Consider the following 56247-nt stretch of genomic DNA (forward strand, 5'->3'; position numbering starts at 1 on the left):
GAGCGCCGGACTGTTAATCCGTAGGTCCCTGGTTCGAGCCCAGGTCGAGGAGCCATTCAGAGAGCCCTGCACTTCATTGGAGTGCAGGGCTTTTTTGTTGCCCGCGACACCACCACCCACCCGCAGCACATGCCGGACAATGGCGCCTTTGCCTGCGCTGCCACCATGCCCCCGCAACTGCCCTGGCTGGAACCCGAAGACCCCTTTCCTGCCCCCACGACCGCCTGGGGCCCCGACGACCCAGCCCCCGGCCTGCTGGCCGCAGGGGGTGCGCTGGACGTGCCCCACCTGTGCGCCGCCTACGGACAAGGCACCTTCCCCTGGTACAGCGCTGGCCAGCCCATTCTCTGGTGGGCACCAGACCCTCGCATGGTGCTGCTGCCCGCCGAGTTCCGGCTGCACCGGTCCCTGCGCAGAACCTTGCAGGCCTTCCGTTCCCAGCCGCATTGCGAGATCCGCGTGGACCATGCCTTTCGGCAGGTCATCACCGCATGCGCCACCAAAGAGCGCGACGGCCAGGCAGGCACCTGGATCGTGCCCGACATGGTCGAGGCCTACATTCGCCTGCACGCCGCGGGCCACGCCCACAGCATCGAAACCTGGGTCGACGGCGAGCTGATCGGCGGCCTGTATTGCGTGGCCATTGGGCAGGCGGTGTTTGGCGAATCCATGTTTGCCCATGCCACCGACGCCTCCAAGATCGCACTCTCGGCCCTGGTGGCCCTGTGCCGCCACCATGGCATCGGCATGATTGATTGCCAGCAGAACACCAGGCACCTGGCCTCTTTGGGCGGCCGAGAAATCCCCCGTGCCGAGTTCCTGCTGCATGTCGAAAAGGCCCGCAGGCAGCCGCCCATCCCTTGGGGGTTCGACCCCGTATACTGGAACGAGCTGCTGCCCTCAACGACGCCCAAGGCATGACGCAACTCAACGACCTTCCGCTGCAGACCCTGCAGTTCTATGCGACGGCCCCCTACCCCTGCAGCTATCTGCCGGACCGGCAGGCGCGGTCGCAGGTCGCCACGCCCAGCCACCTGATCCAGAGCGATTTGTATTCCGACCTGGTTGCCAAGGGTTTTCGCCGCAGCGGCATGTTCACCTACCGGCCGTATTGCGACGGATGCCAGGCCTGCACGCCGCTGCGGGTGCGGGTCAACGAATTCAAGCCCGATCGCAGCCAAAAGCGCGCAGCAGCCCGCCACGCGGGCCTGCATGCGCGGGTGCTGCGCCTGTGTTTCGTGCCCGAGCACTACCAGCTCTACCTGCGCTACCAGAACGGGCGCCACGCAGGCGGCGGCATGGACCATGACAGCATCGACCAGTACACCCAGTTTCTACTGCAAAGCCGGGTCAACTCACGGCTGGTGGAGTTTCGGGAGACGGATGCGTCGGGCGAGCCGGGGCCGCTCAAGATGGTCTCCATCCTGGATGTGCTGGACGACGGCCTGTCGGCTGTCTACACCTTCTACGAACCCGAGCCCCATTGCAGCTACGGCACCTACAACGTTCTGTGGCAAATCGCGCAGGCGCGCTCCCTGAACCTGGCCCATGTGTACCTGGGCTACTGGATCGAAGCCAGCCCCAAGATGAACTACAAGGCGCGCTTTCATCCGCATGAGATTCGCACCGAAGGTGAGTGGCGCCCAGGCAAACCGCCCCGCCCTTGAGCACCTGCACACCCTGCGACATTTCACAAGGTAAGATGCGGCGGCCTTCGTTTCATTGCCGTCCATGAAAAAAATCGATCCCAGCATCCCCGTCAAACCCAGCGTTCAAGTGCTTGAACGCATGTTTACGTTGATCGATGTACTGGCATCCCGCGAAGACGCGATCTCCCTCAAGGAGATCAGTGAAAAGACGGGACTGCACCCGTCCACCACCCACCGCATCCTGAACGACCTGACCATTGGCCGGTTCGTGGATCGGCCCGAGTCCGGCAGCTACCGGCTTGGCATGCGGCTGCTGGAGCTGGGCAACCTCGTCAAGGCCCGCCTGAGCGTGCGCGATGCGGCCCTCACGCCCATGCGCAACCTGCACAAGCTGATCCAGCAGCCGGTCAACCTGAGCATGCGCCAGGGCGACGAGATCGTGTATGTAGAGCGCGCCTACAGCGAACGCTCGGGCATGCAGGTGGTGCGCGCCATCGGCGGCCGCGCGCCGCTCCATCTCACATCCACCGGCAAACTCTTCTTGGCGCTGGACGACCCCCAGCGCGTTCGTGCCTACGCCACGCGCACCGGGCTTGCGGGCCATACGCGCAACAGCATCACCCAATTGCCCATTCTTGAGCGCGAACTGGCCAAGGCCCGGCAATACGGCATGGCACGCGACAACGAAGAGCTGGAGCTGGGCGTGCGCTGCATGGCTGCGGGCGTGTATGACGACCAGGGCAAGCTGGTGGCGGGCCTGTCCATCTCTGCCCCCGCAGACCGCCTGGACGAAGGCTGGCTGCCCAAGCTGCAGGCCACTGCCGACGAAATCTCCCTGGCACTGGGCCACACGCCCAGCACGGATGCGCACCACGACATGGTGACGGCAAGCAGCCGCACCGATTTGCGCTAGCCGCCACCAATACTCCAGGCACAAAAAAGCCCGGCAGACCATTCGGCCTGCTGGGCTCTTTTTTTGTGCGGAGCCGGTCCGTCAGCCGTTGGCACCCCGTGCGGTGTGCAAAGGCGCCGCCAGCGCAGGTGTGGATTCCACCCAATGGCGAACCCGTTCTGCATCGCCCAGGCGGCTGAACTTGCCTGCGGAATCCAGGAACACCATGATCAGCTTGCGCCCGGCCACTTGGGCCTGCATCACCAGGCAACGCCCGGCTTCCGAGATATAGCCGGTCTTTTGCAGGCCGATGTCCCAGGTCGGGTTCTTCACCAGGCCATTGGTGTTGTTGTATTGCAGGGTTTTGCGCCCCACGGCCACTTCGTAGCCGGGCGACGTGGAGAGCTCACGCAGCAAGGGGTCGCCGTGCGCAATGTTCACCAGGGTGGCCAGATCGCGGGCACTGGACTGGTTGCGGCTCGACAGCCCGGTGGGCTCCACATAGCGGGTATCGGCCATCCCCAGAAGACGTGCCTTGGCATTCATCTGGGCCACAAAAACATCCATCCCGCCGGGGTAGGTACGGCCCAGCGCGTGCGCGGCGCGGTTCTCGCTGGACATCAGCGCCAAATGCAGCATTTCGCCGCGCGTCAGCGTGGTCCCCACGGTCAGGCGCGAACGGCTGCCTTTTTCGGTATCGACGTCGTCCTGGGTGATGGTCAGAGGCTCATCCATGGGCAGCTTGGCCTGGGAGACGAGCAGGCCCGTCATGAGCTTCGTCAGCGAGGCAATCGGCAGCACGGCGTGGTCGTTCTTGCTGAGCAGGACCTCGTGTGTGTCCTGGTCCATGACGAAGGCCACGCTGGACTTGAGGTCCAGCGGATCGTTGACCTCATGCAGGCCCGCGATTTGCCCAAACGACTGTTTGGCCGGAACAAAGGCCACGCGGGTGGGGGCTTTGACTGTTCTCGAAGTGGCTCGCACCGCTTTGGTATTGACCGCCTTGCGTGGCGCCACGGCCCGCTTGGCGCTGTTGGAGGAACTCACCTGCTGCTTTTTAGCAACGGTTTTCTTCTTTTCGACCGCATGGGCAAGGGGGCTTGCAAGGGCTGCGCTCACGACGGCCAGGCCCAGAAGCTGGAAAAAACGACTCACTGCAGTGCGGTGGCGATGGTGCATCAGAGTGCTCCAAACGGTAATAAGTGTTGAGCAGTGTACAGAACTAAAAAAAGTCGCGCAAGATCAATACCTTGCGCGACTTTCCCAGAAAGTGAGTGAAATTATAAATTGATCAGTCAGCCTTGGGCGGCCACCCGGTCGGCTTTACTTTGTAACTTGTTGAGCGCACTGAGATAAGCCTTGGCGGAAGCGACCACGATGTCCGGGTCTGCACCCACGCCATTGACGACCCGGCCACTGTTTTGTAAACGAACTGTAACCTCTCCCTGGCTCTCCGTCGAACCGCTGATGGCGTTCACCGAATAGAGCACCATTTCGGCGCCGCTTTTGACATGCGACTCGATGGCCTTGAGCGAGGCGTCCACAGGGCCGTTGCCTTCGGACTCGCCACGCACTTCGTTCCCATCCACGGTGAACACGATGCGCGCGCGGGGCTGTTCGCCCGTTTCGCTTTGCTGGTAGAGCGAAACAAAACCGTACTGCTCCTTTTCAGCCGTAACGCTTTCGTCGCTGACCAGCGCCAGGATGTCTTCGTCAAAAATTTCGCTCTTGCGGTCGGCCAGTTCCTTGAACTTGGCAAAAGCCACGTTGATCTCGCTCTCGCTCTCGAGCTGCACGCCCAGTTCCTGCAGGCGCTGCTTGAAGGCGTTGCGGCCACTGAGCTTGCCCAGCACGATCTTGTTGGCCGACCAGCCCACATCCTCGGCGCGCATGATCTCGTAGGTGTCGCGCGCCTTGAGCACGCCGTCCTGGTGGATGCCGCTGGCATGGGCAAAGGCGTTGGCGCCCACCACGGCCTTGTTGGGCTGCACCACAAAGCCCGTGGTCTGGCTCACCATGCGGCTGGCGGCCACGATGTGCTGGGCGTCGATGTTGAGATCCAGGCCGAAGTAGTCGCGGCGCGTCTTGACGGCCATCACCACTTCTTCAAGCGAACAATTGCCCGCGCGTTCGCCCAGGCCGTTGATGGTGCACTCGATTTGGCGCGCGCCGCCGATCTTCACGCCCGCAAGCGAATTGGCCACAGCCATGCCCAGGTCGTTGTGGCAGTGCACGGACCAGATCGCCTTGTCGCTGTTGGGAATGCGCTCGCGCAGCGTCTTGATGAAGTTGCCGTACAGCTCGGGGATGGCATAGCCCACGGTGTCGGGCACGTTGATGGTGGTGGCGCCTTCGGCGATCACGGCTTCGAGCACGCGGCACAGAAAGTCCGGGTCGCTGCGGTAGCCGTCTTCGGGGCTGAACTCGATGTCGCCCACCAGGTTGCGGGCAAAACGCACGGACTGCACGGCCTGTTCCAGCACCTGCTCGGGTGTCATGCGCAGCTTCTTTTCCATGTGCAGCGCGCTGGTGGCGATGAAGGTGTGGATGCGCGCGCTGTTGGCGCCCTTGAGGGCCTCGGCCGCCCGCGAGATGTCGCGGTCGTTGGCACGCGAGAGCGAGCAGATGGTCGAGTCCTTGATCGCATTGGCAATGGCCTGCACCGCCTCGAAGTCGCCGTTGGAGCTGGCCGCGAAACCGGCTTCGATCACGTCCACCTTCAGGCGTTCAAGCTGGCGCGCGATGCGCAGCTTTTCGTCCTTGGTCATCGAGGCGCCGGGGGACTGCTCGCCATCGCGCAAGGTGGTGTCGAAAATGATCAGTTTGTCAGCCATGTCGTTCTCCTGGTATCGGGGGTGTGGGTCCCGCAACGTCAAAAATCTGAAGCCCAAAACAAAAGGCCCGTTGCGGGTGCATACGGGCCTTTGTGGAAAAAGTGTGCGCGTGCGCCTACTGTCTCCGCCCGTTGGGAGGTAGCAGTAGGGCCAGTGCAAACGTGTTCATGCGGTGCAATGTAGCACAAATAGAAATGCGCAGCGGCGGCAGCGGTCACTTGTGCAGACCGCGTTCGTCCGGCTCATCGGTGGAGGTGCTGATCACGCTGCTGTGCTGCCCCTTGGCCTTGCGCCAGGCATACACGCCGTAGCCAGACAGGCCATAAAAAACAAACACGCCAAACAGCACGATGGGCGGGTGGATGTTGATGACGGCGATGCCCAGTGCGATCAGCACGATGACGGCAAAGGGCACGCTGCGCTTCATCTGGATGTCCTTGAAGCTGTAGAACGGCACATTGGTCACCATGGTGAGGCCCGAATACAGCGTAAAGGCAAACATGATCCAGGTGATCTGCGACCAGGTCAGCCACGAGTCATCACCGGGATGCACGCCCAGCTCGGTCATCAGCCAAATAAAACCCGCAACCAGCGCAGCGGCAGCCGGCGAAGGCAGGCCCTGAAAATAGCGCTTGTCCACCACCCCGGTGTTCACATTGAAACGTGCCAGCCGCAGGGCCGCACAGGCGCAGTAAACAAAAGCGGCAGTCCAGCCCCACTTGCCCAGTCCTTGCAGCGACCACTCGTAGGCAATCAGCGCCGGAGCCGCGCCAAACGACACCATGTCAGACAGCGAATCCATCTGCTCGCCAAAGGCACTTTGCGTATTGGTCATGCGCGCCACGCGCCCATCCAGACTGTCGAGCACCATGGCGCAGAACACCCCGATGGCCGCCTGGTCGAACCGGCCGTTCATGGCCATCACGATGGAATAGAAGCCCCCGAACAATGCGGCCAGCGTGAACAGGTTGGGCAAGATGTAGATGCCCTTGCGCCGTTTGCGCACCATCACACTGCGGTTGTCAGTGGATTCATTGCCGTCATGCATTAAAAAGACCTCCAGCGCTTACCCAATAAGCGCAAGCAGCTATTAAATTTATAGTAATCAATTCGCCCCTACAAGGCAGACCGGCCACCGCGCGTGCAAAAAGCAAAGGCCGCAGTGTAGCGCCTGCTTACAAGCGCTCCCGGCAACGAAAAAAGGCCACCGAAGTGGCCTTTGGGATGCTGCGCCAGCAAGTATCAGTTGCGGGTCTGGTCCACCAGCTTGTTCTTGGCGATCCAGGGCATCATGGCGCGCAGTTGGGCACCCACCACTTCGATGCTGTGGTCGGCCGTGTTGCGGCGGCGGGCCGTCATCGATGGGTAGTTCAGGCGGCCTTCCTGGATGAACATCTTGGCGTAGTCGCCGTTCTGGATGCGCTTCAGGGCATTGCGCATGGCCTTGCGCGACTCTTCGTTGATGACTTCAGGGCCGGTCACGTACTCGCCGAACTCGGCGTTGTTCGAGATCGAGTAGTTCATGTTGGCAATGCCGCCTTCGTAGATCAGGTCCACGATGAGCTTGAGCTCGTGCAGGCATTCGAAGTAAGCCATTTCAGGGGCGTAACCGGCTTCGACCAGGGTTTCGTAACCCATCTTGATCAGCTCGACAGCGCCGCCGCACAACACGGCTTGTTCGCCGAACAGGTCTGTCTCGGTTTCTTCCTTGAAGTTGGTCTCGATGATGCCGGCCTTGCCGCCACCGTTGGCCATGGCGTAGGACAGGGCCAGGTCACGGGCCTTGCCGGTCTTGTCCTGGTGCACGGCCACCAGGTGGGGCACGCCGCCGCCCTGGGTGTAGGTGTTGCGCACGGTGTGGCCGGGGGCCTTGGGAGCAACCATCCACACGTCCAGGTCGGCGCGGGGCACGACCTGGTTGTAGTGCACGTTGAAACCGTGGGCAAACGCCAGCGAAGCGCCCTTCTTCAGGTGCGGTTCGATTTCACGATAGACGGCAGCGATGTTTTCATCGGGCAACAGAATCATGACCACGTCGGCAGAGGCAACGGCTTCGTTGACTTCGGCCACCTTCAAACCGGCCTTGCCGACCTTGTCCCACGAGGCGCCGCCCTTGCGCAGGCCGACCACGACCTTCACGCCGCTGTCGTTCAGGTTTTGCGCGTGGGCATGGCCTTGGCTGCCGTAGCCGATGATGGCCACGGTCTTGCCCTTGATCAGGCTCAGGTCACAGTCTTTGTCGTAGAAAACTTTCATGGGTTGCTCCGGTTGAAATGCGTTGTTGGGGTTGAAAAATAAACAGTCGATTGTCTTACATCGGATGGGGATTCGGCCGGATGGCTAGGCGGGGAGCCGCAGACAGTGCTTTAGCACGGCAAGGCTCCCCAACGACGCTAGCCGGTCGAAGGCCGATCCGTCACACGCGCAGGATGCGTTCGCCGCGACCGATGCCGCTGGCACCGGTGCGCACGGTTTCAAGAATGGCCGTGCGGTCGATGGCTTGCAGGAAGGCATCGTTCTTGGACTGGTCGCCGGTGAGCTCGATGGTGTAGCTCTTCTCGGTCACGTCGATGATGCGGCCACGGAAGATGTCGGCCATGCGTTTCATCTCCTCGCGCTCCTTGCCCACGGCGCGCACCTTCACCATCATGAGCTCGCGCTCGGTGTAGGCGCCTTCGGTCAGGTCCACCACCTTGACCACTTCGATGAGGCGGTTCAGGTGCTTGGTGATCTGCTCGATGACGTCGTCGGAGCCCGTGGTCTGGATGGTCATGCGCGACAGCGATGCATCCTCGGTGGGCGCCACGGTGAGCGATTCGATGTTGTAGCCACGGGCCGAGAACAGGCCCACAACACGGGAAAGAGCACCGGGCTCGTTTTCCAGCAAGACAGCAATGATGTGTTTCATGATGAAGAGATTCCTCTTTTCGCTGCCCTCCCCCGTGCACGGTAATACACGGGCTTGGCAGGCAATAGATTCGTCAAAAAGTGAATGCTATCGATTTGATAGCTGGTAGCGCTTGATGAACAAGCGCTGGAGGCCTATTTTGCTTAAAGGTCTTCCGACCCCAGCAGCATTTCGGTGATGCCCTTGCCGGCCTGCACCATCGGGAACACGTTCTCGGTGGGGTCGGTGCGGAAGTCCAGGAACACCGTGCGGTCCTTGAGCTTGCGTGCTTCGCGCAGCGCGGGCTCGACGTCCTTGGGGTGCTCGATCAGCAGGCCCACGTGGCCGTAGGCCTCGGCCAGCTTCACGAAGTTGGGCAGCGCGTCCATGTAGCTGTGGCTGTAGCGGCCGGAGTATTCGATCTCCTGCCACTGGCGCACCATGCCCAGGTAGCGGTTGTTCAACGAGCAGATCTTGATCGGCGTGTTGTACTGCAGGCAGGTGGACAGCTCCTGGATGTTCATCTGCACCGAGCCTTCGCCGGTAATACAGAACACCTCGGATTGTGGCTTGGCCAGCTTGATGCCCATGGCGTAGGGGATGCCCACGCCCATGGTGCCCAGGCCGCCGGAGTTGATCCAGCGGCGCGGCTCGTCAAAGCGGTAGTACTGCGCGGCCCACATCTGGTGCTGGCCCACGTCGGACGTGATGTAGGTGTCCGCGTCCTTGGTCATGTTCCACAGCGTCTCGACCACGTACTGCGGCTTGATCACGTCGGGGCTGCCCATGCTGTACTTCAGGCAGTCGCGCTTGCGCCAGCCTTCGATGGTGTCCCACCAGGCGGCCAGGGCGCCACTGTCGGGGCGGGTGCTGCTCTCGCGGATCATGGAGATCAGCTCGGTGAGCACGTCCTTCACGTCACCGACGATCGGGATGTCGACCTTCACCCGCTTGGAGATGCTCGACGGATCGATGTCGACGTGGATGATCTTGCGGTCGTTCTGTGCGAAGTGCTTGGGGTTGCCGATCACGCGGTCGTCAAAACGCGCGCCCACGGCCAGCAGCACATCGCAGTTCTGCATCGCGTTGTTGGCTTCAATGGTGCCGTGCATGCCCAACATGCCCAGGAACTTGCGGTCCGACGCGGGATAGGCACCCAGGCCCATCAGCGTGTTGGTGACCGGGTAGCCCAGCATGTCCACCAGCGTGCGCAGCTCGTTGGTGGCATTGCCCAGCAACACGCCGCCACCGGTATAGATATAGGGGCGCTTGGCCGCCAGCAACAATTGCAGCGCCTTGCGGATCTGGCCGCCATGGCCCTTGCGCACGGGGTTGTACGAGCGCATTTCCACGCTCTGTGGATAGCCGTGGTAAGGCACCTTCTTGAAGGAGACGTCCTTGGGCACGTCCACCACCACGGGGCCGGGACGGCCGGTGCGGGCGATATGAAAGGCCTTCTTCATCGTCGCCGCCAGGTCGCGCGGGTCCTTGACGAGGAAGTTGTGCTTGACGATGGGGCGCGTGATGCCGACCGTGTCGCACTCCTGGAAGGCGTCCAGCCCGATCGCGGGCGTGGGCACCTGGCCGGAGATGATCACCATCGGGATCGAATCCATGTACGCCGTGGCGATGCCGGTGACCGCATTGGTCAGGCCGGGGCCGGACGTGACGAGCGCCACACCCACTTCGCCTGTAGCGCGGGCATAGCCATCGGCGGCGTGCACGGCAGCCTGCTCGTGGCGCACCAGCACGTGCTGGATGGTGTCTTGCTTGTAAAGCGCGTCGTAGATGTACAAAACCGCGCCACCGGGGTAGCCCCAGATGTACTGGACGTTCTCGGCCTGGAGCGACTTGATGAGGATTTCAGAACCCATCAGGTCCTGAGAAGCTTGCGAGGAGGAAGCAGAGGAAGCGGCGCCTTGCGAGGCAGCGGCTGCAGACGTGAGTTCTGCCTTGGAGATTTCCATGATCGATCAACCTTTGTGAATTTCTCTGACGAAAAACCTTGGGTGCTCCTTGCACGCACTCTTGTGGAGGCGGCTCGGAACTTGAGGCCAAGGACATGGGCGGGATGATTGCCGCGCCGGACCGTGACCCGTTTGCCTTTTTGAATTGCAGCCCGAATTATCGCACTGCAACACAGCCAAAACCTTCCCTGGCCGAAAAAAACCCCTGCGGATGCGATAATCACGGGTTTTACAGTGTCAGACAGCACCATTTTCCCGTGCTTTGGCACCGTCCCCCCGGGCTGATCCGTCTTGGCAACTGAACAAGAACTCTCCGACTTCCTCAAAAGTGTAGAAAAGCGCGCTTTCAAGCGCTCGGTCTACCACGTGCGCAATGAGGAAGCGGCGCTCGACATCGTGCAGGACAGCATGCTCAAGCTGGCCGAGCACTATGGAGACAAGCCCGCAGCCGAGCTCCCCATGCTCTACCAACGCATCCTGTCCAACTGCACGCTGGACTGGTTTCGGCGCCAGAAGACGCGCAATGCCTTGTTTTCGAGCATGAGCGACTTCGAAGGCCCCGGCGAAGACGGCATGGACTTCGATTTGCTCGAAGCCTACTCAGGCCCCGATGGCGGCGAAAAGGCCGAAAGCGCCGAAGACCTCACCCGCCGCGCCCAGATTTTCCGCAGCATCGAAGCAGAAATCGCCGAGCTGCCACCACGTCAACGGGAAGCCTTCCTGATGCGTTACTGGGAGGAAATGGATGTAACAGAAACGGCAGCCGCCATGGGTTGTTCGGAAGGCAGCGTCAAAACACACTGCTTTCGCGCCGTACAAACCCTCAGCAAGGCACTGAAGGCCAAAGGAATCGAGCCATGAAGAACACTGCACAGACCCCATCGACCCATGCAGAGGCCGCGGCAGAGCGCTTTGCGCTGCGCGTCACGGCCCGGCTGTCCAGCGGCACCGACGAGCTGCCTTACGACATCTCCGAGCGCCTGCGCGCCTCGCGCATGCAGGCCCTGGCCAAGCGCAAGGTCGTGGCACCGGTTCGGCGCACAGCCCCGGCCACGGTGGTCGTCGGCGCAGGCCACACGGCCACGCTGGGCCGTGGCGGCGAAGGCGGCGGCTGGTGGAATGCGCTGGTTTCGGCCATTCCGCTGCTGGCGCTGGTAGTGGGCCTGGTGGTGATCAACACCGCACAAGACGAACTCAGCGCCAACGACGTGGCCGAGGTGGATGCCGCCTTGCTGACCGACGACCTGCCGCCAGCCGCCTATGCGGACCCAGGCTTCGTACAATTCCTCAAGACCTCCGCGCAGCCCAACTGAGCTGCGGCCTGCCCCCGATCCCGATTGCATGCCCCCAAGCCCTGCCGACGCCTCCTCCTCTTTGCCAGCCTTCGTGCTGGCTTTGGCGCTTCTGGGCGCGCTCACCGTGGCGGGCGGCCAGGTGTGGGTCCAAATGCGCATGGCCCCCGGCACCTTGCTGCCAGCCGGTGCAGAGGCTGCGGTAGCCAGCCCCAATAATGCCCGCTCATCGGCCGTCACCAGCGCTGCGCTTCGCCCCCAGCCCGAGTCGGGCCCTGGCTGGGAAACCCTGAACACGCCACAAAAGCTGGCCCTGTACCCGCTGGCCGAGCGCTGGGCGCTGATCAGTGAGGCACAAAAGCGCCGCTGGCTGACGCTGGCCGCCAACTACCCCACGCTGTCCGAAGAAGAGCAGCAGAAGTTTCACGACCGCATCACCGACTGGGCCAGCCTGAGCGCCCAGCAGCGCAACCAGGCGCGGCTCAACTATGCGGTCACCAGCCGCCTGGCACGCGACGACAAACGCGCCCAGTGGGAGGCCTACCAGGCCCTGTCCGACGAAGAGCGCAGCGCACTGGCGGCCAAGGCAGCACCCAAGCCCGCTGGCGCTGCCACTGCTCTGCGCCCCGTTTCCCCGCGCAAGCTGGCCCAGGTGCCCGCCGCCACCGAAGCCAACCCCAACCGCCCGAACGCGCCCAAGATTCCGCCCGTCACCGACTACACGCCCCGCGTGGCAGCCCCGGTGGGCCCCATCACAAGCCCTGCAGCGGGCGGCAACCCGTCACCCAGCACCGCCCCGGCGTCCACCGGCGTGGAAACCGCGCCCGTGGTGGTGCCTGTGGCCGTGCCGTCAGCGCTGCCACCCCTCAGTGTTGGCCCGGCCGAGCCACCTGCCGGGGCTACGCAGCCCCCCGTGACCCCCGACAACTCAGGCCTGTATCCTCAGTAGGTTTGCAACCTGCCTTGGCCTTGATGGGCCCGACCTGGAATGTCCGCTTCTCTCTCGACCCATACCCCCCCGCCAGCCCTGGCTGGCACAACGCCCAACCTGTGGCGGCGCATGGCCTGCTGGCTGTATGAAGGCATGCTGATGTTCGGCGTGGTGTTCATTGCAGGCTATCTGTTCGGCACCCTGAGCCAGACCCGCAACGCCATGGACAATCGCCACGCGCTGCAGGCCTTTCTGTTCGTCGTGTTCGGCATCTATTTCACCTGGTTCTGGGCCAAGGGGCAGACCCTGGCGCAGAAAACCTGGCATATCCGCGTGGTGGGCCAGGACGGGCAGCCCATTAGCCAGGGGCGCGCGCTGCTGCGCTATGTGTTGAGCTGGCTGTGGTTTTTGCCCCCCCTGGCGGCCTACATGTTCGGCGTGCCTGCCCTGGAGGTTTTGGTGCTGCTGGGCGGTTGGGTCGCCATCTGGGCCATCCTGAGCCGCTTTCACCCCACACGCCAGTTCTGGCACGATGCGCTGGCAGGCACCCGGCTGGTGCACTACGAACTCCCCAAGAAGTAGCAAGCAGTCCATGTCTTCATCCCCTGCTCCCTCGGCGGCACCGGCCAACCCCCAAAAAGCGCGCTCAGGCCTGAGCCGCATCTGGCACGCCACGGGTTATTCCATCGAAGGGCTCAAGGCGGGCTGGAACGAAAAGGCGTTTCGCCAGGAGGCCATGGCCGCCATGGTCCTGTTGCCGCTGTCGCTGTGGCTGGGGCGCAACTGGGTCGAAGTGGCCTTGTTGGCTGGTTCGGTCATGATCGTGATGATGGTGGAGTTGCTCAACACGGGCATCGAGGCCGCCATCGACCGCATCGGACCGGAGTGGCACGAATTGTCCAAGCGCGCCAAGGACATGGGCAGCGCGGCCGTGTTGCTGGCGCTGCTGCTGTGCGGTGGCATTTGGGCCGCCGCGTTATTCCAGAGGTTTTTTTCCCATGGCTGAACCCACATTTTCCGTCTGCGTGTACTGCGGCTCGCGCCCCGGCGAGAACCCCGCCTTTGCCCATGCCGCCCAGGCCGTGGGCACCTGGATCGGCCGCCATGGCGGCCAACTGGTATATGGCGGCGGCCGCAGCGGCCTGATGGGCACCGTGGCCGAGGCCACGCGCCAGGCCGGTGGCCGCGTGGTGGGCGTGATTCCCCAGGCGCTGGTGGACAAGGAGCTGGCCAACCGCCAATGCGACGAGCTGCACATCGTGCAGACCATGCACGAGCGCAAGGCCCTGATGGCCGAGCGCAGCGACGCCTTCATCGCCCTGCCCGGTGGCATCGGCACCTTTGAAGAATTGTTCGAAGTCTGGACCTGGCGCCAGCTCGGTTACCACGACAAGCCCCTGGGCCTGCTCAACGTGGCGGGCTATTACGACGGTTTGCTGGCCTTTTTGCAGACCAGCGTGGCCAGCGGCTTCATGGGCAACTGGCAGATGGACCTGCTGCACGCCAGTGCCGACACCGAGGCGCTGCTGCGCCAACTGGTGCAGTCCGCTGGCCCGGACCATGGCGCGGTGCCGCTGCGCGAAGTGATCTGATTCAATAGACAAAAAACCGTTCGGACTGAGCCAGTCGAAGCCTTGCGCAGCGCTTCGACAGGCTCAGCGTGAACGGTTTTACAAATTTGAAGCGGTAGTCGTATCAGACCGCAGCATCGTCCAGATCCCCGGTGCGGATGCGCACCACACGCTCCACCGCAGTCACAAAAATCTTGCCGTCACCGATCTTGCCGGTGCGCGCCACGCCCACGATGGCGTCCACGCAGCGGTCCACGTCCTCGGACTTGACCACGACCTCGACCTTCACCTTGGGCAGAAAGTCCACCACGTACTCGGCGCCACGGTACAGCTCGGTGTGGCCCTTCTGGCGGCCAAAACCCTTCACCTCGGTCACCGTGAGGCCGGTCACGCCACATTCGGCCAGGGCTTCGCGGACTTCTTCGAGCTTGAAGGGCTTGATGACGGCGGTGATCATTTTCATGGCAGGTGTCTCCTCTGGGATGTGAAAAAAACAGGTGGCGCGACGCTTTGCAGAGCCGTCATGCCCGAAACTTGTTGGTGATAGGGTAACGCCAGTCCTTGCCGAAGCTGCGGCGCGTCACCCTTATCCCCACGGGCGCCTGGCGGCGTTTGTATTCGTTGAGCTTGATGAGCCGGGTCACCCGCTCCACATCGGCACGCGCAAAGCCGCTGGCGATGATGGATTCGATGGGCTCGTCATTTTCCATGTAGCGGGCGACGATAGCATCCAGCACCTCGTAGGGCGGCAGGCTGTCCTGGTCCTTCTGGTCCGGGCGCAGTTCGGCGCTGGGCGGGCGGGTGATGATGCGCTCGGGGATGGGGCTGGCGCCCGTGCCATACGGGTCGTTGGCATTGCGCCAGCGCGCCAGGTCGAACACCCGGGTCTTGGCCACGTCCTTGATCACCGCAAAACCGCCCGCCATGTCGCCGTACAGCGTGCAGTAGCCGGTGGACATCTCGCTCTTGTTGCCCGTGGTGAGCACGATGGCGCCGAACTTGTTGCTCAATGCCATCAGCAGCGTGCCCCGGATGCGCGCCTGCAGGTTCTCTTCGGTGGTGTCTTCGGCCAGCCCGGCAAAATCATGGGCCAGCGCGGCCTTGAAGGCCTCGAACTGCGGTTTGATGGAGATTTCGTCATAGCGCACGCCCATGCGGGTGGCCATGTCGCGTGCGTCGATCCAGCTGATGTCGGCGGTGTAGGGCGATGGCATCATCACCGTGCGCACCTTGTCGGCGCCCAGCGCGTCCACGGCAATCGCCAGCACCAGGGCCGAGTCGATGCCGCCCGACAGCCCAAGCAGCGCGCCCGGAAAGCCGTTCTTACCCACATAGTCGCGCACGCCCAGCACCAGGGCGTCCCACAGGTCGGCCTCCAGGCTTTTTTCAGGAGCAATGTCTGCTTCTATTTTGATAGCTGCTTGCGCTTGATGGACATGCGCAAACACCAGTTTTTCTTCAAATCCAGGCCCACGGCCCGCCACCGACCCATCTGCATTGAGCGCAAACGAGCGGCCCTCGAACACCACCTCGTCCTGCCCGCCCACCAGGTGCGCGTACACCAGCGGCAGGCCCGTCTCGGCCACACGCTCGCGCATGGTGGCTTCGCGCTCGGCGCTTTTGCCCAGATGAAAGGGCGATGCGTTGATAACCGCCAGCATCTGCGCGCCAGCCGCCGCCGCATCGCGCGCGGGGGCGGCAAACCAGGCGTCCTCGCAGATCAGCAGGCCCACGCGCACACCCTCGACCTCAAACACGCAGGGCGCGCTGCCCGCCACGAAGTAGCGGCGCTCGTCAAACACCTGGTAGTTGGGCAGCTCGCGCTTGGCGTAGGTCAACTCGATGCGCCCGCCGCGCAGCACGCTGGCGGCGTTGTGGCAGGCGCTGAAGGCCGGGGCGTCGGGCGCCAGGGCCTGCGGGTGGCCCAGCACGATGGCCAGGCCTTTCAACCCTGCGGTCTCGCGGGCCACGGTTTTCACGGCATCATCACAGGCCGCCATGAAGGCGGGGCGCAGGAACAGGTCTTCGGCCGCGTAGCCGCAAATCGCCAGCTCGGGCGTGAGCAGCAGCCGCGCCCCCTGGGCATGGGCCTCGCGGGCGGCCGCAATGATCTTTTGGGCGTTGCCGGGCATGTCGCCCACAACAAAGTTGAGCTGCGCAGTGCAAATGGAGAGCGTCATGGAACTGGAATCGGCCCCTGCGGCCAGGTTGGAACCCGCCAACACCGGCCCGCATCGGCGAAAAAGACAACAACAGCGCCGGGGCCTGCATGGCTGAATCCACCATTATCGCCCGCGTGCTCGCATCCCCGCTGGAGGTGGACGCTACGGCCTGGAACACCCTGCTGGCGCAGCAAAACAACCCCACGCCCTTCATGCGGCATGAATACCTGGCCGCCCTGCACGAAAGCGGCAGCGCCACGCCGCGCACCGGCTGGACGCCCCGCTTCATGACCCTGTGGGACGGCGACGCCCTGGTGGCCGCCTGCCCGCTGTACCTCAAAAGCCATTCCTACGGCGAATATGTGTTCGACTGGGCCTGGGCCAGCGCCTATGAGCAGCATGGCGTGCCCTACTACCCCAAGGCCGTGGTCGCCGTGCCCTTCACCCCCGTGCCCGGCAGCCGCCTGCTGGCACGCGATGCCGCCGCGCGTGCGCTGCTCGTGCAGGCCGTGTGCCAGTGGTGCGAGCAGGAGGGGGTGTCGTCTGTGCACGTGCTGTTTGCCAGCGATGAGGATGTGCAGACCAGTGCGCAGCAAGACCTGATGCTGCGCCACACCGTCCAATTCCACTGGAAGAACGACCACTATCCAGATTTCGACCACTTCCTTGCCAGCCTGTCGCAAGACAAGCGCAAAAAGATCCGCCAGGAGCGCCGCCGCGTCGCGGATGCCGGGGTCACGTTCCGCTGGTCGCGTGGCGCGAACATCCGTGCGGACGATTGGGATTTTTTCTACCGCTGCTACGAGCGTACCTACCTCGAACACGGCAACCCGCCCTACCTCACGCGCGACTTTTTTGCCCGCATGGCCGCCCACATGCCCGAAGCCTGGCTGCTGTTCGTGGCCGAACGCGGCGGCCAGCCGATTGCTACCAGTTTGATAGCTATTGGCGCTGATGAATCAAGCGCTAGCGGCCAAAAAGACCAAAATCTTGTGGTCTACGGCCGGTATTGGGGCGCCCTTGCGCGCGTGGACTGCCTGCACTTCGAGGCCTGCTATTACCAGCCGCTTGCATGGTGCATTGCCCATGGCGTGGCACGGTTTGAAGGCGGCGCCCAGGGCGAGCACAAAATGGCCCGCGCGCTGCTGCCCGTGCAAGCCACCAGCGCACACTGGCTGGCGCACCCGGCGTTTGCCGATGCGGTGGAGCGGTTTCTGCAGCGCGAGGGCGCCGGGGTGGCGGGCTACCTGCACGAGCTGCAGGCGCGCAGCCCCTTCAAGGCGGCCTGACCGCCTGCGCGGGCACGCCGCAGCTCACGCGGGCTGGGGCAGCCTCGCCTGCGGGGTGGCCGTGGCTGACAGCTTGAACACCGCAACCGCCCCCACCAGCGCCTGAGCCTGGTGGCTCAGGCTCCCGGCAGCGGCCGCCATCTCTTCCACCAGGGCAGCGTTTTGCTGGGTGGCCTGGTCCATTTGTGTAACGGCTTCGCCCACCTGGCTGACGCCCTCGCTTTGCTCGCCGCTGGCGGCGCTGATCTCACCCATGATGTCGGTCACACGGCGGATGGCGCCCACCACCTCGGTCATGGTGGCGCCTGCCTTGTCCACCAGCGCCGTGCCTTGCTCCACCCGCTCCACACTCGCCGTGATCAGGGACTTGATCTCCTTGGCCGCCTCGGCGCTGCGCTGTGCCAGGCTGCGCACTTCACCGGCCACCACCGCAAAGCCCCGGCCCTGCTCGCCCGCGCGGGCGGCTTCCACAGCAGCGTTGAGCGCCAGGATGTTGGTCTGGAAGGCGATACCGTCAATCACGCTGATGATGTCGGCAATCTTGTTGCTGCTGTCGTTGATGCCTTTCATGGTCTGCACCACTTCGGCCACCACGTCGCCGCCCTGCACCGCCACGGTGGATGCGCTCACGGCCAACTGATTGGCCTGGCGGGCGTTGTCTGCGTTTTGCTTGACGGTGGAGCTCAGCTCCTCCATCGAAGCGGCGGTTTCCTGCAGCGCGCTGGCCTGCTGCTCGGTGCGCGCCGACAGGTCGTTGTTGCCCGAGGCGATCTGTGCACTGGCCGAGGCCACGCCCTGGGCATTGCCGCGCACCCCCGACACCACATGCGCCAGGTTGTCGCGCATGGCGGTCAGGCCGCCGAGCAACTGGGCAATTTCGTCCTTGCCCCGCGCGTCGATCGGCACCGTCAGATCACCCTGCGCCACCGCATCGGTGATCTGCACCGCATTGCCCAAAGCCCGCGAGATCTGCCGGATCATGGCGCCGCCCATCAACACCGCCAGCAAGATGCCCAGCACCACAGCCGCAATCACCAGCGCGCCAATGGTCCGAAAGCTGGCCGCCGCGCGGTCGTACTCGGCCTTGGCGTAGTTCAGTTGCACTTCCATCAGTTGGCCCAGCACGTCCTGCAGCGGGTCGATGGCGGGGTACATCTCCTTGGCCGCATAACTGGTCAGCGCCGCCATATCGCCCGACTTGAAATGCCCGACCAGCACGCTGGTTGCCGCATCGGCTTTTGCCTGCAAGGGCTTGAAGCGTTCGACCAATTGGGTCTCCTCAGGCACCAGCTTTGTCGCCAGATAGGCCTTCCAGTTGGTGTCGATGGCCTTGCGCGCCTCGTCCACCGACTGCAGGCCCTGCGCGGGCGTCATGGCGCCGTCGCGCACCTTGTGGGCGGTATCGACCACGTTGACGGCATACATGTCCGCCACGACCTTGATCTGCTTGAGGGGCACCACCCGGTCGTCATACACCGACTTGAGCCCCGCGTTGGATTGCCCCATGCCAAACAGCCCCGAGCCACCCACCAGCAGCACGAGCAAACACAGCGCGGCGAGCAATGCGGCGATGCGTGTGGATATCTTGAATTGGCTCATGGCAACTCTCCTGGTGGGGGGTGGATGGAATCGGCATTGACCGGGGGACAGAGCCAGCATAACGCTACGGGTTACGTTTGAACACAATTTATTCCGAATAGTTAACAAGCCAAAAAAAACAGACCCAACGAGGCCAAAAAAACAAAAAGCACGCAGAAGGCCTTGCCCTCTGCGCGCTCTGTTTTTGATAGCTGCTAGCGCTTATCCATCAATCGCTAGCGGCCTTTTTCTCTTGAATTTTTTCCCCTGCGCTCAGAAGCTTTCCCATTCGTCGTCGTTGCCGCCTGCGCCCTTGGCCGGTGCCGGGGCGGGGCTTTGCGCGGCCGCCTTGGGCGCGGACAGGCTGGCCTTGGGCTTGGCTGTTGTTGTGGCCTTGAAGCCGCCGCTCTTGGCCGGGCTGCTGCGTGGGGGGGTGTAGGCAGGCGCTGCAATGGGCGCCCGCGCTGCCATCGCCGCGTTTGCGCTGCGGGTGGCATTGGCGTCGAGCTTGAAGACAGCCACGGCGTTGACCAGTTCGCCCGCCTGGGCGCTCAGCGCGCTGGCAGCGGCGGCCATTTCTTCCACCAGGGCAGCGTTTTGCTGGGTGGCTTGGTCCATCTGTGTGACGGCCTCGCCCACCTGGCTGACGCCTGCGCTTTGTTCGCTGCTGGCGGCGCTGATCTCGCCCATGATGTCGGTCACGCGGCGGATGGCGCTCACCACTTCGCTCATGGTGGCGCCGGCCTTGTCCACCAGGGCCGTGCCTTGTTCCACCCGCTCCACGCTGTCGGTGATCAGGGTCTTGATTTCCTTGGCGGCTTCGGCGCTGCGTCCGGCCAGGTTGCGCACCTCACCAGCCACCACCGCAAAGCCCCGGCCCTGCTCGCCTGCGCGGGCAGCTTCCACAGCGGCGTTCAATGCCAGGATGTTGGTCTGGAAGGCGATGCCGTCGATCACGCTGATGATGTCGGCGATCTTGTTGCTGCTGGCGTTGATGCCCTTCATGGTCTGCACCACTTCGGCCACCACGTCGCCGCCCTGCACCGCCACGGTAGATGCACTCACAGCCAATTGGTTGGCCGCCCTGGCGTTGTCGGCGTTTTGCTTGACGGTGGAGCCCAGCTCTTCCATCGAAGCGGCCGTTTGCTCCAGCGCGCTGGCCTGCTGCTCGGTGCGGGCCGACAGGTCGTTGTTGCCCGAGGCGATCTGCGAGCTGGCCGAGGCCACACCTTCGGCGTTGGTGCGTACGGTGGCCACCGTGTTCACCAGGCTGTGCTGCATGCGCTGCAGCGAGCTGAGCAACTGGCTGGTTTCGTCCTTGCCGTTCACTTCGATCTGGCCGCTCAAATCGCCTGCGGCCACGCGGTCGGCAATGTCCACCGCCTGGGCCAAGGGGCGGGTGATGGAGCGGATGATGCTGATAGCCAGGAAGATGGCCACCAGGAGGGACAAGGCACCCGCAATCAACACGTCGCGCTGCAGGGCACCGGCTGCTGCTTCAGCCCGCGCACCAGACTGAACAGCCGTCTGCCCCTGAAATTCCATCTGCTCCCGGATCAGCCTCTGGTATTCCTGCCGGACAGGGAGCACCTTTTCATTGAGCACCTTCACGGCAGCATCCTTTTGCCCCTGCTGGATCAGCGCCATATATTCATCGCCCACCTTGACGAAGGCCGCTCGGCTTTCCTGCACGCGCGCCAAGAGTTCTTTGCCCTTGGGGCTGCTGACAAGGGCCGAGATGATCTTGAGCTGCTCGGCAGTGGACACGCGGGCCGCCGCCACGCGATCAATAGATGCCTTGATAGCCGCCTCATCGGTGCTGATCGCCATGTCACGGAACTGAACGGACTGGGCGTTGACCCCTTCCGCAAATGAAGCCGCTGCCCTGATGATGGGCACTCGCCGTTCGGTGACATCATTGAGCGCGGTGTGCTGCTCTGCAGATCGCAGAAGGGCCACGCCCCCCAGCACCATCAAGAGCAGCACCATGGCTGCGAACCCGGCGATGAGCCGGGTGGAAATTTTCCATTGGTTCATGCTGCTTCTCCTCTGTGTGGATCTTTTATGGATAGCTGTTGATCGGTACGTTACCGCTGCGCGGCATTTGCCACCAGCCCTATTTCGTCGCGGCCAAGCAACGCTTCGATGTCCATCATGATCAGCATGCGATCGCCCAGGCTGGCGATGCCGACGATGAAGGCGGGGTCCACATGGCCCTGGCGCTCGAACTGCGGCGCAGGCTTGATCACGTCGGGCATGAGGGTGACCACATCGGCCACGGCATCGACCACCGCGCCGATCACGGCGGAGCCAATGTCAAGGATGATGACCACCGTGAAATCGGTGTAGTTCGCCTCGGGGCACTGCAGCTTCACGCGCAGGTCCAGGATGGGAACGATGGTGCCGCGCAGATTGATCACGCCCCGGATGAAGTCCGGCGAATTCGCCAGGCGCGTGGGCGGCTCGTACGAGCGGATTTCCTGCACCCGCAGGATGTCGATGCCGTATTCCTCCGCCCCCAGGCGGAACGTCAGGTATTCACCCGCCAAAACCTCGGCAGGGGGAGGCTCAGCACGTTCAGAGGTCGATGAAGCAATCATGGCGCGAGCTTTCAGAGTCAAGGGGTCGTTCAGCAAGGCATGCGGTTCGTTTCATCGAATTTCCAGCGAATTCCGCGTTATGCGTTGAAAGCATATCAGTGATGGGTTGCATTTGATAACATTTTTTCGCGCCACTGATAGCATTTTTTTGCCAGCCTCTCGCGCCCCTCGCGCCGGGCAGGAATTGGAGAGCTAGCTCCATTTCCACCCCCGGCCGTTCGCCAAAAAAATGCTACCTTCTGCGGCAGCCGCAACCCCTTGTGCGCCCCCGATTTGAAACGACCGATTGATGCCCCTCTTCAACAAGAAAGACACCGAACCCGACCACATGCCGCCGCCGGGCCTGCCACTGCTGGCGCTGGAGCTGCGGGCCCCTTGGGAGTTCGGCGCGGTGTTGCCGGCCTGGCCCGTGCTGCAGCGCGCCCCGCTGGGCGACGGGCATGCGGTCATCGTGTTTCCCGGCCTCACGGCGGGCGACGCCACCACCGTGCCGCTGCGCCGCTACCTCGAATCACGCAACTACGAAACCCTGGGCTGGGGCCAGGGCCTGAACCTGGGCCCGCGTGAAGGCGTGCTCGACAACGCCAAGCGCCAACTGCAAGCCGCCTACGACGCCAGCGGCGGCAAGGTGAGCCTGGTGGGCTGGAGCCTGGGCGGCATCTACGCCCGCGAGCTGGCCAAGGAGATGCCCGAGCTGGTGCGCTGCGTGATGACCCTGGGCACACCCTTTGCGGGCCCGCACACCTCCACCAACGCCTGGCGCATCTACCAGTTCGCCAGCGGCCGCAGCGTCGAGCGCGAAGCCGAGAGCTACAACCTGCCCGAGGCCCCACCCGTGCCCACCAGCAGCATCTACTCGCGCAGCGACGGCGTGGTGGCCTGGCGCGGCAGCATCCAGGCGCCCGCCCGCCACAACCCGCACACCGAAAACATCGAGGTGGTTGCCAGCCACTTCGGCATCGGCCTGAACCCCAGCGCCTGGTGGGCCGTGGCCGACCGCCTGAGCCAGCCCCAAGGCCCCGGCGTGGTGTGGCAGCCCTTCCAGCGCCCCCAGTTGCCGGGCATGCACCTGATCTTCCCGGATCCGCACCGCTGAGGCGCCCCCGCCACCACACAACAAAAAGCACGCAGAAGGCCTTGCCCTCTGCGTGCTTTGTTTTTGATAGCTGCTAGCGCTTATCCATCAAGCGCTAGCGGCCATTTTTTCCATCAGCGCCTGGCGCCCTCGCTCAGAAGCTCTCCCATTCGTCGTCGTTGCCGCCTGCGCTCTTGGCGGGTGCGGGTGCCGGGCTTTGCGCTGCCGCCTTGGGTGCGGCCAGGTTTGCCTTGGGTTTGGCGGCTGTCTTGAGGCCGCCGCCCACCTTGGCCGGAGCGCTGCGCGCAGGGGTGTAGGCGGGTGCGGCAATGGGTGCACGGGCCACCGGAGCCGCTGCGGCGCTGGCGTCGAGCTTGAAGACAGCCACGGCGTTGACCAATTCACCCGCCTGGGCATTCAGCGCACTGGCGGCGGCGGCCATTTCTTCCACCAAAGCCGCATTCTGCTGGGTGGCCTGGTCCATTTGTGTGACGGCCTCGCCCACCTGGCTGACGCCTGCGCTTTGTTCGCCGCTGGCTGCGCTGATCTCGCCCATGATGTCGGTCACCCGGCGGATGGCCCCCACCACTTCGCTCATGGTGGCGCCTGCCTTGTCCACCTGGGCCGTGCCTTGTTCTACCCGCTCCACGCTGTCGGTAATCAGGGTCTTGATTTCCTTGGCGGCTTCGGCGCTGCGCTGGGCCAGACTGCGCACTTCGCCTGCCACCACCGCAAAGCCCCTGCCCTGCTCGCCCGCCCGGGCGGCCTCGACGGCAGCGTTGAGCGCCAGGATGTTGGTCTGGAAGGCAATGCCGTCGATCACGCTGATGATGTCGGCAATCTTGTTGCTGCTGGCGTTGATGCCTTTCATGGTTTGCACCACTTCGGCCACCACGTCGCCGCCTTGCTGGGCCACGGTGGAGGCGCTGACAGCCAATTGGTTGGCGGCCCTGGCGTTGTCGGCGTTTTGTTTGACGGTGGAGCTGAGTTCTTCCATTGAAGCAGCGGTTTCCTGCAGCGCGCTGGCCTGCTGTTCGGTGCGGGCCGACAGGTCGTTGTTGCCCGAGGCGATCTGCGAGCTGGCCGAGGCCACACCTTCGGCATTGGTGCGCACCGTGGCCACCGTGTTCACCAGGCTGCGCCGCATCTCGCCCAGCGCGGCGAGCAGTTGGCCCATTTCGTCCTTGCCGCCAGGGGGCACTTCGGAGCTGAGATCCCCCCCAGCGATGGCACGCGTCGCCAGCACCGCCTGGTGCGCAGGCCGGGTGACGGAACGGGTGATGCTGATGCCCAGAAGCGCCGCCAGCACCACACACAGGGTCAGTGCGCCCAACACCCAGTAGCGGGCCTGGGCGAAAACCTGGTGCGCGTCTTCATTCGCCTTGTCAGAAGCATCGGCGTTGATCTTTTTAAGCGCGCCCAGAACCTCGACCGTGCCCACAAAACGGGTTTCGGATTCACCAGCGTACAGCGCGGTCAGGGCATCGCCAGTGAGATCGCGCGTTTCGGAGGTGCTGAAATCCACACCCTTGGCGATGTCCATCATCTTTTCCTGGCTCGCGATGTAAGCGTCCTTGCGCTGCTTGTACAGCTGAAAGGCCGCCCTCTCTTCGGGCAGTGCGATGAGGGGTTCATACAGCGCTTCCAAGCGGCTCAGCTCCTTGCGGTGCGAAGCAATCTGCTCTGAAAACGCTTTGACCTCCGCCACGTTGTGCGAAGCGATCAGGCCGGCGTCAGCCCTGCGCAAGCGGTTGACTTGCACCCGCACATCTCCCATCTGCGACACGCTGGGCAGAAAATTGGTTGCGATCTCTTGGGTGTTGGCATCGATGCGTGACATCTGAAACAAGGCAATGACGCCGAGCATCACCGTCAGAAGCACCACCACCAAAAAGCCTCCACCCAGCTTGAAACCGATGCGCAAGTCAGAAAATTTCATGAAGACTCCTCTTAGGACAACCGTGTGATGGGCGAACTTTTTGCAACAAATTACCCATATGGTTACCAAATCTAACGAAATTTGTACTTCGTGCTTCCCCTGAATTGCGGGAGCTTTTCACGGTAATTGCAGAAAACAACGACAAAAAAAAGCACGCCACCCTGTTCGGGTGGCGTGCTTCAATTTTGATAGCTTCTTGCGCTTGCTATTCAAGCGTCGCAAGCGCTAAAAGGCAGCTTTGATCGACTTCAGGCCTGAGATTTCTTGTAGCTCTCGATGCCGTCCAAGACTTCCTTCTTGGCGGCGTCCAGGCCTTCCCAGCCCAGCACCTTGACCCACTTGCCCTTTTCCAGGTCCTTGTAGTGCTCAAAGAAGTGTGCAATGGCGTTGCGGCGCATGGTGTTCACGTCGTCGATGGTCTTCCAGTGGTCGTACATGGGCAAGATTTTGGACGTGGGCACGGCAATCACCTTGCCGTCCACACCGGCCTCGTCTTCCATCATCAGGATGCCCAGGGGGCGGCAGGTCACGACCACGCCGGGGTGCAGTGGGTAAGGGGTGATCACCAGCACGTCCACCGGGTCGCCGTCGCCCGACAGCGTCTGCGGCACGTAGCCGTAGTTGGTGGGGTAGTGCATGGCCGTCGTCATGAAACGGTCCACAAAAATGGCGCCCGACTCCTTGTCCACTTCGTACTTGATCGGGTCGGCGTTCATCGGGATTTCGATGACGACGTTAAAGCTATCGGGAATGTTCTTGCCTGGGGGGACGTTATTAAGGGACATGTCTTTGGATAGTGGTTGGATAACGGTAACCCGCGAGGCACCGCGCGCTGATGCAACGCAACGAAGTGTCGGGATTAACCCTGATTTTAGGCGCACGCCCCTTTCTGCCCGCTTGCAAACTGCGGTTTGGCTGTAAATTGGGCCTGTTGGCCAATCGACTCCTTGCCCTTTGTGGCGCTCGGGAGCACGAGGAAGCAACGCAACGGAAGCACCACCGTCCTGCGTTGTGATGTTTCCTTCCGTGCAACTGAATATTCCAAGGAGTGACGAATGGCTGGAAATACAGCGCTGACTGCCCCTCTGATACTGGCTCTGGTTTGCGGATTGATTGCGGTGGCTTACGGCATCTGGGCGCGGGGATGGATCCTCGCCAAAGACCCAGGCAATGCCCGCATGCAAGAGATTGCCGCCGCCATCCAGGCCGGTGCAGCGGCTTACCTCGCCCGCCAGTACAAGACCATCGCCATCGTCGGCGTGGTGCTGACGGTTCTCATCGGCGTTTTTCTCGACGGCACCACGGCGGTGGGTTTTGTGGTGGGTGCGGTGCTCTCGGGCGCTTGCGGCTTCATCGGCATGAATGTCTCGGTGCGCGCCAACGTGCGCACGGCGCAGGCGGCCACACAGGGCATTGGCCCCGCGCTTGATGTGGCGTTTCGCGGCGGCGCCATCACCGGCATGCTGGTGGTGGGGCTGGGGCTCTTGGGCGTCACGGGCTTTTATTGGTTTTTGGCGGGCAACGGCAACCTCACGCCCACCGCCAACCTGGCCACGCTGCTCAACCCGCTGATCGGTTTTGCCTTTGGCTCCTCGCTGATCTCCATCTTTGCGCGCCTGGGCGGCGGCATCTTCACCAAGGGCGCTGACGTGGGCGCCGACCTGGTGGGCAAGGTCGAGGCGGGCATCCCCGAGGACGACCCGCGCAACCCCGCCGTGATCGCCGACAACGTGGGCGACAACGTGGGCGACTGCGCAGGCATGGCGGCCGACCTGTTCGAGACCTACGCGGTCACGCTGATCGCCACCATGGTGCTGGGGGCCTTGTTGGTGGCCACGGCGCCAGTCAACGCCGTGGTGTATCCGCTGGCGCTGGGCGCGGTGTCCATCGTGGCGTCCATCATCGGCTGCTTCTTCGTGAAGGCCTCGCCCGGCATGAAGAACGTGATGCCCGCGCTGTACAAAGGCCTGGCGATTGCCGGTGTGCTTTCGCTCATCGCCTTCTACTTCGTCACGCTGTGGATCATTCCGGACAACGCCATCGCCGCCAGCGGCAGCCAGTTGCGGCTGTTTGGCGCCTGCGCCACGGGCCTGGTGCTGACGGCGGCGCTGGTGTGGATCACCGAGTTCTACACCGGCACGCAGTATTCGCCCGTGCAGCACATCGCCCAAGCGTCCACCACGGGCCACGGCACCAACATCATCGCGGGCCTGGGGGTGTCGATGCGCTCCACGGCCTGGCCCGTGATTTTTGTGTGCGGGGCCATCATCGCGTCCTACAGCCTGGCGGGCCTGTATGGCATTGCGGTGGCGGCGACGGCCATGCTGAGCATGGCGGGCATCGTGGTGGCACTGGATGCCTACGGCCCCATCACCGACAACGCCGGTGGCATTGCCGAGATGGCCGAGCTGCCCAGCAGCGTGCGCGACATCACCGACCCACTGGACGCCGTGGGCAACACCACCAAGGCCGTGACCAAGGGCTACGCCATCGGCTCGGCCGGGCTGGCTTCGCTGGTGCTGTTTGCCGACTACACGCACAAGCTCGAAACCTATGGCAAATCGATCAGTTTTGACCTGTCCGACCCGCTGGTCATCGTGGGGCTGTTCATCGGTGGCCTGATCCCCTACCTGTTCGGCGCCATGGCCATGGAGGCCGTGGGCCGCGCCGCCGGGGCCGTGGTGGTGGAGGTGCGCCGCCAGTTCAGCACCATCAAGGGCATCATGGACGGCACGGGCAAGCCCGAGTACGGCAAGGCCGTGGACATGCTGACCACCGCCGCCATCAAAGAGATGGTGATCCCCAGCCTGCTGCCCGTGATCGCGCCCATCGTCGTGGGCCTGCTGCTGGGGCCGAAGGCGCTGGGCGGGTTGCTGATGGGCACCATCGTCACCGGGCTCTTCGTGGCCATCAGCATGTGCACGGGCGGCGGTGCCTGGGACAACGCCAAGAAGTACATCGAAGACGGCCACCACGGCGGCAAGGGCAGTGAGGCCCACAAGGCAGCCGTGACGGGCGATACCGTGGGCGACCCCTACAAAGACACGGCAGGCCCCGCCATCAACCCCTTGATCAAGATCATCAACATCGTGGCGCTGCTGATCGTGCCGCTGGTGGTCAAGTTCCACGGCGGGTAAAGCCGCGTTTCTAGAGGAATACCGGGGGGCTTCGGCCCCCTTTGCCGCTTACCATCAGCGGCATCGGTATCCTTGCAGAGAAGATGGACTTGAAACACACCGCCCCGCCTGCCCCAACCCCCTTCGCAAACAACGCCACGCTGTACCAGCGCATCGTGCAGGGCGTGCTGGCGGATGCAAGGCATCTGATGGAGCGGGTCGCCGAGGCCACGCGCATGTCCTTGCAGGCGCGCCAGGACCAGGCCCGCACGCCGGGCGAGCACCACGCCATGCACGAAGCCCGCCAGCAGCTCACGCGGCTCGCGTCCGTGATGGGCGAACGCTACACCGATGCGCTGCGCAAGGCCTTCGACAAGGAAACCGCCCCACGGGAAGAAAAAGCCACGCGCTCCCTGTTCACCGTCCATTTCGACGAACTGGAGCTGATGGACGAAACCCAGATCAGCGACAGCGTGGAGCGCGCGCGCGCCCGGCAGGTGCTGATCTCTGCCGTGGAGGGGCCGCTGGCCGACCTCGACGCCCTGGTGTGCGCGGCCCAGGGGCTGCAGCAGGTGCGCCCCGAGCACAACCCCCTGCGCCCCGACGTCTTCCTGCAGGCACTGCAAGCCGTGATGTCGCAGATGCAGGTCACAGAACAAGTGCGGCACGACTGGATCGGCCACATGGCCCAGGCGCTGGGCAACGAATTGCGCACGCTCTACCTGGCGTTGATCGACCAGTACAAACAAAGCGGCGTGCAACCCGTGGGCTATGCCATGCGCCAGGCCGACGGCCAGTATGTGTACATCCCGCCGACCGAAGGCGGTGCCTCGCCTGGCTTTGCGATCGACTCGGACCGGTTCACGTCGTCGCAGGCCGCCGACCCGCTGCTCACGCTCGACAGCCTGCGCCGCCTGCTGCTGGGCGAGCTGGGCGACAGCGCTGCGCACATCAAGGTGCCCGCACCCGGCGAGAGCTTCTCCGAACGCTTCGCGCGCGAGTTCGAGAACCCGGACCAGCTCCCCCAGATCACGGCCCCTGAGCCCCTGGATTTCGCCGCCACCGTGCCCGCCGCCTTCGAAGCGCTGCAGGAGATGGACCAGGTCGGCCAGATGATGGAGCGCCTGGGCAACCAGCGCGCCCAGGCGGGCGAAGGCGGCGACCCTGCAGCCGCGCCGCGCCAGCACACCGGGGGGCTGGCGCAGGCCCTGAGCACCGAGGTGGTGGCGCTGATGGTGGAGAACATCGCGCGCGACAACCGGCTGCTGTGGCCCGTGCAGCAATTCATCCGCGCCCTGGAGCCCGCCCTGATGCAACTGGCGCTGGTCGACACCCGGTTCTTCAGCACCAAGGAGCACCCGGCGCGCCGCCTGCTGCAGGACATCACCGAACGCAGCCAGGCCTTTGACAACACCGAGGCGCCCGATTTCCAGGACTTCATGCGCTCGCTGATGGACGTCGCAGGCCCGCTGGCCTCCGACCCCATCGAGGGGCCGGACGATTTCGAGCAGGTGTTGGAGCAATTGCACGCCCAATGGGCAAGCCAAGAGCAGGCGCGCAAGCAGGAACGCCAGCGCGCCATCAACGCGCTGCAGCACGCCGAGCAGCGCCACCTGCTGGCCGCCAAGATCTCGCGCGACATCTGGTTGCTGCCGGACATCGGCAAGATGCCCGACGCCATCTCCCGCTTCCTGCTTGGCCCGTGGGCCCAGGTGATGGCCGAGGCACGCCTGACGGACACCACCAACAGCACCGACCCCAGCCGCTACCAGGAGCTGGTGGACGCCCTGATCTGGAGCGCCCAGCCCGAGCTGACCCGCAAGAACACCGGCCAATTGGCACGCCTGCTGCCCAAACTGCTACCCAAGTTGCGCGATGGCCTCGCGTCCATCGACTACCCGGCCGAGCGGACCGAAGCCGTTTTTGAGCTGCTGATGCAACTGCACCAACAGGCCTTCAAGTCCGGCCCAAGGCCCGCGGCAGCACCCGCCTCGCCATCCGCTGCAGCCGCCCGGCCCGCCGGTGCGCCGCCGGTGGCGCAGCAATCCGCCGCCGCCCTTTTGGACGACGACGAGCCCTGGGTCGCCCCTGCCGAGGCGAGGGAATCAGGCTTCATGGAATCCTCGCAGTCCCCCGAATCCGAAAGCCCGGAACCCCTGCTGATGCCCGCCGCGGGCGATGCCCCTGCACGCCCCCCGCTGGCCATCGGCAACTGGGTCAACCTGCTGGTGGCGGGTCGCTGGGAGCGCACCCAGTTGTCCTGGATCGGCTCGAACGGCAACCTCTTCCTCTTCACCAGCGCCTCCGGTCGCACCCAGTCGATGACCCTGCGGCTGGTCGACCGGCTCATCCAGCAAGGCGCGATACACGTGCTCACCCAGCAGCCCGTGGTGGACGGCGCCCTGGACGCCGTGGCCCAGGCCGCCATGCGCAACAGCATGGACAGCAAGATGTGATTGCTATTAAATTAATAGCTGCTAGCGCTTGATATACAAGCGCTAGCAGCCTTTTTTGTCAAAACTCCGCTGAGATCGCCGCCCGCAGCAACGCGCTGGCGGGCTCCACCAGCTCCTGCAGTTGCCCCGCCCGCTCCTGCTCGATGGACTGCAGCACCATCTCATTGATGCCGCCCACCACCGCCATGGCCATGGTGGGTTGCAGTGGCGTCTTGCGCAGGCGTGCGCCGGGGCGGTTGTTCACCACGTCCAGCATCAGGTCGGCCAGTTGCTGGTTGGCGCGCCGCCGCGCGGCCAGGCCCGGCGCGCCCAGGCCCAGGATGTCGATGAACAGCGTGCGCAGCAGCACTGGGTTGCGCGCCAGCACGCCGAAGTAAGCAGCCATGGCCTGCGCCACCTGGGCCTCCCATTCGCTGTGCGGATTGATGGCGGCGCGCAGCACGGCAATGGCGTTGCCGCTGGCCGCCTCGTACAGTGCGATGAGGCATTCGGCCTTGTCGGCGAAGTTCTCATAAAAGGTGCGGCGCGACACGCTGGCCTCGCGCACGATGTCGGCGATCGTGGTGTCGGCATAGCCCTTGGCCGCCACGGCGCGGGCCATGCCTTCGAGCAAGCGGGCGCGGTGTTCCGCGCCTATGGCGGGGGCTGCGTCAGAGGTGGTGGCTTCACTCATAGGGCCTGGGTTTGCAACAGAAAATTCGACAAGGTACTTGACAGTACCACAGTTGATCTGCATCATACAAACCCATCGGTACTACAACGTACCAAATCCGATGTACCACCGATCACCGATGCGGCACTGCCCCGCGCCAGGAGATTTTTCACATGACCGAACTCGTCGTCCGCCGTTTGCTGATTGACCTGGAAACGCCTTTTGACCGCCACTGGTGCGGCGGCGATGCGTTTCGCACGGCGCTTTTCAATGCGCTGTCGATGAGCTTCCCCGTGGGCGAGCAGTTCTTCATCGACGCGGTGCGTGACGGCCACAAGGCCCTGCCGCCCGAGCAGCAGGCCCGCTTTGCCGACGAGGTGCGCGGCTTCATCGGGCAAGAGGCCACGCACCGCCGCATCCACACGCTGTTCAACGGCCACCTCGAAAAGCAGGGCCTCGTCAACGAATGGGCGCCGCGTGCACAGGCCCGCATGGCACTTTTTTCCGGTGCCGACCCGCGCCATCCGCTGGCCGTGACGGCCGCCAACGAACACTTCACCGCCCTGCTGGCCGAATGGCTGCTGAGCCACCCCCGTGCCGTGCAGGGCGCCGAACCCCGCCTGGCCACGATGTGGCAGTGGCACTGCGCCGAAGAGGCCGAGCACAAAAGCACGGCCTTCGACCTGTACCAGGCGCTGGGCGGCAACCACGAATGGCGCATCACCTGGTTTCGCCGCATCACGCTGGTGTTTCTGGGCGACACGCTGCGCCAGACGCTGCTGAACCTGCGCCACGACGGCACGCTGTGGAAGTGGAGCACCTGGGCCAGCGCCGCCCGCACACTTTTCGGCAAAGGCGGCCTGGTGCGCGAGAGCTACAAGCCCTGGCGCGCGTACCTCAAGCGCGACTTCCACCCCAACCAACACGGCAGCGACGTCTCCGAACGCTGGCTGGCCGAACACAGCGATGCCTTCACCCCCGTGGGCGCCCGCTGACAACGACAACCACCTGAAACCATGACTCCCCACACGACGCCCCGGCGCAAAAGCCGGGCAGGCGAAGCTTTGCTGCGCCTTGCCACCACCGCCCCGCTGGCGCTGGCCGCTCTGGCCGCGCAGGCCGAACCCCTGGCGTTTGGCGCCGCGCTGCAACAGCTCGGCCAGCGCTCCGACCAACTCGCCGCCTCGCGCCACGCAGTGGAAAGCGCTCAACTGCGCCGCGACGCCATGCAGCGCCTGGGCGGCCCAGTGGTCAACCTCACGGGCGCGGCCTATGCCTACAACGCCAACCTGGACGTGGACCTGAACCCGCTCAACCGCGCCCTGCCCGGCGTGCTCTCGCAACTGCCGCCGCAACTGGCCGCCCCCCTCGCGCAGATGCCGCACCTGCCGTCCTCCTACACACTCAACCGCAGCAAGAGCGACACCACGGCCTCTGTGTCGGCCTTCTGGCCCCTCTACATGGGCGGCGCCAGCGAGGCCGCGCGCGGCCTGCTCGATGCCAAAACCCAGGAGGCCGAGGCCGATGCCGCCAAGGTGGGCGACGAAGCCACCACGCTCCTGGTGCTGCGCTACTTCGGCGCCCAGCTCGCCGAGCGCGCCGCCGTGCTGCGCGAGGCAGCCCTGGCCACCATCGAGCAGCACGATGCCGCCGCGCAGAAGATGCTGGACGCTGGCGTGATCGCCCGTGTGGAGCGCCTGCAGGCCCGCTCCGCACTCGAAGAAGCGCGCCGCAATGCCCGCAAAGCACGCGACGATGCCGAGCTGGCCGCCACCGCGCTCACCCGCACGCTCAAGGCCGCCGATCGCGTCACGCCCACCAGCCCGCTGTTCGTGTTGGGCCAGCCGCTGGAGGCCCTGCCCCGGTTCATCGACACCGCGCTGGCACGCCATCCGGGCCTGTCCAAGGTGGCTGCCAAGAAGGAGCAGGCCACACAGCTGCATGCCGCCCAAGAGGCGCTGCGCAAACCCCAGGTCTTCGTCTTCGGCCAGCGCCAGCTCAAGACCGGCAGGGAGGCCGATTGGGTGGCCGGTGTGGGTGTGCGCTGGACGCTGTGGGATTCCATCGACCGCGACGCGCTGGCCGAATCCTCCAACCGCCAGATTGAACAGGCCGAGCGCACCGGCGCACAGGCGCAGAACGACATCGCCCTGCTGGTGGAAAAACGCTGGCTGGGCGTGGAGCAGGCGCGCCGCCAGTTTCTGGCCCTGGCGCCCGGCCTGGAGCTGGCCGACGAGGTGCTGCGCCTGCGCACCTCGGGCCTCAAGGCGGGCACCAGCACCACGCTTGACCTGATCGACGCGCAGGTGAACCAGGCCAAGGCCCAGACCGAACGCGCCCAGGCCGCGCACGACTACGTGAAAGCGCTGGCCGAGCTGCTGGAGAGCTGCGGCCTGTCGGAAGACTTTGGCAAATACATGGCGCGCGCCGACGCCCTGAAAGTGGAGTGAAGAAAATATGAGCAAGAAAACAGCCGTTGCCGGGGCAATCGCCTTCGTCGCCGTGGCGGGCTTTGTGGGCTTTGGCCTGTGGAAGGCCTCACAGCCTGCGCCAGAGGTGTTCCAGGGCCAGATCGAAGCACAAGAAGCCGACATCGCCCCCAAGGTCACCGCGCGCATCGCGCAGATTTTGGTGAAGGAAGGCGACCAAATCGCCGTGGGCGCGCCGCTGATCCGCATGGACAGCCCCGAGGTGAAGGCCAAGCTGGCCCAGGCCACCGCCGCGCAAGAAGCCGCCCAGGCCGTGGCCGACAAGGCCCAGCACGGCGCCCGCCCGCAAGAGCTGGAGATGGCCCGCCTGAACTGGCAGCGCGCCGTGGCCGCTGCCGACCTGGCCGAGTCGTCGTTCAAACGCGTGGACGGCCTGGCCCGCGAAGGCCTGGTGGCTGCACAAAAGCGCGATGAGGCCGAGGCCAACCACAAGGCATCACGCGACCAGGCGCTGGCCGCCAAGGCGCAGTACGACCTGGCCCGCTCTGGCGCACGCACCGAAGACCGCGCCGCTGCCAGCGCCCAGGCCCGCCAGGTGGCTGGCGTGGTGGCCGAGGTCGAGGCCGCCCAGGCCGAAACCGAACTCAAGAGCCCCGTGGCGGGCGAAGTGGCCAAGGTGCTGGCCCGCACGGGCGAGCTCTCGCCCCAGGGCGTGGCCGTGGTCACGGTGGTGGATTTGAAGGACCAATGGGCGGTGCTGAACGTGCGCGAAGACCACTTGCAGCGTTTTGCCATCGGCAACGAGTTCAACGCCACGCTGCCCGCGCTGGGCAACAAGGTGGTGACGTTCAAGGTCTATCACACCGGCGCCCTGCCCGACTTCGCCACCTGGCGCGCCACCCGCGCGGGCCAGGGCTTTGACGCCCGCACGTTTGAGGTGCGCGCCCGGCCCGCCGCGCCCATCGAGGGCGCGCGCCCCGGCATGACCGTGCTGGTGCAGTGAGCTATCAGCAAATAGTGCCTAACGATGTTCACCCCTCAGAAACCGCCCCTTCCGTTCGGGCTGAGCCTGTCGGAGCCAGGGCTTGCCGCGTGCGCGCAAGGCTTCGACAGGCTCAGCCCGAACGGAAGGGGGAGAAGCGTCTGCAGCATGTGCATGGTCAGCAAAAAGTGCCTCTAGCGCTTATCTAACAAGCGCTACCAGCTATGAATTCAATAGTAAGCAGCTTCCGCCGCGAAGCCCGCCGCCTGTGGGCCGACCCCTGGGACCTGGCCATGGTTACCTGGGTGCCGCTGCTGGCCGTGGCGCTCTTGTGGTGGATCTTCTCAGCCGGGTTGCCCCGCCACCTGCCGGTGGGCGTGGTCGATGAAGACCATTCCAGCCTGTCGCGCCAACTGGTACGCATGCTCGACGCCACACCGGGCGTGCAGGTCACGCAGCACTACGCCAACGCGGGCGAGGCCGAGCGCGGGCTGCGCGCCATCAGTGTCTATGCCGTCGTCACCATCCCGCGCGACTTTGCGCGCACGGTGAAGGAGGGCCGCGCCGCCCAGGTCACCCTGCTGCACAACGCGCAGATGGGCACCCACTCGGGCCTGCTGCAGCGCGACGTGCGCGGCGCCGTGGGCACGCTGTCGGCAGGCATCGAGATGGCCGCACGCAACAAACGCGGCGAAAGTGCCAAAGCCGTGCACGTGAGCATGGAGCCCATCCACACGCAGATGGTGGCGCTGTTCAACGTGTCGAGCAACTACGAGCAGTTTCTGGGCGCGGCGCTCATCCCCGCGCTGCTGCACATCCTGGCCATGACGGCGGGCGCCTGGACAGTGGGCCGCGAGCTGCGCGACCGCAGCCTGGGTGAGTGGCTGAGCACGGGCGGCCTGCCGCAGGTCGCTGGGGCATTGATCGGCAAGCTCGCGCTGCCCTGGTTGTCGCTCACCTTGGTCGGCCTGCTGGCGCTGGTGGGCATCACCTGGGGCCGGGGCTGGCACCCGCCGGGCAATTTGTGGTGGGTGGCGGGCGCACTGGCGCTGCTGATGGCCGTGTCGGCCATGGCAGGCGCAGCCCTGGCTGCCATCACACGCTCGCTGCGCACCGCGCTGTCGGGCGCAGGCTTTTTTGCGGCACCAGCCTTTGCGTTCAGCGGCGTGGCGTTTCCGCTGGCTGGCATGCCGGGCAGCGCCCGCGCCTGGGCCGAGGCCATGCCGTTCACCCACTACATCCGCCTGCAGATCGAGCAGTTGCAGATGGGCGCACCGCTGTCTGCCAGCGTGTCGACCATGGCGGGGCTGCTCATTGCCACCGCCGTGCTCTGGCTTGTGGCCGCCGTTGGCCTGCGCCTGGCAGCACGCCGTCCTGATACCTGGGGAGGCCGCTGAATGAACGACTCCATGACTTCCGCTCCCCGCAGCCTGCTGCACGCCTGGCTCACTGCCCTGGCCGTGGTGGCGCGCGACAAGGGCGTGCTGCTGTTGCTCATCGGCGCGCCCCTGCTCTACGGTTTCTTCTACCCCTGGTTCTATGCCGACGAGGTGCTCACCCGCGTGCCGGTGGCCGTGGTGGACATGGACCACACCAGCCTGTCGCGCCAGATCACGCGCTTTGCCGACGCCGACCCGCGCATCGCGGTCACACTGGTCACCGGCAGCGAGCGCGAGGCGCAGGAGGCCCTGTGGCGCGGCGAGATCGAGGGTTATGCGGTGATCCCCGCCCACCTCAAGCGCAGCGTGGTGCGCGGCGAAAACGCCGTGGTCAGCATCGAGGCCAACGGTGCCTATGCGCTGCTCAACAAGGCCGTGCAGTACGGCTTTGCCGAAGCCGTGGGTACCGTGTCGGCCGGGATCGAAATCAGAAAACTGCAGGCCAGCGGCCAAAGCGCCCAGCAGGCCCGCGCCAGCCGCGCCCCGGTGCAGTTGCAGATGGTGGCGCTGTTCAACCCCACCGAGGGCTACGGCAGTTTTGTGGTGCCCGCCGTGGCGCTCTTGATCCTGCAGCAAACCCTGCTCATGGGCGCCGCCCTGCTCACCGGCACCTGGGTAGAGGCTGGGCAACACCGCGCCAGCGCCACCACCTGGCTGGGGCGCTTGCTGGCGCTGTGCACCCTGGGCTGGGCCAGCGGCTTGTTCTACTTTGGCTGGATTTTTGTGCTGCACGACTACCCACGCGGCGGCAACCCGCTGGGTGCACTGGCCCTCTTGGCCTGCTACGTGCCCGCCATTGCGGCGCTCGGCTCGCTCTTGGGCTTGTGGATCGGCAACCGCGAGCGCGCGCTGCAAGTGCTGCTGTTCACCACCCTGCCCATCGCCTTCGTGGCCGGTTTCTCGTGGCCCGTGGAGGCACTGCCCGAGCCGCTGCAATGGCTGCGCTGGCTGCTGCCCAGCACCTCGGGCGTGCAGGCGTCGCTGCGGCTCAACCAGCTGGGGGCACCGTTGACGGCGGCGTTGCCGTATCTGTGTGCGCTGGTGGCGCTGTGCGCGGTGTGCACGGCTGCGTTGCTTTACAAGGCGCGGCCCCGGCAGGCGTAGCGGCCTATGCCGCCGCTTGCTTCGTGCGCAGCCGCACCGGGCCGCTGCGCGCTTCGATGGCGGCTTGCACCTCGCGGCGCAGACCCAGCGCAAAGGCCCATTCGGCCACCACAAACAGCGGGCCGACGATCAGGCCCACCAGATCGTCCACAAAGGCGGGCTTGCGGCCCTCGTAGTAGTGGCCCACGAACTGGATCACCCAACCCACCGCGAACAGGCCGATGCCCGCGCCCAGCCACACGGCCATGGTCTGCACGGCCAGCCATTGCGCCCCGGCCAGCATGGCAGCCAGCAGCGCAGCCATGGCCAGGCCAAAACGCGTGTCCAGCCGAAAGTAGAAGATGCAACTGGCCAGCGCGCAGAACAGCGCGGGAGTCACCGGCAAATCACCCACCATCCATGCAGGGCGCGAGAGCAGCACGACCACCGCAAACATGATCATCGGCACGCCCACAAAATGGGTGTGGATGTTGCGCGGGTCGCGGTGGTAGTCGGCGTACTGGGCCAGGTGGTCGATCAGGGTTTTCATGGGTGCCTCTGCATGCTGTTTTGAGCAGCATCAATGTTGGCGCCGCTCCCGTGGCAGCGTCTGTCGTACAGACGACAAAAGCCCCCTCCTCTCCCGGCCTTCTCACCCTTTCGCTGCATGACCACCCCCGCCGCCTACCTGCCCGCTCTCCAGTCCGGCCGCTGGTTTGCCCACCTGCCGCCCGACTTTGCCCAGCCGCTGATCGACATGGCGCACCTGCGCCAGCTGCAGGCGGGCGAAGTGCTTTTTTTGCGGGGCGATGCGCCCTGCGGGCTGTATGCGGTGGTGCGTGGGGCCATCAGCATCTCGGGCACGGGCGGACGGGCCAGCGAGGCGCGCTCGGCGCTGCTCACGCGGCTGGAGCCGCCGCACTGGTTTGGCGAGATCTCGGTGTTCGACGGCTCGGCCCGCACGCACGATGCCCATGCCGCCGAAGCCAGCACGCTGCTGCAGGTGCCACACGAGCGGCTGCTGGCCTGGCTGCAGGCGCACCCAGAGCACTGGCACGCGCTGGCGCTGCTGCTCACCGACAAGCTGCGCACCGCCTTCGTGGCGATAGAGGAACTGGCCTTGCTGCCTGCCCCGCAGCGCCTGGCCCGCCGCCTGGTGATGATGGCCGAGGGCTACGGCCAGTGGACGGCCGAGGGCCAGTCGCGCCGCGTGATCGCCATCTCGCAGGAGCAGCTGTCACTGATGCTGGCCATCTCGCGCCAGACCACGAACCAGATCCTCAAGGACCTGGAGGCGCGCGGCTTGGTGCGCGTGCAGCGCGGCGAGGTGGAGATCCTGGACCTGGCGGCTCTGCGCGCCGCCTGCGATTGATTTGCTATGAAAACAATAGCTTATAGCGCTTGATGGTAAAGCGGTAGATGCTGTTTTTATTCAAATAATAAGCACACATTTCATTTGCAGGCAAAATGGCGGCCATGCAACTGAACTTCATCGCCAACGCTTCTGTTCCGTCGGCCTCGGGCCGCACGATTGCCATGATCGACCCGTCCGACGGCCAGCCCTTCGACGAGATCCAGCGCAGCAACGCCGACGACATCGACGCTGCGGTGCATGCCGCACGCCAGTGCTACAAAGCGGTGTGGCAAAAGCTGGCGCCCGTGGAGCGTGGCCGGTTGCTGCAAAAGCTCTCGGCCAAGATCCTGGAGCATGCCGATGAGTTGACCGCGCTCGAACAGCGCGACTGCGGCAAACCCACCAAACAAGCGCGGGCCGATGCGATCGCGCTGGCGCGCTACTTCGAGTTCTATGCAGGCGCCTGCGACAAGTTCCACGGCGAGACGATTCCCTACCCCGACGGCTACAGCGTGCTCACCTGGCGCGAGCCCCACGGCGTGACGGGCCATGTGATCCCCTGGAACTACCCCATGCAGATCTTCGGCCGCAGCGTGGGCGGCGCCCTGGCAGCGGGCAATGTGTGTGTGGTCAAGCCGGCGGAAGACGCCTGCCTGTCTCTGATCCGCGTGGCGCAGCTCGCGGCCGAGGTGGGCTTCCCCTCGGGCGCGCTCAACATCGTCACCGGCTACGGCCACGAGGTGGGCGACGCGCTGGCGCGCCACCCCGGCATCGACCACATCAGCTTCACCGGCAGCCCCAAGATCGGCACGCTGATCCAGCAGGTGGCCGCCGAGCGCCACTGCCCCGTGACACTGGAGCTGGGCGGCAAAAGCCCGCAGATCATTTTTGCCGATGCCGACCTCGATGCCGCCATCCCCGTGGTCATCAACGCCATCGTGCAGAACGCGGGCCAGACCTGCTCGGCCGGTTCGCGCGTGCTGATTGATTCGCTGATCTACGAGCCCCTGCTGGAGCGCCTGGGCAAGGCGTTTGAAAAGCTGCGCGTCGGCCCCGCCGCGATGGACCTGGACGTGGGCCCGCTGATCCGCCAGACGCAGCAGCAGCGCGTGTGGGACTTTCTGTCGGACGCCCAGGTGGCGGGCATCCCCATGGTGGCCCAGGGCGTGGTGGTGGATGAAGCTCCCGAGACCGGCTACTACCAGGCCCCCACCCTGCTGCGCGACGTGCCGGTGCGCCACCGGCTGGCGCAAGAAGAAGTGTTCGGCCCCGTGCTGTCGGCCATGGCCTTCCAGGACGAGGACCATGCCGTGGAGCTGGCCAACGCCACCCAGTTCGGCCTGGTGGCAGGCATCTGGACGCGCGATGGCGCGCGCCAGTTCCGCATGGCCAAGCGGGTAGCCAGCGGGCAGGTGTTCATCAACAACTACGGCGCTGCAGGCGGCGTGGAGCTGCCCTTTGGCGGCGTGAAATCGAGCGGCTACGGGCGTGAGAAGGGTTTTGAGGCGCTGTATGGCTTCACCACCCTCAAGACGGTGGCCATCAAGTACGGTTGAGAAAGCGCCCCAAGGTGTCACGCCCGCGCACGACAGCGCGGGCGCGCCACCGCTAACCTCTGCTTCTTCTGTACGACGCTTTTTCTTTTGCCATGCCCCTGAGCCCACCTGCCCCCCGCACCCTGAAACATGTCCGCCGGGTGACCTACCAGGGCTTCGAGCGTGCCGACGGCCTGTGGGACATCGAAGGCGAGCTGCACGACAGCAAGGCCTATGACGCGCCCTCGTTCCGCGACGCCAAGGGCATGCGGCTGGCGGGCGAGCCCATCCACCACATGCGGCTGCGCGTGACCGTGAACCACCAGCTCGTGGTGCAGGCCATCGAGGTCGCCATGGACGCCCATCCGCTCAAAGGTTGCCAAGAGGCCCAGCCCGCGCTGCAGCAGATGGTGGGCTGCAGCATGGCACGCGGCTGGCGCCAGGCCATCCAGAAGCACCTGGGCGGCGTGGCCAGTTGCACCCACCTGCGCGAGCTGCTGTTCAACCTGGCCACCGCCGCCTTCCAGTCGGTGCCCGCCGTGTTTGCAGCGGCCAACCCTGACGAGCCGCCCCGCCACCTGGGCCAGTGCACGGGGTGGGACTTCAACGGCAACGGCGTAAAGGAGTACTTTCCGCAGTTCCACCGCCGAGTGCCCCAGCCAAAGCCGCAGACCGTGGCCAGCACCACAGAAAAACAGATCAAATCAGCCTCTAGCGCTTGATAAACAAGCGCAAGCAGCTATCAATTTTGAATATCCACAGGAGACACCCATGCGCGTGCAGAACAAATCCATCATCGTCACCGGCGCCGGTAACGGCATTGGCGAGGGCATCGCCAAGCGCCTGGCCGCCGAGGGCGGCAAGGTCATCGTGAATGACATCAACGAAGCCGGTGGCCAGCGTGTGGTGGCCGAGATCACCGCCGCTGGCGGCACGGCTGCGTTCTTCAAGGCCGACGTGACGAAGTCCGCCGAGGTCAAGGCCATGGTCGACGAGGCCGTGCGCCTGTATGGCCGCCTGGACGTGGTGGTGAACAACGCAGGCTGGACACACCGCAACCGCCCCATGCTCGAAGTGAGCGAGGAAGAGTTCGACAAGGTCTATGCCATCAACATGAAAAGCATCTACCTGTCGGCCATCCACGCCGTGCCAGAACTGCGCAAAACGGGTGGCGGCAGCATCATCAACATCGCCTCCACCGCCGGGCTGCGCCCGCGCCCAGGCCTTACCTGGTACAACGGCTCCAAGGGTGCGGTCATCATCACCAGCAAGTCGATGGCGGCCGAGCTGGGCCCCGACAACATCCGCGTGAACTGCATCAACCCCGTGTTCAACCCCGACACGGGCCTGGCCGCCGAGTTTGCGGGCGGCCCGGTGGACGAAGCCCGCCGCGCAAAGTTTTTGGCCACCATTCCGCTGGGCCGCTTCTCCACGGCGCTCGACGTGGCCAACGCCGCGCTCTACCTGGCCAGCGACGAAGGATCGTTCATCAGCGGCGTGTGCATCGAGGTGGATGGCGGGCGCTGCGTGTAAGCCACCGCTAGCCCAGCACCTCGCGCAGGGCCGCCTCATACCGGCCGGTGAGCTGGTCCATCACTGCCAACAAGCGCTCGCTGGTGGTCGCCACCGCATTGAGCCCGGCATCATCGGCGGGGCGGCGCAGGGCCGACTCAAAAAACAGCCACTGCGAATCGGCCAGTTCCAGCTCGTTGCGGATCGCTGCCGTGGACACGGGTGCCGCTTTCAGCGCCTTCAGGGCCTGGCGGAAGTCCACCGCATCGGTCGCCAGTTGCGCCTGCATCACCTTGGACTCGACCTTGGCCGCTCTCAGAAAATAGTTTTTGGCCAGGCGCTGCGACAGCATGCGCTGGCGCCCCGCCAGGTTCACCAGGCGCGCGCTAGGCCCCTGCGCCATCCGCTCGATCGACTCAGTCACGGTTTGGGCGATGAGCAGCGTTCGATCGGCCTGCTCGGACGCCGCCACCACCAGCGACGTCTCGGTCGCGGGTTGGGCCGTCATCTTGTTGAGCAGGGCGAACTGCTTGTGCACTTCTTCCAGCTGGCGCCCCACGTCGGCAGGCCAGCGCCCTGACGGCATTCCCCGCGCCAGTTCCCCCGCGCCCGACTGCTCCATCTTGCGCGCCAGCGCCATCACATCCAACGCCGCGCCAGGCAACACCTGCAGATACTGCTGGCAATAGGCCTTGGCCATGCGCTGTGACAGCGCGCGGAACCAGCCCGCATGGTTGATGGCCCCCGACAGCCCCACCTGCGCCTGGGCGCCGTTGGCCCAGGCGGGCAGCAAAATACCGGCTGCCACCCACTGCACGGCCACGCGGCGTCGGCACGGTGCTGCCGGGGGTGAGAATTCGCGCATCAACGTCGACATGGGTATTTCCGATCCACAAATATTCACATTGTTGCGACGCAGCATTTCATGGCCCTGCGCCATGTCAAAGAACGGCCACGCACACCGCCGTCCAGCGAATACTTGACCGCGATCAACTCCCCCACCAGGGGCTTGGCCCCTTTGAAAGGGCCCATGCGGCAAAATCACGCCATGGCCGAACGTGTGATTCCTCTGGTGGACCAACGCATCGCCGCTCTGGCGGCGCGGGTGCCCACGCACCCCGTGGCCCCCACGGGCCTGCTCTCCGACACCCTGGGCCGCCCGCTGCGCGACCTGCGCATCAGCGTGACGGACCGCTGCAACTTCCGCTGCAACTACTGCATGCCCAAGGAGGTGTTCGACAAGGACTACCCCTACCTGCCACACGGCGCGCTCTTGAGCTTTGAAGAGATCACGCGCCTGGCGCGGCTGTTTCTGGCCCACGGTGTGCGCAAAATCCGCCTCACGGGCGGCGAGCCCCTGCTGCGCAAGAACCTTGAAGAGCTGGTGGCGCAACTGGCCCAGCTGCGCACCGTGGATGGCCACGCGCCCGACCTCACCCTCACCACCAACGGCTCGCTGCTTGCGCGCAAGGCCCGGGCCCTGAAAGAAGCGGGCCTGAACCGCGTGACCGTGAGCCTCGACGGCCTGGACGACGCGGTGTTCCGCCGCATGAACGATGTGGATTTTCCGGTGGCCGACGTGTTGACGGGCATCGAAGCCGCGCATGTGGCGGGCCTGTCGCAGATCAAGGTGAACATGGTGGTCAAACGCGGCACCAACGACCACGAAATCCTGCCCATGGCGCGCCACTTTCGCGGCACGGGCACCACGCTGCGCTTCATCGAATACATGGACGTGGGCGCCACCAACGGCTGGCGCATGGACGAAGTGCTGCCCTCGGCCGAACTGATCGAGCACCTGCGCGCCAAGCTGCCCCTGGTGCAGCTGGACCCAAGCAGCCCCGGCGAAACCGCCGAGCGCTGGGGCTATGCCAACGCAGCGGGCCAGCACGATCCGCGCCTGGGCGAAGTGGGCGTGATCAGCAGCGTGACCCAGGCCTTCTGCCACGACTGCAACCGCGCCCGCCTGTCCACCGAAGGCAAACTCTACCTGTGCCTGTTTGCCACCCAGGGCTACGACCTGCGCACCCTGTTGCGCGGCGGCGCCAGCGACGAAGCCATCGCATCGGCCATCGCCCCCATCTGGCAGCAACGCAACGACCGCTACTCCGAGCTGCGCAGCAGCCTGCCGGCAGACACTGGCGGTGGCGCACGCCGGGTAGAGATGAGCTACATCGGCGGATAACGACTGAACCATAACGAATGATTGACACCCAAGACATCACCGGCCTCGTTCTCGCCGGGGGCCGAGGCTCCCGCATGGGCGGGGTCGACAAAGGCCTGCAGAACTTTCGCGGCCTGCCGCTGGCGCTGCACACGCTGATGCGGCTGCAGATGCAGACTGGCGCCACCATGGTCAACGCTAACCGCAACCTGGCCGCCTATGAGGCCTTTGGCACGCCGGTATGGCCTGATGTGCTGGCCGACTACGCGGGGCCGCTGGCGGGCTTTCTGACCGGGCTGGAGCGCTGCGAAACACCTTGGCTGCTGACGGTGCCCTGCGACACCCCCCTCTTCCCGCTGGACCTGGCCGCGCGCCTGGCGGCAGCAGCCGACGCGCAAGGCGCCGACATCGCCATGGCGGCTGCACCTGAGGACGACGGCCAAGGCCGCATCCAGGTGCGCCCCCAGCCCGTGTTCTGCCTGCTGCGTGTAGACCTGCTTGAAAGCCTGGTCGCCTTCACCCAGGCCGGTGGCCGCAAGATCGACGCGTGGACGGGCCAGCACCAGTGCGCCATCGTGCCGTTCGACCAGCCGGGCGACGACCGAGAGGCGTTCTTCAACGCCAACACCCTGGCCGAGCTGCACGCGCTGGAAGGCACGGCAAGCCGCTGACTCCCTCCAGGCAGGCCGCCCCATGCCCATCCCCCACAGCGCAGGCGCTGCGGCAACAGCGCCGGTTCGCGGCACGGTGCGCATCCGCCCCCTGGTGGCCGCTGATGCCGCAGCCTACAAGGCCTTGCGCGACGAAGCTCTGCGCACCGCGCCGGATGCGTTCACGTCGGACTACGCCTCATCGGTAGGCCGCCCCGCCAAGGAATACGCGGTGCGCTTTGGCTCGCTGGCGTCGGGCGTGTTCTTTCTGGGCGCGTTCGATGCGGCGGGCCACCTGCTGGGCTGCGTGGGCTGCGAGCGCGAACCGCGCGCCAAGCAGCGCCACTGCGCCACGGTGGTGAGCATGATGGTGGCACCCGCCGCGCAGCGCCACGGCATCGGCCGGCAGCTCGTGGCCGCCTGCGTGTTGGCCGCACGGCATGTGCCGGGGCTCACGCAGCTGATGCTCACGGTCACCGCATCCAACCCCCATGTGGTGCGGCTGTACGAGCAGGCCGGTTTTCGCGCCTGGGGCCTGCTGCCGCGCGCCATCGTGGTAGACGGCGTGGGCTACGACAAGCTGCACATGCTGCTTTTGCTAACCTCCAACCCTGCTCCCGCCTGCCGCTCCCAATGATGGCCGCGCAGACAAACTCATGGCTTACGCAAAACAGGCTCAAACATGCCGCCTGCCATAGGGCACAGACCGTTGTCGCACCCTTATTTGCGTAAGTCCTCAAACTGATGAATTGCCCTTTTTCATGAAGACCATTGCCCAGATCGCCGCTGAACTGCAGGGCTACGACCCCCAGGCCTTGAAGGCCTCTGACGTCAACACGTTTCTGGACCGCCTGGTCGAGCCCGTCACCGCCACCGAAGAACTACCCCTGTTCAACGCCCTGGGCCGCGTGCTGGCCCGCGACGTGGTCTCGCCCATCAGCGTGCCGCCACACGACAACTCGGCCATGGACGGCTATGCGTTTGCGGGCGCACAGTTGGTCAAAGGCCAGCCCCTCACGCTGCGCGTGGTGGGCACGGCACTGGCGGGCAAAGCCTGGGTGGGCAGCGTGGCGGCGGGCGAGTGCGTGAAGATCATGACCGGCGCCATCATGCCCACGGGGCTCGATACCGTGGTGCCGCAAGAGTTCACCACCTCGGATGGCAACCAGCACATCACCATCGCCGCCGACGTACTGCAAACGGGCGACAACCGCCGCTTCAAGGGCGAAGACCTCATGGAAGGCCGCGTGGCACTGGCACGTGGCGAGCCGCTCACCCCCGCCGCGCTGGGCCTGGTGGCCAGCCTGGGCCTGCCCACGGTGACGGTGGTGCGCCGCCTGCGCGTGGCGTATTTCTCCACCGGCGACGAGATCCTGAGCCTGGGCGAGCCCCCGCGTGAAGGCGCCGTGTACGACAGCAACCGCTACACCGTGTTCGGCCTGCTCACGCGCCTGGGCGTGGAGGTGATCGACCTGGGCGTGGTGCGCGACGAACCCGCGCTGCTCGAAGCCGCCTTCCGCCAGGCCGCAGGGCAGGCCGACGCCATCATCACCAGCGGCGGCGTGAGCGTGGGCGAGGCCGACCACACCCGCACCATGATGAAGAAGCTGGGCGACGTGGCCTTCTGGCGCATCGCCATGCGCCCCGGCCGCCCCATGGCCGTGGGGCGCATCGCAGCCACAGAGTTTCAAGAAAAAACAGGCTCTGGCGCTTATTCATCAAGCGCCAGCAGCTATCAAAATAATAGCAATCCATCTCCCGCTGGCGCAGTGCTGTTCGGCCTGCCCGGCAACCCCGTGGCCGTGATGGTGACCTTTCTCGCCTTTGTGCGCCCCGCCCTGCTGCGCATGATGGGCTGCACCCACGCCGCGCCGCCCCTGGTGCGCGCCATCAGCACCGAAGCCCTGCGCAAAAAACCTGGCCGCACCGAATACCAGCGCGGCACCGTCACCACCGCGCCCGACGGCAGCCTGCAGGTGCGCACCACCGGCAACCAGGGCTCGGGCGTGCTCAGCTCCATGGTGCAGGCCAACGGGCTCATCGTGCTGCACCATGCCCAGGGCAATGTGGCCGTGGGCGATGCTGTCGATGTCATGGTGTTCAACGGCGCAATTTGAGGACTTTTCTAAGATGCCCTACACCGCCCAACACCTCGCAACCCCGCCCACCCGTACCGAAGTGGACAGCCTGCCCGGCGCCACGGTGCTGGAGTTCGGCACCCCCTGGTGCCCCCACTGCCAGCGCGCCCAGCCGCTGATCGAACAGGCCCTGTTGGGCCGCGCCGACGTGGCCCATGTCAAAGTCGAGGACGGCCCCGGCCAGCGCCTGGGGCGCAGCTTTGGCGTGAAGCTCTGGCCCACCCTGGTGTTTCTGCAGGGCGGCCAGGAGGTGGCGCGGCTGGTGCGGCCCCAGCAGGCGCAGGATGTGGTGGATGCCGTGCAGGGCATCGCTCCGGCAACATAAGCCCTGGCACCCTCACAAGCGCTTTTGCGTGAACGCCGCGATGCGCTGCGCGGTGTCAGGGTCGGCAAAGCAGGCCATGGCGGCCTCGCTCTCCACGGCCAGGGCTTTGTCGATCTGCGGCCCCAGGCCCGAGGTCAGCACCCGCTTGAGCCGGGCCGTGGCCCCTGCGGAGCGCGTGGCCACCTCGGCGGCCAGGGCCATCGCGGTGGGCAGCATGTCAGCCTGCGACACCACACGGTTCACCAGCCCCAGCGCCTTGAGATCGGCCGCGCTCTGGCGCTCACCCAGCACGATCAACTCCATGGTGCGCTGGTGCCCCAACGCTTGCGGCAGCAGGTGCGTGACACCGCCGGTCACGAAGTGGCCCAGGGCCATCTCGGGGAAAAAGCACACCAAGCTGTCTGCGGCCACGACCAGGTCGCAGTTGAGTACCCACTCGAAGCCGCCGCCCACGGCATAGCCGTGCACCGCCCCAATCACCAGCTTGGGGCCGAACATGATGGCGCGCGTGACCTGCTGGATTCGCTCGCAGTGCTCGGCAATGGCGGCCGGGCTTTCGGACTGCTCGCCAAACTCCTTGAGATCATCGCCCGCGCAAAAGGCCCGGCCCGCGCCGGTGAAAACGATGGCGCGCGTAGCGGAATCCTCCTGCGCTTCCTGCAGTGCAGTGCACAGATCCACCAGCAGCGCGCCGCTGATGGCGTTGAGCCGCTCGGGGCGCTGCAGGGTGACGACGCTGACGGCACCCTCGACGGTATGGGTGGCAAAACGCATGGGTGGTCTCCTTTTTCTTTCTTCAAGCAATCACTTCTTCAACCGCCGCTGGCCTCGCGGTCCCAGGTGTCGGCGGTAATGCCTTCGGCCTGCAAGCGAAATTTCTCGACCTTGTCGGTGGGCGTTCTGGGCAAGGCGGCGGCAAAACGCAGGTAGCGCGGCACCATGAAGCGCGCCATGCAACCAGCGCAGTGTGCGGCCAGCACGGCGGGGGTGAGTGCCGCACCGGGGCGCAGCACTACGCAGGCCATGACCTCTTCCTCCGTCATGTCGCTGGGCACACCGAACACGGCGCATTCGAGCACATCGGGGTGGGATTCGATGCCCATCTCGACCTCGGCGCTGGAGATGTTCTCGCCCCGACGGCGCACGATGTCCTTGCTGCGGCCTACAAAGTACATATAGCCGTCGGCGTCCTGGCGCAGCACATCGCCGGTATGAAACCACAGGTCCTTGAAGGCTTCCAGCGTGGCCTCGGGCATGCCGTAGTAGCCCTGCATGAGCAGCCCAGGCGCTTGCGGCCGGATCAGCAGCTCGCCCGCCTCGCCCACAGGTACATCAAAACCCCAAGGGTCCGCCAAGCGCACGCTGAACGCAACGGCAGGCTTACCGCACGAGCCTGCGCGTCGGGGAGCGTGAAGCGGCGGGTACATCACGCCCCCCGCCTCGGTGGAGCCATACAGCTCCACCAGCCTGCAGCCAAAGCGCGCTTCGAACGCTGGTGCGAACGCGGGCAGCGGCACGCCCCAGCCCAGGCGGGCACGGTGGTCGCGGTCACGTGGCGAGGGCGGCTGCTTCCAAAGCATGGTGATCGTGGCGCCCATGAAGTCGAACACCGTCGCCCGCAGGGCGCGCACCTCGTCCCAGTAGCGCGAAACGCTGAACCGCTCGCCAATCGCGGCCACGCTGCGCAGCAGCAGCGCGGGGGCAATGGTCATCACCGTGGCATCCAGGTGATAGAGGGGATAGGGGCAGTACAGCACGTCGTCGGCGCGCAGCTCCAGCCCCTCGACGAAGATCTGCGCATGGGCCAGCACAAAACGGTGCGAGATCATCGCCGCCTTGGATCGCCCCGTGGTGCCTGAGGTGTAGAGCAGCAGGCACAGCGCATCTACACCCACCTCGGGCCGGGGCAATGTAGCCTCGCCGGGCGCCACGCTGCGCAGCAGCGCATAGGGCGAGCAACCGGTGGGTAGCGGGCCTTCGCCCAGCACGAACACATGGCGAACGGTGCCAAGCCCCGTTTGCACCTTCGCCCAGGGCGCGTGCAGCGTGGCGTGAACGATGGCCAGCTCGCTTTCCACCAGGTTGACCGCGTCGGACAACACCGTGCCACGAAACGAGGTGTTGACAGGCGCCGCCACCGCGCCCAGCTTGGCCAGCGCAAACCATAGCAGCGCCAGTTCGATGCAATTGGGCAGCATCAGCGTGACGCGGTGCCCTGGACGCACGCCCTGCGCATGCAGGCCCGCCGCCAGGCAATCGCTTTCGTCGTCGAACTGGCGATACGTCCATTCACCTGCCGCCATGCGGATGAAGGGGTGGTCGGGCACCTGGGCCGCTGCACGGCGCAACTCGGCACCCAGCGAAAGGCTGAAAGAGTCTGGCATGGAACTCCTGACATCAAAGCGACCTGGCAAACGCAGAAGGTAACGGCATGGGCACCCAGCAGCCCTGCCGATGCACCAACCACGCCCCAAGTCGGCTACTTAGCTACGTAGTCGTGCGGGAGCAGCGGGTGCTCGGGTTCCTCCACCGCCACGGCCATATTGGCGCCCGGCACCGCCTTGCGTGCAAACAAGGTGTACATGGTGGGCACCACGAAGATGGTGAGCAGCGTGCCCAGCGACATGCCACCCACGATGACCCAGCCGATCTGTGTGCGTGTTTCGGCCCCTGCGCCCGAGGCCAGCGCCAGCGGCACGGCGCCGAGCACCATGGCGCCGGTGGTCATCAGAATAGGGCGCAGGCGCTGGGCCGAGGCCTTGACGAGCGCGTCCACCATCTCCATGCCCTGCTCGCGCAACTGGTTGGTGAACTCCACGATCAAAATGCCGTGTTTGGTGATCAGCCCCACCAGGGTGATCAGGCCGATCTGCGAATACACGTTGAGCGAGCCACCGCTCCACTTGAGGGCCAGCAGCGCACCGATCATCGACAGCGGCACCGACACCATGATCACCAGCGGGTCGATGAAGCTCTCGAACTGCGCGGCCAGCACCAGGAAAATGAAGACCAGCGCCAGCACGAACACGATGCCTAAAGCGCCTTGCGAGCTTTTGAACTCGCGCGAGGTGCCGTTGAGGTCGGTGGTATAGCCGGGCTTGAGCACCTTGGAGGCGGTGGCGTCCATGAAGCTCAGCGCCTCGCCCAGCGAGTAGTCGGGCGAGAGGTTGGCCGTGATGGTGGCCGAGCGGCGCTGGCCGAAGTGGTTCAGCTCGCGCGGGCTCACGCTCTCGCGCACGCTGACCAGGCTGGACAGGGGAATCATGGATTCGTTGCGGCCCCGCACGTAGATGGTGTCGATGTGCTCGGGCGTGGTGCGGCCACGGGCCTCGGTCTGCACGATCACGTCGTACTGCTCGGCGTCGCGCTTGTAGCGCGTCACGGTGCGCCCGCCCAGCATGGTTTCGATGGCCTTGGCCACCACGTCCACGCTCACGCCCAAATCGGCCGCGCGCTCGCGGTTCACCTCGATGCGCAGCTCGGGCTTGTTCAGACGCAAATCCACGTCGGGGCCCACGATGCCTGGGTTTTGTGCGATCTCGGCCATGAAGGCGCTGACAACCGCGTTGAGGTTCTCGTAGCTGTCCGAGGTCTGGATCACGTAGGTCAGGGGCCGCGACCGGAACCCCTGCCCAAGCGATGGCGGCGTGATGAGAAAGGCGTTGACGCCCGGCAGGTTGGACACCTTGGGCTGCAGATCCCGCGCCAGCTCCAGCGTGGTGCGGTGGCGTTTTTCCCAGTCCACGGTGCGGTAGATCACGCTGCCCTGGGCCACGGTGGGGTTGCCGATGTTGGCGAAGAGGCGGTCGAACTCGGGGTAGTCGCGGCCGATTTTTTCCAGCTCCAACGCATAGCGGTTGGTGTAGTCCAGCGTTGCGCCATCGGGCGCAGTGACGCTGGCCAGGATGGTGCCCCGGTCTTCCAGGGGCGACAACTCCTGCCGCATGCTGGGGTACACCACCACCAGCGCGGCACCACACAACACCATGACGCCCAGCACGATCCAGCGGGCCTGGAAGATGGCGCCGCGCACGGCACCCTTGGCGCCATTGCTGCCCCAGCGTGCCGTCACCAGCCACCGCAGCAAGCGGCCATACGCGTCCGACAAGGCCGTGAGCCAGCGCTCCATCGAGCGATCAAACCAGTTGGGCTTCGGATTGTGTTTGAGCAGCAGCGAACACAACATGGGCGACAGAGTGAGCGCCACGAAGCCCGACACCACCACCGCGCCCGCCAGCGCCAGCGCGAACTCCACAAACAACCGCCCCGTGCGCCCCGGCGTGAAGGCCAGCGGGGCATACACCGCCACCAGCGTGAGCGTCATGGCCACAATGGCAAAACCGATCTCGCGCGCGCCCTTGATGGCGGCGGAAAACGGGTCGAGCCCCTCTTCGATATGGCGGTAGATGTTCTCCAGCATCACGATGGCGTCGTCCACCACCAGGCCGATGGCCAGCACCAGCGCCAGCAGCGTGAGCGTGTTGATGGAAAACCCCGCCAGCGACATCAGCGCAAAGCTGCCCACCAGGCTCACCGGGATGGTGATGATGGGGATGATGGAGGCGCGGAAGGTGCGCAAGAAGACAAAGATCACCAGGGCCACCAGCACCACGGCCTCGGCGATGGTGCTGTACACGCTCTTGATCGAGCGGTCGATGAACAAAGAGTTGTCGTTGGCGATGTCGATGCCTATGTCCGGCGGCAAATCGGCCTTGAGCGTGGGCAGCATGGCGCGCACGCCTTGCGAGAGCTCCAGCGGGTTGGCCGTGGCCTGGCGGATCACGCCCACCGAAATCGCCTCGCGCCCGTTCAGCCGCACACGGCTGCGGTCGCTGGCGGCGCCCTCCTCCACACGCGCCACGTCCCGAATCCGCACCGGAAAGCCGTTGACGGTGCGGATCACCACTCCGGAGAACTGCGTCGGCGTGGCCAGGTCGGTCTGCGAGGTCACACTGAACTCGCGCTGCTGCGATTCGATGCGGCCTGCGGGCAGCTCCAGGTTGTTGCGGCGGATGGCGTCTTCCACGTCCTGCGTGGTCAGGCGGTAGGCGGCCATGCGCTCGGGGTCCAGCCACACGCGCATGGCGTATTTGCGCTCGCCGTAGATGGGCACGTCGGCTACGCCGGTCACGGTCTGCAGGCGCGGCTTGACGATGCGGTTGATGAGGTCGTTGATCTCCAGCGGCGTGCGCGTGTCGCTGCTGAAGGCGAGCCACATCACGGGTGACGCATCGGCCTCGACCTTGGCGATCACGGGTTCATCCACCGCATCGGGCAAGCGGTTGCGCACGCGCGCGGTGCGGTCGCGCACCTCGGCGGCGGCGTTGTCGGCGTCTTTCTCCAGCCGGAAACGCACGCTGATCTGGCTTTGCTCGGCACGGCTGATGGAGGTGATCACATCCACCGCATCGATGCCCGCGATCGAGTCTTCGAGCGGCTTGGTGACCTGCGATTCGATCACCTCGGCCGAGGCGCCCGCATAACGCACGCTGACGGTGACCACGGGCTCGTCGATCTTGGGGTATTCACGCACCGACAGGCGCGTGAAGCTCACGGCCCCAATCAGCAGCACCAGCAGCGACAGCACGGTGGCAAAGACCGGTCGACGGATCGAGATTTCAGCGAGTTGCATGGTGGTCCATGGGCATCAGAAAGGAACAGCGGGCGGCCATCGGGCCCTCAGGCGGGAGACCGCTGGCAGGGATTGGGGCCGGGCAATGGCGCCACGGCCGCGCTGGCAGGAGCCACGGGTGCCTTTGCAGCAACCGGCGAAGGCGCAGCGCCATCGCCCTGTTTGCCCAGTTCCACCACCCGCACCTCGGTGCCGTCCTTGCGGATGCGCTGCTGGCCTGCAGCGACCACCCAGTCCCCGGCGTTCAGGCCCTCCACCACCTCCACCACGCCAGGTATGCGTGCGCCCAGCTTGACGGGCGTGCGGCGGGTCACCCGCGTGCCAGGTTCCTTGCCGTCCACAATTTTGAGCACGTAGGGGCTGTTGCCGTCCGGCACGATGGCCTCCTCGGGCACCACGCGCGCATCGCTGCGCTCCGAAAACACGGCCGTCACGCGGGCGAACATGCCAGGGCGCAGCTGCAGGCGGCGGTTGTCGATGCAGCCACGCACCGCGATGGCCCGGCCGTCGGCATCGATCTGCGGGCTGATGGCCTGCACCACGGCGGCATAACGCACACCCGGCAGCGCATCAAACGCCACCTGGGCCGTCTGGCCGGGGCGCACCTTGCCTTGCAGGCGCTCGGGCAGGCGAAAGTCCACGTACACGGCGTCCAGGTCTTCAATGTTGACGATGTCGGCGCCGTCCTTGAGGTAGTCCCCCACGTTCACGCCCCGGATACCGGCGATGCCATCGAACGGGGCCACGATTTTGAGGCGCTGGGCCGTGGCCTGCGCCAGGGCCAGCTTGGCCTGCGCGACCTCCTGGTTGGCGGCGCTTTCATCCACCGAGCGCTGGCTGATGAAGCCCTGGGCCACCAGCTCCTGGTTGCGCTTGTGGTTGGCCTCTGCAATCGACAGCTCGGCCCGGCTTTGCTGGATCTGCGCGCGGGGCAACTGGTCATCGAGCTGCACCAGCAGTTGCCCGCGCCGCACCCGCTGGCCATCCCGAAAATTGAGTTGCGTGATGCGGCCGCCCACCTCGGGGCGCAACATCACGCTCTGGCGCGAGCGCAGGCTGCCTACGGCCTCGGCCTCGTCGCGCAGCGGCATCTGGCGCACGGCGGCCACTTCCACCGCCACGGGGCGGCCTGCGCCCGTTGCCGCAGTGCCCGCAACCCCCTTGGCAGCGCCGCCCGCCACGGCTGCGCCATTGCCAGCAGGCTGCGCTGGCCTCTGAAGCCACCAGGCGGCACCGGACGCGGCTGCGATGCCGATGACAGCGATAACGATGTATTTGTTCTTGGACGCCATGGGTCGATGAAAGCAAGTGGGGATGATTTCAATCAAACAATGTATCAGTGCGTGTCTTGCGCTGCAGCCGACTTGGGCAAGACCCCAGGGGCAATGGCCACGGATTTACGCGGGCTTTACACGCAGTGGGCGCAAAAAAGCCCCCGAAGGGGCTGATGGCTGCCTTTGCGCACGCTTTCGGTGCCTGCGGCCAGGGGGGTGTTCAGTGGTCAACCACGCCCCAGGGCTTTGTCCACCCCCCGGTTGGCCAGCGCATCGGCGCGCTCGTTGCCCGGATCGCCCGAGTGCCCCTTCACCCAGCGCCATTCGATGCGGTGCCCCCCGGTGCTGACCAAGGCGTCCAGACGCTGCCAGAGCTCGACGTTCTTGACGGGCTGATTGGATGCGGTGCGCCAGCCCCTGGCCTTCCAGCCATGGATCCATTCGGTGATGCCCTTGCGCACGTATTCGCTGTCCAAGAACAGCGTGACGGCGCAGGGGCGCTTGAGGGCCGACAGCGCCTCGATCACCGCCAACAACTCCATGCGGTTGTTGGTGGTGCCCAGCTCGCCGCCAAACAGCTCCTTTTCGGTCGGCCCGGAGCGTAGCAGCACGCCCCACCCGCCAGGGCCCGGATTGCCCTTGCAGGCGCCATCTGTGTATATCTCTACCTGATTCAAACTGTGTTCCTGGTGTGGTGATTCATGGCCGCTCGGGCCGGGTCCGATTGTCTACGGTTGTTCGCGCCGGACCGGCATCGACTGGGCCGTCCGGGCACGGCCTCGCGCACGATTGGCCACCGGCACCGTGGCGGTGGCGCGCTGGCGGTTGTTGCGCCAGGCGGGCTCCAGCAGACGCATGCCATACACCCGTTTGACGGCCACCAAAAAATAAGCCGCACCCAGGATGGGCCACCACCGCTCTCCCAAGGGGTCCATCCAGCTCAGGCGCTCCAGCCAATGGGCACTGCGCACCGCCGGACGATAACAGCCAAAACGGGCGGATTCGACCTCGAAGCTCAAAAGCTGCAGCCAGTCCCGCAGGCGCCGGTACGCAATGAACTCGCCCACATCTGGCAGGTACAAATTCCCCCGCCCCAGGCGTTGGTACAGGCGCGCGCGCCGCTGGCGCAAGCCCCACAGGCTGGCGGGGTTCAGCCCGCTGATGACCACGCGCCCCTCGGGCACCAGCACCCGCTCCACCTCGCGCAAGGCGGCGTGGGGATCGATGCTCAGCTCCAGGGTGTGGGGCAGCACGATGAGGTCCAGGCTGGCATCAGAAAACGGCAAGGCCACGGGCTCGGCCAGCAGGTCGACGGTGCGCCGACGCAAGGGGGCACCTTCATCGTCGCCCGCCTGCGCATAGGCAATGGGGCCCCGCACCGCATCCTGCCCCAACGCCAGCCACTGATAGGGCATGCGGTTGGCTCGCAGGCCATCAAGCATCGGGATACCTAGCTGCAGGCTGTGATAGCCGAATATATCGGCCACCGCCTCGTCGAGGCGCGCCTGCTCCCACTCCAGCAAGTACCGGCCCGGTGGAGAATCGAACCAGTGGTGCAAACCTATAATTTGATGACTCATGAACTTGCTAGCGCTGCCCGCCTTTACCGACAACTACATCTGGATGCTGCACAACGGCCGTCAAGCCTTGGTGGTGGACCCAGGTGATGCCGCGCCCGTGATGCAGGCCCTGCACCAGTGGGGGCTGAGCTTGCAGACCATTCTAGTCACGCACCACCATGCCGACCACGTCGCAGGGGTAGACGCCCTGCGCGATGCCACCGGCGCCCAGGTCTATGGCCCGGCCCGCGAGCGTATTCCCGAGCCCCTCGTCCGCTTGGCGCAAGGCGATGTGATCGAGGGGGCCGATGCATTGGGCCTGCGCTTCGAAGTCATCGACGTGCCGGGCCATACCGCAGGCCACATTGCCTTCTACTGCGCGGCCATGGACGGTGCGCCGCTGCTGTTTTGCGGCGACACGCTTTTTTCGGGCGGCTGCGGCCGGTTGTTTGAAGGCACGCCCGCACAAATGCTCGATTCGCTGGACCGGCTGGCCGCCTTGCCCGGCGACACGCGCGTGTGCTGCACCCATGAGTACACGCTGTCCAACCTCAAATTTGCGCGTGCCGTGGAACCTGGCAACGCCGACCTGCTCCACTACAGCAGCCATTGCGAGGCCTTGCGGGCGCAGAACCTGCCCACGCTGCCTTCCCGCATGGACCTGGAGCGAGACATCAACCCTTTTCTGCGCGTCAGGCAAGCCGCGGTGGCCCAGGCCGCCCGGAGCCACGACGCGCAAATGCCCGAAGACGATGCCGTAGCGGTGCTGGCCGCGTTGCGTCAATGGAAGAACGAATTTTGATGAAAATTTTGCACATCGCCTACCTGGCCAGCGTCCTCTGGCTCACGGGCTGCGCCACCACCGGGCCCGCATCGCCAGACCAGACGGCCCTCGGCGACAAACCGGCCACGGCCCCCGCAACACCCGCCCCCCACACCCCGGTCATCCCCAACGGCCCGCTCAAACCCATCGCCGCCGCCCAGGCCAGCAGTGGTGAAGTGGCCTCGCTCTCGGCCCCCGCCGACCTGTGGGACCGCATCCGCCGCGGCTTTGCCATGCCCGACCTGCAGCACGAACTGGTGCAAGACCGCGAGCAGTGGTACGCCACGCGCCCCGACTACATGCAGCGCATGACCGAGCGCTCCAGCAAATACCTGTTCCACATCGTTGAAGAGCTGGAACGCCGGGGCATGCCCACCGAGCTGGCCCTGCTGCCCTACATCGAGAGCGCGTTCAACCCCCAGGCCGTCTCCAGCGCCAAGGCCGCCGGCATGTGGCAG

Annotated in this window: 51 protein-coding genes (1 of these 51 only partly in view); 29 read left to right on the forward strand and 22 right to left on the reverse strand. The window is 65.3% G+C overall.

The features are described 5' to 3' along the window. Positions 1 to 165: 165 nt before the first annotated feature. The 3 genes from aat (at position 166) to Q0105_RS09655 (ending at position 2562) form a co-directional block, all read left to right on the forward strand. Positions 166 to 921 carry a leucyl/phenylalanyl-tRNA--protein transferase gene (gene aat, locus Q0105_RS09645; protein ID WP_298211599.1) on the forward strand — a complete coding sequence of 252 codons (756 nt, stop codon included), beginning with the start codon at positions 166 to 168 and terminating at the stop codon, positions 919 to 921. Then, positions 918 to 1667, forward strand: a complete 750-nt coding sequence (locus Q0105_RS09650; protein WP_298211172.1) for an arginyltransferase — start codon at positions 918 to 920, stop codon at positions 1665 to 1667. The genes aat and Q0105_RS09650 overlap by 4 nt, the downstream gene beginning before the upstream one ends. A 64-nt stretch (positions 1668 to 1731) precedes the next feature. Then, entirely contained in the window at positions 1732 to 2562 is an 831-nt protein-coding gene (locus tag Q0105_RS09655; RefSeq protein ID WP_298211174.1) for an IclR family transcriptional regulator, read from the forward strand. 81 nt (positions 2563 to 2643) lie between these two features. On the opposite strand, the gene Q0105_RS09660 is transcribed toward Q0105_RS09655, so the two are convergent. The 6 genes from Q0105_RS09660 to Q0105_RS09685 form a co-directional block, all read right to left on the reverse strand. Beyond that, on the reverse strand, positions 2644 to 3720 hold the full coding sequence (locus tag Q0105_RS09660) for a serine hydrolase (protein WP_298211176.1): 1077 nt from the start codon (positions 3718 to 3720) through the stop codon (positions 2644 to 2646). Positions 3721 to 3836: 116 nt separating this feature from the next. Next, positions 3837 to 5375: a 2-isopropylmalate synthase gene (locus Q0105_RS09665; RefSeq protein WP_298211178.1), complete on the reverse strand. Its 1539-nt coding sequence runs from the start codon at positions 5373 to 5375 to the stop codon at positions 3837 to 3839. A 214-nt stretch (positions 5376 to 5589) separates the two neighbouring features. Beyond that, positions 5590 to 6423 (reverse strand): CDP-diacylglycerol--serine O-phosphatidyltransferase, encoded by an 834-nt coding sequence (gene pssA, locus Q0105_RS09670; protein ID WP_298211180.1) that lies wholly within the window; start codon positions 6421 to 6423, stop codon positions 5590 to 5592. Positions 6424 to 6617: 194 nt separating this feature from the next. Then, the gene (ilvC, locus tag Q0105_RS09675; protein ID WP_298211182.1) at positions 6618 to 7631 is read right to left on the reverse strand and encodes a ketol-acid reductoisomerase; all 1014 of its coding nucleotides are present in this window, start codon (positions 7629 to 7631) and stop codon (positions 6618 to 6620) included. Positions 7632 to 7791: 160 nt separating this feature from the next. After that, complete coding sequence (ilvN, locus tag Q0105_RS09680) at positions 7792 to 8283, reverse strand: acetolactate synthase small subunit (protein ID WP_015013659.1); 492 nt, start codon at positions 8281 to 8283, stop codon at positions 7792 to 7794. 143 nt (positions 8284 to 8426) lie between these two features. Then, entirely contained in the window at positions 8427 to 10229 is a 1803-nt protein-coding gene (locus Q0105_RS09685; RefSeq protein ID WP_298211184.1) for an acetolactate synthase 3 catalytic subunit, read from the reverse strand. A gap of 291 nt (positions 10230 to 10520) precedes the next feature. Here Q0105_RS09685 and Q0105_RS09690 point away from each other — a divergent pair, with 291 nt between their 5' ends. From Q0105_RS09690 to Q0105_RS09715, 6 genes are read left to right on the forward strand one after another with little or no spacing between them, the layout of a single operon-like run. After that, on the forward strand, positions 10521 to 11090 hold the full coding sequence (locus Q0105_RS09690; RefSeq protein WP_298211186.1) for an RNA polymerase sigma factor: 570 nt from the start codon (positions 10521 to 10523) through the stop codon (positions 11088 to 11090). Further along, positions 11087 to 11542: a DUF3619 family protein gene (locus Q0105_RS09695; RefSeq protein ID WP_298211188.1), complete on the forward strand. Its 456-nt coding sequence runs from the start codon at positions 11087 to 11089 to the stop codon at positions 11540 to 11542. Before Q0105_RS09690 ends, Q0105_RS09695 begins: the two co-directional genes overlap by 4 nt. Positions 11543 to 11570: 28 nt before the next feature. Beyond that, positions 11571 to 12470, forward strand: a complete 900-nt coding sequence (locus Q0105_RS09700) for a DUF3106 domain-containing protein (protein WP_298211189.1) — start codon at positions 11571 to 11573, stop codon at positions 12468 to 12470. 39 nt (positions 12471 to 12509) lie between these two features. Next, the gene (locus Q0105_RS09705) at positions 12510 to 13034 is read left to right on the forward strand and encodes an RDD family protein (protein WP_298211191.1); all 525 of its coding nucleotides are present in this window, start codon (positions 12510 to 12512) and stop codon (positions 13032 to 13034) included. A gap of 10 nt (positions 13035 to 13044) precedes the next feature. Continuing rightward, the gene (locus tag Q0105_RS09710) at positions 13045 to 13458 is read left to right on the forward strand and encodes a diacylglycerol kinase (protein ID WP_298211192.1); all 414 of its coding nucleotides are present in this window, start codon (positions 13045 to 13047) and stop codon (positions 13456 to 13458) included. Continuing rightward, positions 13451 to 14044, forward strand: coding sequence for a TIGR00730 family Rossman fold protein (locus Q0105_RS09715; protein WP_298211193.1), 594 nt, complete (start codon positions 13451 to 13453; stop codon positions 14042 to 14044). The genes Q0105_RS09710 and Q0105_RS09715 overlap by 8 nt, the downstream gene beginning before the upstream one ends. 103 nt (positions 14045 to 14147) lie before the next feature. On the opposite strand, the gene Q0105_RS09720 is transcribed toward Q0105_RS09715, so the two are convergent. After that, complete coding sequence (locus Q0105_RS09720; RefSeq protein ID WP_298211195.1) at positions 14148 to 14486, reverse strand: P-II family nitrogen regulator; 339 nt, start codon at positions 14484 to 14486, stop codon at positions 14148 to 14150. 58 nt (positions 14487 to 14544) lie between these two features. Beyond that, positions 14545 to 16203 (reverse strand): NAD+ synthase, encoded by a 1659-nt coding sequence (locus tag Q0105_RS09725; RefSeq protein WP_298211197.1) that lies wholly within the window; start codon positions 16201 to 16203, stop codon positions 14545 to 14547. Between the two features lie 89 nt (positions 16204 to 16292). On the opposite strand from Q0105_RS09725, the gene Q0105_RS09730 reads away from it, so the two are divergent. Next, on the forward strand, positions 16293 to 17474 hold the full coding sequence (locus Q0105_RS09730) for a GNAT family N-acetyltransferase (RefSeq protein WP_298211199.1): 1182 nt from the start codon (positions 16293 to 16295) through the stop codon (positions 17472 to 17474). 24 nt (positions 17475 to 17498) lie between these two features. Here the strand turns inward: Q0105_RS09730 and Q0105_RS09735 are convergent, their stop codons facing one another. From Q0105_RS09735 to Q0105_RS09745, 3 genes are all read right to left on the reverse strand, one after another. Beyond that, positions 17499 to 19073: a methyl-accepting chemotaxis protein gene (locus Q0105_RS09735; protein WP_298211201.1), complete on the reverse strand. Its 1575-nt coding sequence runs from the start codon at positions 19071 to 19073 to the stop codon at positions 17499 to 17501. A 252-nt stretch (positions 19074 to 19325) separates the two neighbouring features. Continuing rightward, positions 19326 to 21089, reverse strand: a complete 1764-nt coding sequence (locus Q0105_RS09740; protein ID WP_298211203.1) for a methyl-accepting chemotaxis protein — start codon at positions 21087 to 21089, stop codon at positions 19326 to 19328. A 50-nt stretch (positions 21090 to 21139) separates the two neighbouring features. Continuing rightward, positions 21140 to 21652: a chemotaxis protein CheW gene (locus Q0105_RS09745; RefSeq protein ID WP_298211205.1), complete on the reverse strand. Its 513-nt coding sequence runs from the start codon at positions 21650 to 21652 to the stop codon at positions 21140 to 21142. A gap of 289 nt (positions 21653 to 21941) precedes the next feature. Here Q0105_RS09745 and Q0105_RS09750 point away from each other — a divergent pair, with 289 nt between their 5' ends. After that, positions 21942 to 22748 (forward strand): alpha/beta hydrolase, encoded by an 807-nt coding sequence (locus Q0105_RS09750; protein WP_298211207.1) that lies wholly within the window; start codon positions 21942 to 21944, stop codon positions 22746 to 22748. A gap of 133 nt (positions 22749 to 22881) precedes the next feature. Here Q0105_RS09750 and Q0105_RS09755 read toward each other — a convergent pair whose 3' ends face one another. Both Q0105_RS09755 and ppa read right to left on the reverse strand, forming a co-directional pair. Continuing rightward, positions 22882 to 24666, reverse strand: a complete 1785-nt coding sequence (locus tag Q0105_RS09755; protein ID WP_298211209.1) for a methyl-accepting chemotaxis protein — start codon at positions 24664 to 24666, stop codon at positions 22882 to 22884. A gap of 248 nt (positions 24667 to 24914) precedes the next feature. Further along, positions 24915 to 25451: an inorganic diphosphatase gene (ppa, locus tag Q0105_RS09760; RefSeq protein ID WP_298211211.1), complete on the reverse strand. Its 537-nt coding sequence runs from the start codon at positions 25449 to 25451 to the stop codon at positions 24915 to 24917. A gap of 270 nt (positions 25452 to 25721) precedes the next feature. Here ppa and Q0105_RS09765 point away from each other — a divergent pair, with 270 nt between their 5' ends. Further along, on the forward strand, positions 25722 to 27803 hold the full coding sequence (locus Q0105_RS09765) for a sodium-translocating pyrophosphatase (RefSeq protein ID WP_298211213.1): 2082 nt from the start codon (positions 25722 to 25724) through the stop codon (positions 27801 to 27803). Positions 27804 to 27886: 83 nt separating this feature from the next. Then, positions 27887 to 30238, forward strand: a complete 2352-nt coding sequence (locus Q0105_RS09770; protein WP_298211215.1) for a DUF1631 family protein — start codon at positions 27887 to 27889, stop codon at positions 30236 to 30238. A gap of 58 nt (positions 30239 to 30296) precedes the next feature. Here the strand turns inward: Q0105_RS09770 and Q0105_RS09775 are convergent, their stop codons facing one another. Continuing rightward, positions 30297 to 30911, reverse strand: a complete 615-nt coding sequence (locus Q0105_RS09775) for a TetR/AcrR family transcriptional regulator (RefSeq protein WP_298211217.1) — start codon at positions 30909 to 30911, stop codon at positions 30297 to 30299. 152 nt (positions 30912 to 31063) lie between these two features. On the opposite strand from Q0105_RS09775, the gene Q0105_RS09780 reads away from it, so the two are divergent. The 5 genes from Q0105_RS09780 to Q0105_RS09800 all read left to right on the forward strand — a co-directional run bounded on the left by Q0105_RS09780 (position 31064) and on the right by Q0105_RS09800 (position 36844). Continuing rightward, entirely contained in the window at positions 31064 to 31885 is an 822-nt protein-coding gene (locus tag Q0105_RS09780; RefSeq protein WP_298211219.1) for a metal-dependent hydrolase, read from the forward strand. A 21-nt stretch (positions 31886 to 31906) separates the two neighbouring features. Further along, positions 31907 to 33340, forward strand: a complete 1434-nt coding sequence (locus Q0105_RS09785) for a TolC family protein (RefSeq protein ID WP_298211221.1) — start codon at positions 31907 to 31909, stop codon at positions 33338 to 33340. A gap of 7 nt (positions 33341 to 33347) precedes the next feature. After that, entirely contained in the window at positions 33348 to 34322 is a 975-nt protein-coding gene (locus tag Q0105_RS09790; RefSeq protein ID WP_298211223.1) for an efflux RND transporter periplasmic adaptor subunit, read from the forward strand. Positions 34323 to 34525: 203 nt separating this feature from the next. Further along, complete coding sequence (locus Q0105_RS09795) at positions 34526 to 35698, forward strand: ABC transporter permease (RefSeq protein WP_298211225.1); 1173 nt, start codon at positions 34526 to 34528, stop codon at positions 35696 to 35698. Positions 35699 to 35710: 12 nt separating this feature from the next. Then, complete coding sequence (locus tag Q0105_RS09800) at positions 35711 to 36844, forward strand: ABC transporter permease (RefSeq protein WP_298211227.1); 1134 nt, start codon at positions 35711 to 35713, stop codon at positions 36842 to 36844. Positions 36845 to 36848: 4 nt separating this feature from the next. Here Q0105_RS09800 and Q0105_RS09805 read toward each other — a convergent pair whose 3' ends face one another. Continuing rightward, positions 36849 to 37373: an Mpo1-like protein gene (locus tag Q0105_RS09805; RefSeq protein WP_298211229.1), complete on the reverse strand. Its 525-nt coding sequence runs from the start codon at positions 37371 to 37373 to the stop codon at positions 36849 to 36851. A 117-nt stretch (positions 37374 to 37490) separates the two neighbouring features. Here Q0105_RS09805 and Q0105_RS09810 point away from each other — a divergent pair, with 117 nt between their 5' ends. The 4 genes from Q0105_RS09810 to Q0105_RS09825 all read left to right on the forward strand — a co-directional run bounded on the left by Q0105_RS09810 (position 37491) and on the right by Q0105_RS09825 (position 41245). Further along, complete coding sequence (locus tag Q0105_RS09810) at positions 37491 to 38195, forward strand: Crp/Fnr family transcriptional regulator (RefSeq protein ID WP_298211230.1); 705 nt, start codon at positions 37491 to 37493, stop codon at positions 38193 to 38195. Positions 38196 to 38299: 104 nt separating this feature from the next. After that, the gene (locus Q0105_RS09815) at positions 38300 to 39733 is read left to right on the forward strand and encodes an aldehyde dehydrogenase family protein (protein ID WP_298211232.1); all 1434 of its coding nucleotides are present in this window, start codon (positions 38300 to 38302) and stop codon (positions 39731 to 39733) included. Positions 39734 to 39825: 92 nt separating this feature from the next. Continuing rightward, the gene (locus tag Q0105_RS09820) at positions 39826 to 40434 is read left to right on the forward strand and encodes a DUF2889 domain-containing protein (RefSeq protein ID WP_298211234.1); all 609 of its coding nucleotides are present in this window, start codon (positions 39826 to 39828) and stop codon (positions 40432 to 40434) included. A 49-nt stretch (positions 40435 to 40483) separates the two neighbouring features. After that, entirely contained in the window at positions 40484 to 41245 is a 762-nt protein-coding gene (locus Q0105_RS09825; protein ID WP_298211236.1) for an SDR family oxidoreductase, read from the forward strand. A gap of 7 nt (positions 41246 to 41252) precedes the next feature. Here the strand turns inward: Q0105_RS09825 and Q0105_RS09830 are convergent, their stop codons facing one another. Then, a complete protein-coding gene (locus tag Q0105_RS09830; RefSeq protein WP_298211238.1) occupies positions 41253 to 42101 on the reverse strand; it encodes a type IV pili methyl-accepting chemotaxis transducer N-terminal domain-containing protein in 849 nt (282 codons plus the stop codon). Positions 42102 to 42272: 171 nt separating this feature from the next. Between Q0105_RS09830 and moaA the strand changes: the two genes are divergently transcribed. The 5 genes from moaA to Q0105_RS09855 all read left to right on the forward strand — a co-directional run bounded on the left by moaA (position 42273) and on the right by Q0105_RS09855 (position 46501). Then, a complete protein-coding gene (moaA, locus tag Q0105_RS09835) occupies positions 42273 to 43409 on the forward strand; it encodes a GTP 3',8-cyclase MoaA (protein WP_298211601.1) in 1137 nt (378 codons plus the stop codon). A gap of 17 nt (positions 43410 to 43426) precedes the next feature. Next, complete coding sequence (gene mobA / locus Q0105_RS09840; protein WP_298211240.1) at positions 43427 to 44059, forward strand: molybdenum cofactor guanylyltransferase MobA; 633 nt, start codon at positions 43427 to 43429, stop codon at positions 44057 to 44059. A gap of 22 nt (positions 44060 to 44081) precedes the next feature. Beyond that, a complete protein-coding gene (locus tag Q0105_RS09845; protein WP_298211242.1) occupies positions 44082 to 44675 on the forward strand; it encodes a GNAT family N-acetyltransferase in 594 nt (197 codons plus the stop codon). A gap of 124 nt (positions 44676 to 44799) precedes the next feature. Then, the gene (gene glp, locus Q0105_RS09850; RefSeq protein WP_298211244.1) at positions 44800 to 46155 is read left to right on the forward strand and encodes a gephyrin-like molybdotransferase Glp; all 1356 of its coding nucleotides are present in this window, start codon (positions 44800 to 44802) and stop codon (positions 46153 to 46155) included. A gap of 13 nt (positions 46156 to 46168) precedes the next feature. Then, the gene (locus tag Q0105_RS09855) at positions 46169 to 46501 is read left to right on the forward strand and encodes a thioredoxin family protein (protein ID WP_298211247.1); all 333 of its coding nucleotides are present in this window, start codon (positions 46169 to 46171) and stop codon (positions 46499 to 46501) included. A gap of 12 nt (positions 46502 to 46513) precedes the next feature. On the opposite strand, the gene Q0105_RS09860 is transcribed toward Q0105_RS09855, so the two are convergent. The 6 genes from Q0105_RS09860 to Q0105_RS09885 all read right to left on the reverse strand — a co-directional run bounded on the left by Q0105_RS09860 (position 46514) and on the right by Q0105_RS09885 (position 54987). Next, the gene (locus Q0105_RS09860; RefSeq protein WP_298211249.1) at positions 46514 to 47275 is read right to left on the reverse strand and encodes an enoyl-CoA hydratase/isomerase family protein; all 762 of its coding nucleotides are present in this window, start codon (positions 47273 to 47275) and stop codon (positions 46514 to 46516) included. Positions 47276 to 47313: 38 nt separating this feature from the next. Further along, positions 47314 to 48885 carry an AMP-binding protein gene (locus tag Q0105_RS09865; RefSeq protein ID WP_298211251.1) on the reverse strand — a complete coding sequence of 524 codons (1572 nt, stop codon included), beginning with the start codon at positions 48883 to 48885 and terminating at the stop codon, positions 47314 to 47316. 95 nt (positions 48886 to 48980) lie between these two features. Beyond that, positions 48981 to 52133: an efflux RND transporter permease subunit gene (locus Q0105_RS09870; RefSeq protein WP_298211253.1), complete on the reverse strand. Its 3153-nt coding sequence runs from the start codon at positions 52131 to 52133 to the stop codon at positions 48981 to 48983. A gap of 47 nt (positions 52134 to 52180) precedes the next feature. Further along, the gene (locus Q0105_RS09875; RefSeq protein ID WP_298211255.1) at positions 52181 to 53425 is read right to left on the reverse strand and encodes an efflux RND transporter periplasmic adaptor subunit; all 1245 of its coding nucleotides are present in this window, start codon (positions 53423 to 53425) and stop codon (positions 52181 to 52183) included. Between the two features lie 209 nt (positions 53426 to 53634). After that, positions 53635 to 54084: a ribonuclease HI gene (rnhA, locus tag Q0105_RS09880; protein WP_298211257.1), complete on the reverse strand. Its 450-nt coding sequence runs from the start codon at positions 54082 to 54084 to the stop codon at positions 53635 to 53637. A 51-nt stretch (positions 54085 to 54135) separates the two neighbouring features. Continuing rightward, the gene (locus Q0105_RS09885; RefSeq protein WP_298211259.1) at positions 54136 to 54987 is read right to left on the reverse strand and encodes a methyltransferase domain-containing protein; all 852 of its coding nucleotides are present in this window, start codon (positions 54985 to 54987) and stop codon (positions 54136 to 54138) included. On the opposite strand from Q0105_RS09885, the gene gloB reads away from it, so the two are divergent. Then, positions 54986 to 55768, forward strand: a complete 783-nt coding sequence (gloB, locus tag Q0105_RS09890; protein ID WP_298211261.1) for a hydroxyacylglutathione hydrolase — start codon at positions 54986 to 54988, stop codon at positions 55766 to 55768. The two genes, Q0105_RS09885 and gloB, sit on opposite strands and share 2 nt — an antisense overlap. Next, positions 55768 to 56247 carry the start of a transglycosylase SLT domain-containing protein gene (locus tag Q0105_RS09895; RefSeq protein WP_298211263.1) on the forward strand. The gene runs 1038 nt beyond the window's last position, so the window shows 480 of its 1518 coding nt (coding positions 1-480); the start codon lies at positions 55768 to 55770; its stop codon lies beyond the right edge, outside the window. Before gloB ends, Q0105_RS09895 begins: the two co-directional genes overlap by 1 nt.

Origin of the sequence: Acidovorax sp. (genome assembly GCF_027492855.1) — a bacterium.
Classification (GTDB): Bacteria; Pseudomonadota; Gammaproteobacteria; order Burkholderiales; family Burkholderiaceae_C; genus Acidovorax.

What these genes read in the sequence shown, in the direction of transcription:
- Q0105_RS09665 (WP_298211178.1), bottom strand. Translation starts at nt 5,375, where the DNA reads ATGGCTGACAAACTGATCATTTTCGACACCACCTTGCGCGATGGCGAG.
- Q0105_RS09785 (WP_298211221.1), top strand. Translation starts at nt 31,907, where the DNA reads ATGACTCCCCACACGACGCCCCGGCGCAAAAGCCGGGCAGGCGAAGCT.
- Q0105_RS09885 (WP_298211259.1), bottom strand. Translation starts at nt 54,987, where the DNA reads ATGAGTCATCAAATTATAGGTTTGCACCACTGGTTCGATTCTCCACCG.
- Q0105_RS09715 (WP_298211193.1), top strand. Translation starts at nt 13,451, where the DNA reads ATGGCTGAACCCACATTTTCCGTCTGCGTGTACTGCGGCTCGCGCCCC.
- mobA (WP_298211240.1), top strand. Translation starts at nt 43,427, where the DNA reads ATGATTGACACCCAAGACATCACCGGCCTCGTTCTCGCCGGGGGCCGA.
- Q0105_RS09660 (WP_298211176.1), bottom strand. Translation starts at nt 3,720, where the DNA reads ATGCACCATCGCCACCGCACTGCAGTGAGTCGTTTTTTCCAGCTTCTG.
- Q0105_RS09735 (WP_298211201.1), bottom strand. Translation starts at nt 19,073, where the DNA reads ATGAGCCAATTCAAGATATCCACACGCATCGCCGCATTGCTCGCCGCG.
- Q0105_RS09810 (WP_298211230.1), top strand. Translation starts at nt 37,491, where the DNA reads ATGACCACCCCCGCCGCCTACCTGCCCGCTCTCCAGTCCGGCCGCTGG.
- Q0105_RS09725 (WP_298211197.1), bottom strand. Translation starts at nt 16,203, where the DNA reads ATGACGCTCTCCATTTGCACTGCGCAGCTCAACTTTGTTGTGGGCGAC.
- Q0105_RS09770 (WP_298211215.1), top strand. Translation starts at nt 27,887, where the DNA reads ATGGACTTGAAACACACCGCCCCGCCTGCCCCAACCCCCTTCGCAAAC.
- Q0105_RS09800 (WP_298211227.1), top strand. Translation starts at nt 35,711, where the DNA reads ATGACTTCCGCTCCCCGCAGCCTGCTGCACGCCTGGCTCACTGCCCTG.
- Q0105_RS09805 (WP_298211229.1), bottom strand. Translation starts at nt 37,373, where the DNA reads ATGAAAACCCTGATCGACCACCTGGCCCAGTACGCCGACTACCACCGC.
- Q0105_RS09730 (WP_298211199.1), top strand. Translation starts at nt 16,293, where the DNA reads ATGGCTGAATCCACCATTATCGCCCGCGTGCTCGCATCCCCGCTGGAG.
- Q0105_RS09860 (WP_298211249.1), bottom strand. Translation starts at nt 47,275, where the DNA reads ATGCGTTTTGCCACCCATACCGTCGAGGGTGCCGTCAGCGTCGTCACC.
- Q0105_RS09650 (WP_298211172.1), top strand. Translation starts at nt 918, where the DNA reads ATGACGCAACTCAACGACCTTCCGCTGCAGACCCTGCAGTTCTATGCG.
- Q0105_RS09750 (WP_298211207.1), top strand. Translation starts at nt 21,942, where the DNA reads ATGCCCCTCTTCAACAAGAAAGACACCGAACCCGACCACATGCCGCCG.
- Q0105_RS09755 (WP_298211209.1), bottom strand. Translation starts at nt 24,666, where the DNA reads ATGAAATTTTCTGACTTGCGCATCGGTTTCAAGCTGGGTGGAGGCTTT.
- Q0105_RS09705 (WP_298211191.1), top strand. Translation starts at nt 12,510, where the DNA reads ATGTCCGCTTCTCTCTCGACCCATACCCCCCCGCCAGCCCTGGCTGGC.
- Q0105_RS09875 (WP_298211255.1), bottom strand. Translation starts at nt 53,425, where the DNA reads ATGGCGTCCAAGAACAAATACATCGTTATCGCTGTCATCGGCATCGCA.
- Q0105_RS09790 (WP_298211223.1), top strand. Translation starts at nt 33,348, where the DNA reads ATGAGCAAGAAAACAGCCGTTGCCGGGGCAATCGCCTTCGTCGCCGTG.
- ilvN (WP_015013659.1), bottom strand. Translation starts at nt 8,283, where the DNA reads ATGAAACACATCATTGCTGTCTTGCTGGAAAACGAGCCCGGTGCTCTT.
- Q0105_RS09700 (WP_298211189.1), top strand. Translation starts at nt 11,571, where the DNA reads ATGCCCCCAAGCCCTGCCGACGCCTCCTCCTCTTTGCCAGCCTTCGTG.
- aat (WP_298211599.1), top strand. Translation starts at nt 166, where the DNA reads ATGCCCCCGCAACTGCCCTGGCTGGAACCCGAAGACCCCTTTCCTGCC.
- pssA (WP_298211180.1), bottom strand. Translation starts at nt 6,423, where the DNA reads ATGCATGACGGCAATGAATCCACTGACAACCGCAGTGTGATGGTGCGC.
- ppa (WP_298211211.1), bottom strand. Translation starts at nt 25,451, where the DNA reads ATGTCCCTTAATAACGTCCCCCCAGGCAAGAACATTCCCGATAGCTTT.
- Q0105_RS09870 (WP_298211253.1), bottom strand. Translation starts at nt 52,133, where the DNA reads ATGCAACTCGCTGAAATCTCGATCCGTCGACCGGTCTTTGCCACCGTG.
- Q0105_RS09695 (WP_298211188.1), top strand. Translation starts at nt 11,087, where the DNA reads ATGAAGAACACTGCACAGACCCCATCGACCCATGCAGAGGCCGCGGCA.
- Q0105_RS09845 (WP_298211242.1), top strand. Translation starts at nt 44,082, where the DNA reads ATGCCCATCCCCCACAGCGCAGGCGCTGCGGCAACAGCGCCGGTTCGC.
- Q0105_RS09820 (WP_298211234.1), top strand. Translation starts at nt 39,826, where the DNA reads ATGCCCCTGAGCCCACCTGCCCCCCGCACCCTGAAACATGTCCGCCGG.
- Q0105_RS09825 (WP_298211236.1), top strand. Translation starts at nt 40,484, where the DNA reads ATGCGCGTGCAGAACAAATCCATCATCGTCACCGGCGCCGGTAACGGC.
- Q0105_RS09775 (WP_298211217.1), bottom strand. Translation starts at nt 30,911, where the DNA reads ATGAGTGAAGCCACCACCTCTGACGCAGCCCCCGCCATAGGCGCGGAA.
- Q0105_RS09685 (WP_298211184.1), bottom strand. Translation starts at nt 10,229, where the DNA reads ATGGAAATCTCCAAGGCAGAACTCACGTCTGCAGCCGCTGCCTCGCAA.
- glp (WP_298211244.1), top strand. Translation starts at nt 44,800, where the DNA reads ATGAAGACCATTGCCCAGATCGCCGCTGAACTGCAGGGCTACGACCCC.
- Q0105_RS09745 (WP_298211205.1), bottom strand. Translation starts at nt 21,652, where the DNA reads ATGATTGCTTCATCGACCTCTGAACGTGCTGAGCCTCCCCCTGCCGAG.
- Q0105_RS09710 (WP_298211192.1), top strand. Translation starts at nt 13,045, where the DNA reads ATGTCTTCATCCCCTGCTCCCTCGGCGGCACCGGCCAACCCCCAAAAA.
- gloB (WP_298211261.1), top strand. Translation starts at nt 54,986, where the DNA reads ATGAACTTGCTAGCGCTGCCCGCCTTTACCGACAACTACATCTGGATG.
- Q0105_RS09795 (WP_298211225.1), top strand. Translation starts at nt 34,526, where the DNA reads ATGAATTCAATAGTAAGCAGCTTCCGCCGCGAAGCCCGCCGCCTGTGG.
- moaA (WP_298211601.1), top strand. Translation starts at nt 42,273, where the DNA reads ATGGCCGAACGTGTGATTCCTCTGGTGGACCAACGCATCGCCGCTCTG.
- Q0105_RS09855 (WP_298211247.1), top strand. Translation starts at nt 46,169, where the DNA reads ATGCCCTACACCGCCCAACACCTCGCAACCCCGCCCACCCGTACCGAA.
- Q0105_RS09765 (WP_298211213.1), top strand. Translation starts at nt 25,722, where the DNA reads ATGGCTGGAAATACAGCGCTGACTGCCCCTCTGATACTGGCTCTGGTT.
- Q0105_RS09780 (WP_298211219.1), top strand. Translation starts at nt 31,064, where the DNA reads ATGACCGAACTCGTCGTCCGCCGTTTGCTGATTGACCTGGAAACGCCT.
- Q0105_RS09740 (WP_298211203.1), bottom strand. Translation starts at nt 21,089, where the DNA reads ATGAACCAATGGAAAATTTCCACCCGGCTCATCGCCGGGTTCGCAGCC.
- ilvC (WP_298211182.1), bottom strand. Translation starts at nt 7,631, where the DNA reads ATGAAAGTTTTCTACGACAAAGACTGTGACCTGAGCCTGATCAAGGGC.
- Q0105_RS09830 (WP_298211238.1), bottom strand. Translation starts at nt 42,101, where the DNA reads ATGTCGACGTTGATGCGCGAATTCTCACCCCCGGCAGCACCGTGCCGA.
- Q0105_RS09865 (WP_298211251.1), bottom strand. Translation starts at nt 48,885, where the DNA reads ATGCCAGACTCTTTCAGCCTTTCGCTGGGTGCCGAGTTGCGCCGTGCA.
- Q0105_RS09655 (WP_298211174.1), top strand. Translation starts at nt 1,732, where the DNA reads ATGAAAAAAATCGATCCCAGCATCCCCGTCAAACCCAGCGTTCAAGTG.
- Q0105_RS09815 (WP_298211232.1), top strand. Translation starts at nt 38,300, where the DNA reads ATGCAACTGAACTTCATCGCCAACGCTTCTGTTCCGTCGGCCTCGGGC.
- Q0105_RS09720 (WP_298211195.1), bottom strand. Translation starts at nt 14,486, where the DNA reads ATGAAAATGATCACCGCCGTCATCAAGCCCTTCAAGCTCGAAGAAGTC.